Genomic DNA, 57,251 nt, shown 5'->3' with positions numbered 1-57,251 from the left:
TCTCGTTAGTATTAATAATAACAGGTCGATCGTATCTCTGGTACAAAAACTGAACAAATTCATTAATCCGTTTCTTTTGTTGCTTTAAATTCACGTTGTTTTCATCATACGGATAGTAATATTGAACTTGAATGACGATTGGAAGCGTCCCGGTATTATCTTTGACTTGAGTTATAAAATTACTCTCTTGGTCTTCAATACTACTCTTAAATCCATAGGTATGATAAACCCCAATCTTTAAACCAGATCCCTGACTGCGATTGTAATTATTGTCAAAATTATCGTCAGCAAAGCTTGCTCCTTGAGTAGAACGAATGTACACGAACTTTTGGCCTTTCTGTTTAAGTGCCGTAAAATCGATGTACCCATCGTCTTGATTTACCGTCACACCCTGAACTGGATACTTTTTCAAAAGTAATTCGCGATCACGATTTTTATGAGCAAAGTACATCCAAATGGAAATAACGATAACTAGTAGCAGTACACTAACCAGTCCAATTAATGCCCACCTAGTTAATTTTTCTTTTCTTACTTTTTTTCGAAGGTTGGACCGGTTAATCTCAGTCATTTGGACCTCCTCAATCATTTCTTATAATTAGTATAATTATAAATCAATATTATCACTATTTATTGATATTCGCTTGAATTCAAACGTTGATTTCAATATAATGAAAGCGTTATAAGTAGTATAATTTTTTTACTCGATCACTTAATAAAGTTGGCATGAAATCTGTCATAGAGTGCATCAACTAGCATGGAAGGGAAAGATTATAATGGAAAACGTAATTGGGGTCGACATCGGAACTACAAGTGTCAAAACCGTTTTATACGATGACAAAGGTGAAGTTAAAGGTTATTCAAACGATGGATATACTTTGTATCAAGACACTGCCGACATGGCAGAAGAAGATCCAGAGGAGATTTTCTCAGCGATGATTCAAGGTCTACAAAATGTTCTTAAAAAAGTAGACCCTAAAAAAGACACCATCAAGGGAGTTTCATATTCGTGTGCAATGCACAGTTTGATCCTCTTGGATGAGAACCACAAGCCACTCACCCGCGCAATCACTTGGGCAGATAATCGTGCCGTTGAATACGCAGATAAATTAAAAGAAAACGGCATTGGAATGGAACTTTACAAAAAGACTGGTGTTCCAACTCATCCAATGACACCACTTGTAAAGGCCATGTGGCTCAGAAATGAAAAGCCTGAATTGTTTAAAAAAGCCCGTTATTTTGTTGGTGTTAAAGAATACATCAACTATAAATTATTTGGGGTTCTAAAAGAAGACTATTCGATCGCTAATGCAACTGGCCTATTCAATATTTTTGACATGGACTGGGACGATGAAGCCTTAAAAGTTGCTGGCATCAAGCGTGATCAACTGCCTGAATTAGTAGACACCACTTATCAATTAAAGGGCTTAAACGAAGAATACGCCAATAAAATTGGAATTGATAAAGATACACCATTTATCATTGGTGCTTCTGACGGTCCTCTGGCTAACTTAGGGGTAGACGCCATTAAACCTGGTGTAGTAGCTGTCACAATTGGAACTTCTGGTGCCGTTCGTGTCGTTAACGACAAGCCAACGATTGATCCTAAGGGCCGTGTATTCTGTTACTACCTAGCTAAGAATATGTGGGTTGTCGGTGGACCCGTTAATAACGGTGGAATTGTCTTCCGTTGGGTTCGTGACCAACTCTGCTTGCCAGAAAAAGTCACTGCCGAACAGATGAACATTGATGCTTACGATCTTCTAACTGAGATTGCTTCTAAGATTCCAGCAGGATCCGAAGGGTTAATCTTCTTGCCGTTCTTGGGTGGTGAAAGAGCTCCAATCTGGGATGCCGACGCTCGTGGAACATACTTCGGTTTGACCAGAAAACACACTCGTGCCCACATGATTCGATCTGCTCTTGAAGGAATCGTGTATAACCTCTACACCGTTATGTTAGCCCTTGAAGAAGTTGTTGGCGAACCAAAGAGTATTCAAGCAACTGGTGGTTTTGCTCGTTCAGAACTTTGGCGCCAAATGTTAGCCGACATCTTTGAACAAGACGTCAACATTCCAGAAAGCTTCGAAGGTACGGCTCTTGGAGCTGCTACTCTTGGAATGTACAGTTTAGGCATGATTGACAGCCTTTACGACGTCAGCAAGTTTGTTGGGGTTACCAATACTCATAAACCAAATCCAAAGAATTACCAAGCTTATCGTGAATTGATCCCAATTTACATTCGTCTAAGTCGTCATCTTCAACCAGAATACAAGAACATTGCTAATTACCAACGTGAACATGAAAATGATTGGAAAACCGGTCCAAAAGACGAAGACTAAATCAATATCACTAAAAAGCATCCAATTGGATGCTTTTTTATTTTATGTACTGACTTCGATTTGGCCCCATGCTATAATTAACCATTACGCAAAAAGGAGTGGATCAAATGCCTCAAAGCAACTTAAAGAAAAACATTGGAATCGGTGCTGCTCTGTCAACTGTCATGGGAACCGTGATCGGTGCTGGAGTCTTTTTCAAAACTGCCAGTGTCGTATCTAATACTCATTCTGTCACTCTCACCATCCTAGCATGGATCATTGGTGGCCTTTTAACAATTTGTGGTGGACTAACGGTTTCAGAATTGGCTGCGGCCATTCCTAAAACTGGAGGAACCATTCAATACTTAAAGTATACTTATGGACCGCTAACTGGATTCCTACTGGGATGGGCCGAAATTCTTGTGTATTTTCCGGCCAACTTAGCGGCTCTCTCAATTGTTTTCTCCACTCAACTAATTAATTTGTTTCACTTATCAACATCACTCTCAATTACCATTGCAATTATTTGTGCATTAAGTGTTACGTTAATTAACCTTTTAGGATCAAAAGTAGCCGGAAGAGTCCAATCTTTGACACTAATTGTCAAATTAATTCCTATCTTTATCATTGTAATTGCTGGACTATTACTCCCGGGTCACGTTGACGTATCTTTTTGGCCTCCAATCCAGAACCATGGCTCCACTAACCTATTAACTGCTTTTGGTGGCGGATTACTGGCCACAATGTTTGCCTACGATGGATGGATCAACATCGGAAGCATCGCCGGCGAAATGAAAAATCCCCAAAAGGACCTTCCTAAGGCCATTATTTTGGGTTTAACTTTTATTATGATCATCTACGTTTTGGTAAACTGGGTTTTCTTAAAAAATATGCCACTTGACCAAATTGCAGGAAACCAAAACACCGCCTATGAAGTTGCCATGAAATTATTTGGTGGCATTGGCGGAAAACTAGTGACCATTGGCATCTTAATTTCCGTTTATGGCGCTATGAATGGCTACATCTTAACCGGGATCAGAGTTCCGTATGCAATGGGTAAAGACGATCAATTACCATTTAGTAAATACTTTGCAAAACTTTCTAAACACACTGCTACTCCCTATATTTCGGGATTATTTATGTTTATGATCGCTGTCATTATGATTTTCATGGGTAGTTTTGATATGCTAACTGACATGTTAGTTTTCGTGATGTGGATATTTAACTGCCTTTTGTTCGTTGCTTTATTCATTTTAAGAAAACGTGAACCGGAGTTGGTTCGCCCATATAAAGTACCTTGGTATCCAATTGTCCCAATTCTCGCACTAGTCGGGGGAATCTTTATCTTAATTTCAACGATCCTAACCCAAACCGTTTTGGCTATCATTGGTATCATAGCCACTTTAATAGGAATTCCAGTTTATTACTGGCATAAAATGATGAAAAACAAAACTTCAACTGAAAAATAAAAAGAATCTAGCGAGCTAGATTCTTTTTATTTACTCTTTTCCAACACCGTTACACTTTCAACATGCGGTGTTTGCGGAAATTGATCCACTGGTTGAACAGGTTGTTTAATTTCATAGCCACCATCAATTAAAGCCTGACAATCCCGTACAAGAGTAGCAGGATTACATGAAACATATACTAATCGTTCTGGCTTCATCTCTAAGACACTAGCAATAAAGGTTGGATCAAGGCCCTTTCTTGGCGGATCAACTACCACGACATCTGGTCGAATGTCCTGCTCTGCCCACTTCTTCATCTGGTCCTCAGCCTTTGCAACCACAAAGCTAACATTATCAATATGATTTAATTTAGCGTTCTTTCGAGCATCTTCAATTGCCTCAGCAACCACATCAACTCCGTACACATGCTTAACTTTTGGTGCCATTGCCAGTGAAATTGTCCCAATCCCGCAATACGCATCAACCACCACATCATTTTTCGATAATTGTGCCTTATTGATGGCCAAAGAATAAAGTTTTTCAGTCTGAACCGGATTAACCTGGTAAAACGACATTGGTGAAATCAAAAACTTGGTGTTTAAGAGTTCATCCTTGATGTAAGCTTTACCTGATAACAGGATGTTCGTGTCCCCCATCAGTCGATTCCCGTGAGAATCATTAACATTTTGAATTAAACTATCTAAATCAGGCAACTGATCATTAATGGATTTAATAATTTCATCTTTATGTGGCAAGTTTTTACCATTAGTAACCAAAACTACCATCATCTCGCTGGTTGCTTTTCCATAACGGACCATAATATTCCTGATACAACCCTTGTGAGTTGCCTCATTGTAAGCACTAACATGATAAGCTCGTAAAACATCCCGAACCTTAATAATAGCTTCATCGATGTGAGGATCTTGAATGTAAAAGTCTTCAATTGGAATTAAATCATGACTGTGGCGCCGATAAAAACCCGTTTCCAATTGACCATTCATCTTCCTAACCGGAATCTGAGCCTTATTTCGGTATTTTGATGGATTATCCATTCCAATTGTTTGAGCAACAGCAACGTTTAAATGAGCCTTCTTAAACAATTCCTCAATCTGATGTTGTTTAAACTCTAATTGTTTTGGATATGCAAGGTGTTGTAATGGAGCAATCCCAGACTGCGTATACCGTCGATCAATTGCTTGAACTCGATTGGGACTTGGTTCGATAATCTTTTCTAATTTTCCAAAGGCGAAGTTCTTTTTAACTTTAATCACCCTGATCTGGACTTTCTCACCTGGAAGAGCATCCTCAATGAAAATCGGAAAATCGGAAACCTTACCAACCCCCATTCCCTGGTAAGTCAAATCAATCACGTTTACCGTGAGGTCTTGGTTTTTCTGTACTGGAGCTTCTTTTTTAGCGCTCATTTGTTCTCCTTACTAAAAAGTTTTGCCGTTACACGGCAAAACTTATTTTTTACTATCAGATGGAAGTTCATCGACTTTTCTGACAAACTTCTTTTCAACATTTTTGACCTGAGGAGCGACACTAGCCGACTCACTGATATCATCAGTCTTAAGGTTGGAATAAATACTAATTCGCTGCTTTAGATCGACAAACTTCATCGGAGCATCACCACCGTATTCGCCATCAAGATTAATCTGTAAGCGACTCTCATCCCCAGGAAAAGCCTCAAATGTATTGGTCTTTTTGTATATAATCCTAGGATCATCAATGTGCCGACCGCCATTAAACGCTTTAGCAATTAATTGCAACATTTCAACTAAATTACCAGTTTTAACAATAATCATGGTAAATTTACCATCATCCATGGTTGCGTTTGGAACAATTTGTTCAAAACCACCCACTGAATTAGTCATGGCTAAAAAAAACATTGAAGCCTTCCCACGATATTCTCCACCATCATACTTTAATAACATCGGAACTGGCTTCACATTTGGCAACATTTCTGCTCCCTTTACCAGGTATGCAAGATACCCAAAAATAGTCTTTAAATCAGAAGGAACATTGTAAGTTAATTCTGTCATAAACCCACCAGCCGCAATATTAATGAAATAATTAGTCACTTCATCATTGTATGCTTTACCAACGTCCATCTTTGAAACATTGCCCTTAGTGATCACTTTAGCAGCTTCAACGTAATCATCTCGAGGAATGTGCAATGCACGCGCAAAATCATTGGTAGTTCCAGCGGGAATGATTCCTAATTGTGGTCGATAATCACGTGGAGCAATGCCATTAATTACTTCATTGATGGTCCCATCTCCACCTGCCGCAATGATGAGATCAAATCCCTCTTCAGATGCACGGGCGGCTTCATCACGTGCTGAATGTGGTTTGGGAGTGGTCGCAAAAGCACTGGCTTCATATCCACCATTCTCCAAAACATCCAAAATATTAACCAACTGCGGTTTTAACATTTCACGTCCAGACGTTGGATTGTAAATTACTCGTGCTTTTTTGACCATTCTTACATCACCCTATTTATCTAAAGAACCTTTCAATAATTTGTTTACAACTTGCGGATTAGCTTGTCCATGAGTTTGTTTCATAATTTGTCCAACCAAATATCCAACAGCTCGATCTTTACCATTATGATAATCATCAACTGACTGTTGATTATCTTTTAAGACCCCATCAATAATTGGTTGCAGTTTTTTAGGATCAGATAATTGGACAAGTCCTTTTTCTTCAACGAATTTCTTTGGATCTTGCCCCTTAGTAACTGCCTTAAATACTTTTTTAGCCATTTTACTTGAGATGGTATTGTCCATAATCATTTTAATCATGGTAGCCATCGCTTCAGGCGTGATTTTGGTGTCTTCCAAGTTAGCTTGATTATCGTTCAAGTACGCATTGACGTTATCTTGAAGGTAGTTAGCGGCTAATTTAGGATCAGCACCTAATTTAACCATTTTATCATAAAAATCAGACATTTCTTTGGTCTGAGTGATAACCATTGCATCATAATCCGTGATCCCTAATTCATTAACGTAACGATTACGACGTTTGATAGGCATCTCGGGCATGGATTCTTTTAATTCATTAATCCATTCATCAGAAATACTCAAAGTTGGAAGATCTGGTTCTGGGAAGTAACGATAATCATCTTTTCCCTCTTTGACACGCATTAACTCAGTTTTACCAGTAGATTCATCAAAACGACGACTCTCAGAATTAATCTGACCGCCGGACATCAACACCTGTTGTTGACGTTGTTCTTCGTACTCAAGTGATTTTCTAACATGATTAAATGAATTCAAGTTCTTTAATTCAATCTTTTGACCTAATTCTTTACTACCAATGGGTCGAACTGAGATATTAACATCAACCCGCATTGACCCTTCTTCCATCTTGACATCAGAAATTCCGGTAAATTGAATCCGTTGTCTTAATCCTTCCAGATAATCATATGCTTGTTGCGGAGTTGTCATCTCGGGCTTAGAGACAATTTCAATAAGGGGAGTCCCCTGACGGTTTAAGTCAACGTAAGAATATTTTTGTTCATGGGTATTCTTACCAGCGTCTTCTTCAATATGCATCTCTTCGATTCCAATTTTTTTCTTACCATTTTCGGTCTCGACTTCAATCCATCCGTTTCTAGCAGTGGGTCTCTCGTTTTGAGTAATCTGATACCCCTTCGGATTATCCGGGTAGAAATAATTTTTACGATCAAAATGAGGGTGCTTTTCAATATGAGCATGTAAAGCTAGAGCCGCGGTGATACCATCCGCAACGACCTGCTTGTTAACGACTGGGAGCGTTCCAGGATAACCCCAGTCAATCACGTTAGTATTACTATTGGGCTTGTCCCCAAACTGTGCAGCAGATGGACTGTAAATTTTTGAATTAGTTTTAAGCTCAACGTGGACTTCTAGACCAATGGTCGTTTCAAAATTCATGACTATTTACCTCCCATCTTTGGTGTTTGCTTGTGAAAATCAGTATTCTGTTCAAAAGCGTATCCTGCTTTATAAATGGTACTCTCATCAAACGGTTTCCCCATTAATTGCATTCCGATTGGCAAACCATTACTGGATCCAGCAATTTGTGACATAGCAGGAACTCCAGCCATATTGGCTGGAATCGTCAAAATATCATTCATATACATTTCAATGGGATCTTGATCTTCTACTCCAATTGTAAAGGCAGTAACTCGAGATGTTGGACTCAAAATTAAATCATGGTCAGCAAAAACCTTTTTAAAATCATTGATGATTAAAGTCCGAATTTTAGCAGCCTGTTTGTAATATTTATCAACATTATCGTAAGAAAGCGATAAGGTACCTAGCATAATCCGTCGCTTAACCTCATCCCCAAACCCTTCTGATCGTGATTTAACGTACAATTCATCAAGTGTTTGAGCATCTGATGCTCGATATCCATAACGAATTCCATCGAATCTTTCTAGGTTAGAAGATGCTTCAGCGGTTTGAAGCGCATTATAAGCAATAACACCATATTTAGAATTAGGCATCGAAACCCAGTCAACCTTTGCACCTAATTTTTTAAACGTTTCTGCGGCATTTTTGATTGCTTTTGAAACATCAGGAGATAACTTATTAACGTATTCCTTGGGAATGCCAATTCTCATCCCCTCGACCCCATCTTTAATGTGTTCGGTGAAATCAGGAACTTCCTGTTTTGAACTAGTTGAATCGTGTTCGTCATGACCTGAAATTGCGTTTAAAACCAGAGCATTGTCAAAGACACTTCTAGTAAGAGGTCCAATTTGATCAAAACTTGAAGCCATCGCAATAAGTCCAAAACGTGATACTCGCCCATAGGTTGGCTTCATTCCAACAATTCCCGTGAATGAAGCTGGTTGTCTAATTGAACCTCCGGTATCTGATCCAAGTGCAACTGGAACTTCACCGGAAGCAACTGCGGCAGCCGAACCACCGGACGAACCGCCAGGAACTTTGCTATAATCCCACGGATTGTGAGTGGTTTTAAGGGCTGAATTTTCAGTTGAACTTCCCATTGCAAATTCATCCATGTTGGTTTTACCAACGTTAATGGTACCAGCATTAGAAAGTTTCTTGGCCACCGTTGCATCATAAATTGAGGTGAAATTTTCTAGCATTTTTGAAGATGCGGTAGTTGGTAATTCTTTAGTAACGATGTTATCTTTCAAAGCCAACGGAATCCCATCTAAAATATTATTAGGATCAATCCCACGTTCATCAATGGCTTTAGCATTTTCAAGCGCTTTATCATTTAGATTATTAAAAGCATCAATGTTTTGGTCAGTAGTTTTGATGTTGTCCATGGTCTCTTTTACTAAGTCAACGGCCGAAATTTCCTTATTTACCAACATCTGGTGAAGTGAACGCAAATCCTTATCTAAATAGTTCATTATTATTCATCCTCACTTTCGTCAATAATTACTGGAACTTTAATTAAGTCATCTTGAATATCAGGAGCATTCTTTAACAAGGCATCTTGTTCGTGCCAATCTTCTGCCACGTCTTTTCTAGTAACGTCAATTCGATCCGTTACCGTATAAGTGGGCTCAACACCCGATGTATCAACTTTTTCAAGTGTATCCAACATTTTCAACAAATCATTTAATTGTTGGGTGAATTCAGGTAATTCATCTTTTTTTAATTCAAGCTTAGCTAACCCAGCAATATGTTGGGTTTGTTCTTCCGTAATCTTATCAGCCATTTTATCCCCTCTTTTACTAAATCACTAAATCTTAATAGCTATTAAACACATGCGAACTGAAGGACTTTCCTCCCGCATTTCGGTTCAAATAACTTTGAATTCCATCAGTTGATTTTACGGTAATATCAATTGGTACACTGCCAGGAAGATATTTTTGAGCAGCATTCTGTAGGTATTGAGTAAAACTGATGATTTCAGTTTGACTATAAAATTGAGTTGTAATGTTAATGTGCATTCCTTGAAGTTGCTTACCCTTGTATTGAGCCTGTGCAGTAATCCCACTCAAGTTAGGGAAGAAATTTTGAACCTGTGACTTAAATTGATTAAACGCAGATAAATCATTCGTATTAGGTCCCTTAGAACCATTGGCAATCGGGAACACATATGATTTTTCATTAATTGGTTTCCATGAGTTTACAGACGTCGTGCCCGGATTGTTAACCGATGAGGCAAAGAAATTACCACCAGTCAAACTATCGTTTGGAGCTTGCTTGTACAATGCAATCACGATTGGAATATTCTTTAATTCTTTATTCTGTCTCAATCGTTTAAGGATCGTGTTAGCCATCTCCTTACCTTGTTTCTCAACCACATCATCGGGGATCTTCTGTTGATACTGGCTCCCATACTTCTGTTTAGTGTAGTAGTACACTGAATTGATCCCAAGGCCAATGGTCATACCCTTCATGGTCATTTTATTACCATTTGGAACTAAGAAGTCTTGTTCATCCATTTGTTGCAAGTACATTGGGGTTACTTTTCCCTTTTGTTGCGATGGATTTAGTCCCTCCGGGTTTTGCTTTGACTTACGGTCAAGCCACTTCTCGGCAGTGTCAGTAGAGATGTATTGTCCCTCCTGAAAAACATACTTATCAGTCGAAAAATTCTGCTTGGAAATTCCAAGCAAACCGTTCTGAAACCCTTTCAAGTTAAACTGATTATCATTTTGTTGAATGTCAACTCCACGCGATTTACTGGTTTGATAATGTCCATCCTTAATAACACTCTGATAATTCTTACCACCAGTTTCCCCGGTTAATTGTGTATTCTTATTATTTGTATTAGTGGTACTCTTGTTAGTACTCCCACAAGCTACTAACATTAACGCGCTAGCCGCCACCATTAAAATTACTTTTAAGCGTCTCAACTTAAATTCCTCCGACTTCTTATCATTCTTTTTGCATTTCATTTTTAAAATGATCTTCATCCCAAACCGGAACCGAAAGAGATTGAGCTTTGGTTAGCTTACTACCTGCATCCTCTCCCGCAATTACTAGGTCGGTATTTTTAGAAACACTACTTGTGACATCCGCTCCATGGTTTTCAAGCCATTCACTGGCTTGACCCCTAGTTAAATCAACCAACTTTCCGGTCAATACAACTCGTTTACCATTGAAAAAGTTATCTGGTTGTACCATCTCTTCATTATTTACATAGTCCATATTAACACCAACATCAACGAGTTCGCCAATTAATTCTCTACTATCAGCGTTTTCAAAATAAGTATGAACACTATCAGCAATAACTTGACCAATGGTGTCAATTGAGGCGATTTCTTCGACACTTGATTTCATGAGAGCATCCATGGTTTTAAAGTGGGCAGCAATTAATCGCGCTGCTTTAGCACCGACGTGTCTGATGCCCAATCCAAAAAGCAATCTTTCAAGTGAATTGCTCCGACTACTATCAATGGCAGAAAGTAAATTGTTAGCAGACTTGTCACCAAACTTATCAAGAGTGAGTAGTTCATCATAACTAAGGTGATACAAGCTGGCCACATCCGAGACCATTTTTTTATCAAACAACTGCTTCACAATCTTAGGACCCAAACCATCAATATCCATTGCATTTCTAGAAGCAAAATGATTAATTTGTTCCACCAGCTGTGCTGGACACTTCGGATTAATACAACGTAAGGCAACCTCACCATCTAAGTGGACTAATTTAGCACCACATGAAGGACATCGATCTGGGATAACATATGGCTTAGAATCTTTTGGCCTTAAATCAGGAAGATACCTTTCAACCTCCGGAATAATGTCGCCAGCTTTATACAAAACAACTGTATCATCGACACGGATATCTTTTTTCTCAATATAATCAGGATTATGAAGTGACGCTCTTGAAACGGTAGTACCGGCCAATTGCACTGGATCCATGATTGCGGTAGGAGTTACCACTCCCGTTCTTCCAACGGTCCACTCAATCTTTTTAATTTTAGTATGAACTTCTTCTGGCGGAAACTTGTAAGCGATCGCCCACTTCGGGACTTTAACCGTATGCCCAATTTCCATTTGTAAAGGAAGCGAATTGGTCTTAATCACAATGCCATCGATACCAAAGGTGAGATTATCTCTTGCTGCTGAATACTTTTTAATGTAAGCATCAATCTGATCCATATTGTCAGCCACTTGATAATGCTCATTGATGGTAAAGCCTAATTCTTTTAGTTCCTCTAAAAGTCCACTTTGAGTGGTAGCCTTTAAATCGTCATAATTAGCAACGTTATACATAAAAGTACTTAAGTGGCGATCCTTAGTAACTTTTGGATCCAATTGTCGAAGACTCCCGGCAGCAGCATTTCTCGGATTAGCAAACGTTGGTTTTCCGTCATCTTGTCGTCGTTCATTTAACTTTAAAAAGGCTTCTTTTCCCATATAACATTCGCCACGTACTTCAATATCAATGGGTCGACTTAATCTTTTAGGGATTGATGGGATGGTTTTTAAATTTTCAGTGATATCCTCACCAATTTGTCCATTTCCCCTAGTCGATCCCTGCACGAACACCCCATGCTCATAACGAAGTGAAATAGCTAGTCCATCGATCTTCAACTCACAATTATACTCAGTATCTTGAGGATAATTGTGCTTGAGTCGAATCACAAAATCCTTAAGCTCTTGGGGTGAAAATACGTCACCTAGTGAAAGCATTGGAATTTCGTGATTGACCTTTGTAAATTCATTCGAAGTTGCCCCACCAACGTGCTGAGTCGGTGAATCAGGAGTGATAATTGCTGGAAACTTAGCTTCCAGATCCTGCAAGCGAGCATAGTTTCGATCATATTCCGCATCTTCTACGGTTGGTTGATCCTGTTCATAGTACTGCTTTCCCCACTTAATTAGCTTTGGTCTTAGTTCTGAGGCCTCTTTTTTTGCTTCACTTTCATTAACCTGATCCATTGGAATCTTAAACAATCTTACCACTCCCTTACTTAATCGATTGAATTTTTGTTATGGGTGCAAATGCAACTAATAGACGTTTAATTCCTTTTTCTGGAAAGGCAATGTCAAGTTCCATATCCTCACCAGTTCCATTAATTTTAACAACAGTTCCAGTTCCCCACGTCTTGTGTTTGACTTTATCACCAATATTCCATGACTTCTTGTCAGCACCAGTTCCTTGGGGTTTTTCGACTCGTTTGTTAGGGCGATGATATGGTTCACTAAAGGCTCGATTGGTTCGTTTATTATATTCACTACTGGTGTCAAATGGAGTCTTAGGTCCCGTTGGAATTGAACTCTCATTATCCAATACATCCGAATTAATTTCATCCATAAATCGTGACTCGGGATTATTTTGCATTCTACCATATAACATTCGTGAGTATGCATTTGTCATATAGAGTTTAGTCTGAGCCCGCGTAATTCCTACATAGGCTAACCGTCGTTCTTCTTCTAACTCACTTTCCTTTTCAGTAGCTCGACTAAGAGGAAAAATTCCTTCTTCCATCCCAACCATAAAGACGACTGGAAATTCAAGTCCTTTAGCAGCATGCAAAGTCATTAAAGTCACCTGTTTAGCCGATTCATCAACATCGTCTTGAGCCGATACAAGGGCCAGATCAGCCAAAAAATCTGTCAAACGACTATCACTACTACCAGTCTGTTCATCATACTTTAAATCAGAATCTTTTGTGACAGAAAGAAATTCTTCAATATTCTCAATCCGTGTCTGTGACTCCAGTGAATTGGTTTTCTTTAGATCAGCCATATATCCAGATTGATCCAAAAGTGCTTCGGTAATTTCCGTAACGGTCATATCCTTTTGCTTTTTTTGAACGTTTGATATGACATTAGCAAAATTAGCAATGGCATTTCGAGCACGACTGGAGATATTATTGGCCAAGTCAACATTTTGAGCTGCTTCTAGTAGATTCCATCCATTATCTGCTGCAAACATTCTCAACTTTTCCACACTTGAACTACCAATTCCGCGCTTAGGAACGTTAACAACCCGTTCAAAACTTAATGAATCACTAGGATTAGCAATGAGAGTCAAATACGAAAGAATGTCCCGGATTTCCTTACGGTCGTAGAATTTATGCCCACCAACCATCGTGTACGGAATATTTGATTTCAAGAAGGTCTCTTCGATTACACGAGACTGGGCATTCGTCCGGTACAAGACCGCAAAATCATTATAAGAATAATGATGTTTACTGACCTCATCTTTAATCTTAGACACCACGTAATGGGCCTCACTAGCCTCACTTTGAGCACGATAGTACGTTATTTTTTCGCCAGTATCATTTTCCGTCCACAAATTCTTATCTTTTCTCTCGGCATTGTTTTGAATAACGTCGTTTGCGGCACTTAAAATATTCTTAGTTGAACGATAATTCTGTTCCAGTTTCACAACGTGTGCATTTTTATAGTCATTTTCAAAATCCAAGATATTATTCATGTTAGCACCACGCCAACCATAAATGCTCTGATCAGCGTCACCCACTACACACAAATTTTGATACTTTTTGGCAAGCATTGATACTAATTTATACTGTGCTTCATTGGTATCCTGATATTCATCGACATGGATGTAATGAAACTTATCTTGATAATAATTCAAAACCTCTGGATATTGTTTAAACAATCTAATCGTAAGCATAATCAAATCATCAAAATCGACAGCTTGATTTTCTTGAAGTCGCTTTTGATATTCGAAATATACCTGTGAAACCACTTCTTCAAATGGACTGTTAGCTGAATGTGACTTTTGATAATCTCGTGGAGTCTGTAAATTATTCTTAGCGTTTGAAATGGCACTTAAAATAGCCCTTGGATCATTCTTTTTCGGGTCTAGATCTAAGTCTTTTAAAATTCGTTTTACAAGGGTCTTTTGTTCTCCTGAATCAGTGATAGAAAAAGCACGATTATAACCTAATTTATCAATGTCACGTCTCAAGATTCTCACGCCAAGTGCGTGAAAAGTTGATACCCAAACATCGTCCCCACCGACGCCAAGTAATTTACTAACACGTTCCTTCATTTCGCGAGCAGCTTTGTTGGTAAATGTAATCGCCAAAATATTCCATGGCATCACACCTTTTTTCTCAATTAGATAAGCAATTCGATGAGTGAGCACCCTGGTCTTACCACTTCCAGCACCAGCCATAATCAAAAGTGGACCTTCAGTTTGTTCTACCGCCTCTTGTTGCTTATCGTTCATTGTCTTTAGTAGGTCTGTCTTTGACACGTTAACCAATCCTCTCGCTTTGTAAATCCATCATTAATTATAGCAAAATAGAGCCGACAAATTGCCGACTCTTCAATTTTAATAACATTTAATTTTTGGTCCAAATTCCTGTATTCACAATTCGATTAAACGTCTCTTCGACCGAATTGGTTGGAATTAAAATCACTCCAACCACATCATCATCACGTGCATTACTGTGATAATTAAAATAAAATTGCCAGTTTGGTTGAAGGATTCGTTGTCTAAGAACCTGTTCATATTGCTTTTTCGTAAACAAACGAGCAACCACATCACTAATCTTATTAATCTTAGCTAATGGCAACCCTGAAATGGCCCGAAGATGTTGATCATACTCGCTGATATCAGTAGCTAAATTAAACAAAAAACCGGCATTATTAACGGTTGGATCAATGTTTGTAACGTAAATGTTTTGATCAGCCGTTACACCGAACGATACCTCAAATGAACCAACGTATTTAACATTTTTGCCAATTTGATTAACAATTCTAATCATTTCGTTAATAACGTTAGAATCTGTTTTGGAAGTATCAGTACTTACCGTTTGGAGCATGTTCCCTAAATAACTGGTTTTAACGGCGGGAAATTGTTGTAAATCTTCTTTTACTGATTTAGTAGCAATAATTGCGTATTCGAAACGGTAAGGAACGTAAGATTCCAGTATATATGGACCCCTTTTTAACATATCAGAAGCAAGTGCAATATCATTTGATTCGTTAATAACTAACTGTTGGTTATTAGTCATGTGTCGCTGAATTGGCTTTAAAATTGCAGGATATCCAATTGAATCAATTGCCTGATAGATATCTTCCAAGTTAATAATAGTGACGTATGGTGACGTATTGACGTTAATTTGATCAAAAAAGGCCCTTTCCATCACACGGTCCTGACTAATCTCTAAAAGGGATTCGCCTTGAGGAACATAAGTATACTTTTCGATTTCACTAATAACCTGAGGATCAATGTCATTTGAAACGTATGTAACTAAATCACACTTCTCAGAAAATTCCCTTAAAGTATCAACATCATTAACGTCACCTGTAAATGCGTAATCAGATTGTCTAGCGATCTCGCTATCTGAATTAGAACTATAGGTGGCAATTTTCAATCCCGCGTCGCGGGCCACGTTAACTAGTTGCGTACTACTAAAATAGTCACCAATAATTCCAATTGTGCTTCCTGGGTAGAGTAATACTGAATCCATAGTTTAACCTCCAATAAATCTTTTGCTACATCATTGTTTATCGTATTGATTAAGATGATACTTTTTAATGATTTTAATTATTTTGTCTGCATAAGCCGGGTCTGTTGCATATCCATCGGTACTGAGCGCCTTGGCAGAATCGACGTAATTGTCCGCCGACACAACTTCTTTATATTGCATGGGGTTCCAATCTGTGCCATGAGCTAGTAAAACAGCATGATCTTCAATTGACTCATCCCAATTATCGTAAACGCGAAAACTTCCGTGAACCATTGCAGGTGATCCACTCGTATATTCAGTCGTGTCCAAAGTGACACTCTTTTGTCTAGCACCCGCTTTAACACCAAAAAGATTATTATACTTTGAAGCCAAAGTACTCTGGCCCCAATCTGATTCTAAAATAGCCTGAGCAAGGGTAATGCTAGTCAAAATTTTATACTTCCGTTGCATCTCAACTGACTTCGGTAGAATCTTGTTGATAAATTCCTTATGGTGAACACTAACATTATTTTGTTCATACCGCGGGTTAAAATGAGAATTGCCTAAAATCATCACAGCACCAACGAACATGACTAGCAGGATTAGCACGGTCAGGACATAAGCAACTAACTTATTTTGCTTTTGCTTCTTTTTCCTAGCCACACTAACCCTCCTTACAAATAAATTTACTGTTTAAATTGTACTACAAAAATGTTAAAAATTGACAAATGTTAATTATTCGTTTATATTTCATTAGTTGAATACAATTGGAGGTGGTCAGTTTGGCAAAGAAACACGATGAACAAACGGAGACCGAAAAATCACCCTTTGAAGTTGGCGATGAAGTATCGTTTAAACTTGAAAAGAATGATTTTACCGGTTATATCGATAAAGCTTACAATAATGCCTTTTTGATTACATTTGAATCTGATGATCCAGAAATAATTGATAAGTATCATAACAAGACCGTTATTAATCACAAAGATCTTAAGATGATTAAGCAAGCTCCACGAATTCAAAAAGATCCTGATGAGGGACCAGATGACGATTCAAAACAAGATGGTGACAAAAAATCATCGGACGCATCAAAGTAACAAAAAGCAGATCGTAATGATCTGCTTTTTATTTTTGGATTACTTTATCTAACGAAATAATGATAATTGGACAAACAATTGCTGTAATAATCATTTCTATCAGACCATTGGTTCCAACTACCCCTAATAAGGCATAGATAATTTTGTCAACACTCACATGGTATAGGATTGGGGCTTGCTTTCGATTAAAAATATAAATAAATAACAGCACTAAAATTGTATTGGTCATGGAACCCAAAGCGCATGCAATCACAAGCGAAAGCTTATTATTAAGTAATTTTTTTAACCATTTGTAGGAAAAGCAAGCAACTACCGGGATTAGGGCCCGCGGTAAAATGGCCGTAATCGGATTCTCAAAGACAAGTGGAGCAATTGGACTAGTAGGCCACGTAAAGGCCCTGACAAACACAATTACACCCCAGAGTGTGCCAAGAATAAAGCCATCCTTTAAACCAAGCACTAAAGTCGCTACAATCACGGTAATGGGAATTAACGTAATGCTTAGTGGACCAACCGGAATATATCCTAAAATAGGAACAAAGTTTTGAATCAAAATAATGGCAATAAAAACTGACAAAATTGCAATATGATAATTTCGTGTCTTTTTCATTTTAAATTCACCCATTTAATAAAAAAGCGCTCATGCGGACATGAGCGACAAAATATAATCTTCTGATTAACGTTTTGAGAATTGACCAGCCTTACGAGCTTTCTTAAGGCCAGGTTTCTTACGTTCCTTCATACGAGGGTCACGTGTTAATAAACCAGCCTTCTTGAGGGCTTCTCTAAAGTCTGGATCAACTTCAAGTAAAGCACGTGCAATTCCTAAACGAACAGCACCAGCTTGTCCTGAATATCCACCACCATTAACGTTAGCTAATGTGTCATAGTTACCAAGTGTCTCAGTAACATTGTATGGTTGTAAAATGATTTCTCTTAAATTAGGAAATGGAATGTAATCTTCAACATCTTTGTCATTGATTACAACTTTTCCAGTACCTGGTACTAAGCGTACACGAGCAACTGAATCTTTACGGCGACCTGTGCCGGTATATTGTACTTTAGCCAATTGTGTTTCCTCCTTAAATTAGGTTCTTAATATCAAGAACTTCTGGTTTTTGAGCTTCATGAGTGTGATCTTCACCTGCATAAACGTGAAGTTTCTTAGCGATTTGACGACCTAATGTACCGTGAGGAAGCATACCTTTAACTGAAGTTTCGATAAGTCGATCAGGCTTCTCTGCTCTCATTTGACCAGCAGTAATTGACTTAAGTCCACCAATGTAAGATGTGTGGTGATAATAAATCTTGCCACTAGCTTTCTTACCAGACAATGCAACTTTAGATGCATTGATTACAATAACATTGTCACCTGTATCTACGTTTGGCGTAAATGTAGGTTTATTTTTTCCGCGTAAAATAGAAGCAACGACACTTGAGAGACGACCTAATTCAACGCCATCTGCGTCAATAACGTACCACTTGCGATCTACTTCGCCGGGTTTAGCCATATATGTTGTATGCACTTTTAATTCCTCCATGTTTCCGTGTTTGTTCGACACCTAATAAGTTTCCGGGGCTTATCGTGGGGCAAACAATACCAGTTACAATAGTACTAACATTTCTTCTGAAAGTCAAATTCATTTTAATCATCTGGATGATGTTTTCGTTTTGAATGTTTTGGATCATCTCCTGGATAATAAACCCTTTTTAAGTACAAGCCATTAGCTGGCATTGTTAAACGTGCTTCGTTTCGATCCTTCACTTTGAACAATCGTTGGATATCATGAACTGGCCGCTTTCCCCGTCCAATCTCCATCAGCACCCCAACCATAATCCGAATTTGATTATACATAAAACCATCACCATAAAACTCGAACTGCATCTCATTAGTAACTTTATCTAAGTTAGCATCAACCGAGAAAATTGTACGAACCCGACTTCCTTCCTTTGCACCAGAAGCAACAAAAGACGAAAAGTCATGTTTGCCAACGTAATCATGAATGGCCTCTTCGATCCAATCGAAATTAACGGGAAAACGCCAATGAGCAGTATAATTTCTTTTAAATGGATTGGTAAAGCGCCCTAAATCCAACCGATACAAGTACTTTTTCCCCGTTACATCATAACGAGCATGAAAGTCAGCATTAACCTTTTGCACACTTATTATTTCAATATCCAAGGGACACATACTGTTTAACCCCTTTAACATACTTTCCTCACCTAAATCATAGGGAAAGTCAAAATGGGCAACCTGACCTAGGGCATGAACACCTGCGTCAGTTCTGCCAGATCCATAAAGTAAAACATGCTTGCCACTTTTTTGGGCCATTTTGTTAATAATATTAGTTAAAGTTCCCTCCACCGTTCGCTGCTTGGGCTGCGTTTGAAAGCCAGCAAATTTAGTCCCATCATATGCAAATGTAATTTTATACCGAGTTTTCATCTAATTCCTCACTAAAATAATTACAACCGTTAAAACCATCATGACCCCTAAAGCAACCCAATCAAGGACCGTCCAAGAGACGAGCTGATAATGAGTTCGCTTGACCTCATCAGAATATCCACGAGCTTCCATGGCATCTGCAAGGTGTTCAGCATGACGAAAAGAAGAAACAAACAAGGGAATAATCAGCGACACTAGGCTTTTAGCTCGTTTCATTAATTTGCCTTTACCAAAATCAACACCCCGTGCCCTTTGAGCATTCATAATGTCATTTAACTCATCGATTAGAGTCGGAATAAATTGCAGTGCAATTGAAACCATCATCCCAATCGTTTCAGTGGGAACTTTAACCCACTTAAGCGGTCTCAGAATCGTCTCAACACCAAGTGCAATCATCGATGGACTGGTCGTGATGGTCAAAATAGTAGCAATCGTGATAATAAGGACCAATCGAACAAATATCATGACCGCATTAATAATTCCCGATGAAGTGATGGAGATAAACCATAAATGAAAATAAACCGTTCCGCCATGGCCAAAAAACACTTGAATCAAGACCGTAAAAATAATTAGCCACAGAATGGGTTTGATCCCCTTTAGAAGCATCTTAATTCGAGAATGGGATAAATATATCAGTACCAACGTAAAAAACGTCATACATCCGTAACTGACCCAATTATTGCACATCAAAATAAGCGTAATAATGATAACGGAGCCTAAAATCTTAAACGCTGGATTTAAACGATGAATGAATGAATTTCCAGGAAAGTATTTTCCAAACACAAATTGATCGATTCTACTTCACTCCACTTCGTTTTTGCGTAATTTCGTCAACAACTTCATCCGCTGTTAACGGAATCTTTTTTAATCTGATGCCTCGATTAATTAAATCATAGTATATCTGGACAGAATCAGGAAGCGCTAATGAATTTTGATCGATTAACTTGTAATTGCTGAATAATTCCCTGGGAGTTGAATCAGAACACACTTTTCCACCATTCATAACCACAACACGGGTAGCATTTTGTGCCACCACATCCATATCGTGAGTAACCATGATGATGGTTACTCCATTTTTGTTTAGTTGCTTGATGATCTTTAATATCTCAGTCTTGCCACTAGGATCCAATCCCACCGTTGGCTCATCTAAAATGAGAACGGTTGGATCACATGCAATCGTTCCAGCAATTGCGACCCGACGCATTTGACCGCCAGACAACTCAAAGGGTGAACGAGAATATAGTTCTTTACTAATGCCAACAATTGAAAGCGCCTGAATGGCTCTCTTTTTTGCAACTGCTTCATTTTCGCCAAAATTAAGTGGACCAAAAGATACATCTTTTAGAACATTATCTTCAAACAGTTGTTTTTCCGGAAACTGGAAAATCATCCCGACTTTTTTTCTGAGCTCACTTAGGTTATGGTTGTTAGTTTCACTGTTAATTTTGATTTTGCCAACGGTAACACTCCCCGAAGTCGGTTTCAATAATCCGTTAATCATCTGAACTAACGTTGACTTTCCGCTACCAGTTTTTCCAACAACACCCAAAAATTCACCCTTATTAATCTTTAAACTGACATTACTTAAAGCCTGTCTTTCTGATGGCAGACCGGGTTGATAGACAAAATCAACGTTACTTAAAATAATGTGCTTATCCATTGGCTCATCCCCTCATCATCCATGTACTTGTCAGTAATGTCATATCCTGCATCAAGGAATTTCTGCCTTAACTTCTCACTAAAGGGAAGATCTAGATCCATATCAGCAATTAATTGATGCTTCTGAAAGAAAGCACTTGGTTTTCCGTCAAATACAATTTTATTATTATTAAGTGCTAATATCCGATCGGATTTAGCCGTCACATTGATATCATGCGTAATGGAGAGAATTGTCATATTTTGTTTTTGATTTAATTTGTTGACAACTTGATGAATTTGTCTAGTAGCTAAAGGATCTAGCATACTTGTCGCTTCATCTAGAATTAAAATTTTAGGATCAAGCACAATTGCTCCTGCAATTGCGACCCGTTGCTTCTGTCCACCAGAAAGACTACTAGGAATCTCGTCTCGATATTCCCACATTCCTACCTTTTCTAACGCCGATTTAACTTTTGGCTTCATCGCTTCTCTTGGAACCGCCCGATTTTCAAGTCCAAACGCAACGTCACTTGCTACCGTGGCACCAACAAATTGATCATCTGGATTTTGAAAAACTAAGCCAATTGCTTTTCTTGTTTCGCGGTCATTACCATGAGAGTCCAACCTGATCCCATCTACCACAATTTCTCCCTCACTAGGAGTTAGAAGACCATCAACCAGTTTGGCAATGGTACTTTTACCACTCCCATTGCGACCGATTAATGAAATATATTCACCTCGTTCGCACTGAAAAGAGACATCATCTAATACCTTATGATCATCTTCATTATTATACCTAAAAGAAAGATTGGAAACATTAATGATTGGATTCATGGAATCAGCTCTCCTATTATTAAAATTATGTATAAAAAAATCACTAAAAGATTAAGGCGCATGGAATTAACCACATTCAAGCTAGACTTGGAAAATCCATCATCGTAACACTTTATACCTTTAACCTTAGTGATTCCTATAGTGAAATATTTATTATTCTTAACAAATATCGAAATTATTCGACAAATTGCAAGATTACCATTGGTGCACCGTCACCACGACGAGGCATTGTTTTAAGAATACGTGTGTAACCACCGTTTCGGTCCGCATACTTTGGTGCTACTTCGTCAAATAACTTTTGTAATGCACTAGTTACTTTGATACTATCTCCGTCTTCTTTTACATCAGCAATGGTGTTTTGCAAGTAAGCTGCAGCTTGACGACGAGCATTCAAGTCACCCTTCTTGCCCAAGGTAACCATCTTGTCGGCTAATGATCTAACATCCTTAGCGCGAGCTTCTGTTGTTTTGATTTGACCGTTAACAATTAAGTCAGTAGTCAAATTACGAAGCAAAGCACGACGTTGAGCACTCGTACGTTGTAATTTGCGATAACTCATAACCGGATATCCTCCTTTTTAGTCTTCTTTACGTAAAGATAGTCCTAATGCTGCTAATTTTTCTTTAACTTCATCGAGTGACTTACGGCCAAGATTTCTAACCTTCATCATGTCAGCTTCAGACTTATCAGTTAATTCTTGAACAGTATTAATTCCAGCACGTTTCAAACAATTGTAAGAACGAACTGAAAGATCCAATTCTTCAATTGACATTTCAAGCATTTTTTCTTTATGGCTTTCTTCCTTCTCAACCATAACATTGGCATTCTTTGCTCTGTCAGTTAAATCAATAAATAATTGGAAATGTTGATTTAAGATCTTAGCTGCCAAACTAATTGCATCAGAAGGTGTAATTGAACCATTAGTCCAAACGTCTAACGTCAATTTGTCGTAATCATCACGTTGACCAACACGTGCATCTTCTACTTGATAATTAACACGTTCGATTGGGGTATAAATAGAATCAACTGGTAGAACACCAATTGGCATACCATCGTTTTTGGCTTTGTTTTCTTCAGCAGAAACGTAGCCGCGACCTTTGTTGGCAGTCATGTTCATGTGGAATGTAGTTCCGTCAGCAACCGTTGCAATGTGTAAATCCGGATTTAAAATTTCAACATCACTATCAGTTACGATATCACCTGCGGTTACATCGGCTGGTCCAGTTACATTAATACTCATTGACTTTGTTTCATTGTCATCTGAGTTAATTTTCAAATTAATCTTTTTAACGTTCAAGATAATTTGAGTAACATCTTCAACTACACCCTTTACAGTTGAAAATTCGTGTAGAACGCCATCAATTTGGATGCTAGTAACCGCAGCTCCTGGTAATGAAGCCAACAAGACACGTCTAAGTGAATTGCCTAAAGTGGTACCATATCCTCTTTCGAGTGGTTCTACAACTATTTCACCATAGTTGTCTGTTTCTTCAATTTTGTGAATGTTTGGCTTTTCAAATTCAATCATTGTAGTCTCTACCCCTTTCAAAACGCATTGAGTAATTTAAAACTTTAACGTTCATTAAATATTAAACTCTACGACGTTTTGGAGGACGAGAACCATTGTGTGGAACTGGAGTTACATCACGAATTGCAGCAACTTCCAAACCAGTACTTTGTAAAGCACGAATAGCTGACTCACGACCAGATCCAGGACCTTTAACAGCAACTTCTACTGATTTCATTCCATGTTCCATTGCAGTCTTAGCAGCTGCTTCAGCAGCCATTTGAGCAGCAAATGGGGTAGACTTACGACTTCCACGGAATCCCAATGCACCAGCTGATGACCAAGCAATAGCATTCCCTTGAACATCGGTAATCATAACCAAAGTGTTATTAAAGGTTGAGTGAATGTGTGCTACACCAGACTCAACGTTTTTTCTTGCTTTACGCTTACGAGTATTTTTAGTTTTAGCCATAAAAACTGATAGCCTCCTTCTTTATTATTTTTTACCAGCGATTGTGGTTTTCTTACCTTTTCTTGTACGTGCGTTATTTTTCGTGTGTTGACCTCTAACAGGTAAACCGCGACGATGACGCATCCCACGATATGAACCGATTTCTTGAAGAGTCTTGATACTCATAGTAACTTCTCTACGTAAGTCACCTTCGATTGTGTAACCATCAAGAGCTTCTCTGATCTTATCTTCTTGATCAGGTGTTAAATCACGTACACGAACGTCTTCTGATACCCCAGCTTTTTTCAAAACTTGCTGAGCAGTTGTGTTTCCAACACCATAAATGTATGTTAACGCAATAACAATTCGCTTATCACGTGGTAAATCAACTCCGGCAATACGAGCCATTAAAGTCCACCTCCTATAATTTTAATTTATTTATTTTCCTTGTCTTTGCTTGTGCTTAGGGTTTACAGGGCAAACCACCATCACACGGCCTTTTCTCTTAATAATCTTACAATGTTCACACATTTTTTTTACTGATGGACGTACTTTCATTTTTTATAACCTCCTATATGAAGGGTTTACTTAAATCGATAAGTAATTCGACCCTTTGTTAAATCATACGGTGACATTTCAACGGTTACACGATCTCCTGGTAGGATCCGAATGTAATGCATTCTGATCTTGCCAGAAACGTGTGCCAAAATTTCATGACCATTTTCAAGCTCGACCTTAAACATTGCATTAGGTAAAGTCTCTGAAACCTTACCCTCAACTTCAATTACATTATTTTTAGACACGAATAATCCTCCAAAATTACTAAACTCGTAAGTATCACTTACAAATAGACATACAAACTATAATATACCACATCACTGACATTCCAGCAATCAAACGACAATTTACTAATTTAAATTGCTTAGAATTTTCTCAATGTCGTTACTAACGTCTGCAATATCTCGATCACCCTTAACTGAATGCAAAATGCCGCGATCCTTGTAAAAGTCAATTAAAGGAGCATTACTCTTTTCATTGATTTTCAGACGATTCTTGACAGTTTCAGGTTTATCATCACTTCTTTGATAGAAGACGTGAGCACCGCAAACATCACAAGTACCATCAACTATAGGTTTTTTATATAATTTATGATAAGTTGCGCCACAGTTTTTGCAGATGAAACGACCCGACAAACGTTTGATTAAAACACTTGGATCGACTTCAATATTAATAACTGCATTCAACTCTTTGCTCATTTTCCTAGTCATTTCCTCAAGGCTTTTAGCCTGATCAATGTTTCTAGGAAAACCATCTAACAAATAACCTTTGTCAGTATCAGGTTGTTTAAGACGATCCTCAACAATCCCACAGGTAACATCATTAGGAACTAATTCACCCTTATCGATGTATTGTTGAGCCTTAATTCCCATGGGAGTTTTGTTTTTCATTGCTGCCCTAAATATGTCTCCAGTTGAAATATGTGGAATCCCATATTTTTCAACAATGAATTCAGCTTGAGTACCTTTTCCAGCTCCTGGAAGACCCATTAGTAATAAATTCATTGACATTTAAATTCCTCCACTACTTGTTATCATCCGGAGTACTTTGAATAAATCCAACGTACTCTTTTCTCATCATTAATCCTCTAATTTGTTGAATGGTTTCAATAGCAACTCCAACGATAATCAAGAGGTTAGTACCACCTAGTCCAATTGATTCGTTTAAGTTCCAAACATTTTGTGCAATCAATGGAATTAGAGAAACAACACCCAAGAACAAAGCACCAACGGTACTAAGTCTCATCAACAATCGAGAAATATATAACTGAGTTTCACGACCAGGCCATACTCCCGGAATGTAGCTACCTTGTTTTTGTAAGTTTTCCGACAATTTCTGTGGATTAACTTGAACAAACGCATAGAAGAAAGTAAATACAACAATTAAGAGGGTGTAAAACGCAGCTCCAAGTGGGGTCTGCATGTTAAACAACTTACTTAAAAATTCATACCATCCGGATCCTTGAAAGTTTTTGGTGAAAAACATCAAAATCGTTTGAGGAGTGGAAATAAATGCACTTGCGAAAATAACTGGAATAACTCCAGCGACGTTAACCTTCAAGGGAAGGTAACTGCTGTCTGGTGAACCTGATGTTCTTCTAGTATATTGAATTGGAATTCTACGTTCAGCTTGTTGTACCCAAGTAACAAAGGTAACAATAATCAAAATTACAATAATCAAGGCAATAATGAAAAGAGCTGGCTTCCAAATTTCATTCATTGGTGTACCTTCAACGTATTGACGATAAACACTCATAACTCCACTTGGCATTTCAGCAACAATTCCAGCAAAGATGATCATTGAAACTCCCTGACCAATTCCTTTGTCAGTAATCATGTCGCCCATCCACGTAGTGAGCATTGTACCAGCAGTCAAAATTAAACCAATACTAATGTAAGTTCCCATTCCAGGGTTCTTAACTAAATGAAGACTACTCAAAGCATTAAATCCAGCAGTAATACCAATTGACTGTACAAATGCTAAAACAATCGTTAACCATCTTGTTACCTGATCCAGTTTTTGCCTTCCGACTTCACCTTGTTTCCCCCATTCAACGAATCGAGGAACGATATCCATCTGAAGTAACTGAACAACAATTTGTGCAGTAATGTATGGTGAAACTCCCATTGCAAATAATGAGTAATTAGTTAATCCACCACCACTAAACATATTCAATACATTAACTAAACCTGAGGATGCAACACTTTGCAAAGCTTCCGCATTGATTCCAGGCACAGTAATGTAAGCACCTAAACGGAAAACTGCCAATATAAAAAGGGTAAATAAAATCCTTTTTCTAATATCTTTTTCTTCAAAGGCATTCTTTAAGGTAGTGAACATTAAATCACCTCAGCTTTACCGCCGGCATCTTCAATTGCTTTTTCAGCACTCTTTGAGAATTTGTTAGCTTTAACAGTGAGCTTCTTAGTTAACTTGCCATCTGCAAGAACTTTAACGCCATCATTTGAGCCCTTAATCATTCCTGCTTGAATCAATACATCTGGAGTTACCTCTGAGCCATCATCAAAATTATCTAAATCAGCTAAGTTAACGATCGCTAAAACTTTTCTGTTGAAGTTGGTAAATCCACGTTTTGGAATTTGACGGTATAAAGGCATTTGCCCACCTTCAAAACCAACACGAGTTTTGCCACGAGCCTTTTGACCCTTCTGGCCACGACCTGAAGTCTTACCTTTACTACCAAGACCACGACCTAAACGAGTTCTTGATGAACGTGAACCGTTAGCAGCTTTTAATTCATTTAACTTCATTGAATTGCACCTCCCTATCTTTTAAAGAATATTAATCAACTTGTTCAACCTTAATTAAATGAGCAATCTTGAATAGAGCTCCACGAGTTGCTTCATTATCAGGTTTAATAACACTACTATTTACTCGTCCCAATCCAAGGGCCTTAACAATCTTACGTTGTTTAGGGAGACGGTGAGCAGCACTATGAACTAAAGTAATCTTTAATTGAGCCATCTTCTAACCCCTCCTTATTATTCGGTTAAGTGATCTGATGAGACACCACGTAATGATGAAATTTCTTCAGCATTCTTAAGTTCCTTAAGACCTTCAAAAGTTGCACGAATTACGTTTACTGGTGTATCAGAGCCTAAACGCTTACTAGTAACATCGTTTACACCAGCTAATTCCATAACTGATCGAACGGCACCACCGGCAGCAACTCCGGAACCTTCTTCAGCAGGCTTCAACATAATCTTTCCACCGCCAAAACGACCGATAACTTCGTGAGGGATAGTAGTTCCAACGATTGGAACTTCAATTAAGTTCTTTTGGGCACTATCAACGGCTTTTCTGATCGCTTCAGGAACTTCTTGAGCTTTACCAGTACCAAAGCCAACGTGGCCATTCTTGTCACCAACAACAACTAATGCAGCAAAACGTAGTCGACGACCACCTTTAACAACCTTAGTAATTCGGTTGATAGCAACAACGTTATCTTCTAAGTCCAGTTTGTCTGGATTAATAAACTTTGCCATGTGCGTTATATTCCTCCTTTTTTAAAATTCAAGTCCATTTTCACGTGCTGCATCTGCAAGGGCTTGTACACGTCCGTGATATAAGTATCCACCACGATCAAAAACAACATTCTTAACATTCTTTTCAACTGCACGCTTAGCAACTAAAGCACCAACGCTTGCGGCTTGTTCTGATTTGTTGTCTCCGGAAACTTCCTTGTCAACAGTTGAGGCACTAGCTAGCGTTACACCCTTTACGTCATCAATAACTTGAGCGTAAATGTTTTTATTAGAACGGAAAACGTTCAAACGTGGGCACTCAGCAGTACCAGAAATTTTACTTCTAACACGATTATGACGAACTTTACGTGTTTTATTCTTGTCTGGTTTGGAAATCAAAATAGTCACCTCTTATTTTTTATATTGTTAAATTACTTACCAGTCTTACCTTCCTTGAGGGTAATATGTTCATTTTCATATCTAATTCCTTTACCCTTGTAAGGTTCGGGTGAACGGTATGAACGAACTTCGGCAGCAAAATCACCAACATGTTGCTTGTTGATCCCACTAATGTTAATAGTAGTGTTATCTGGAACAGCTACGGTAAGATCTTCTGGGACTTGAACTTCAACTGGGTTTGAGTAACCAACGTTTAGAGTCAAAGTACTACCCTTTAATTGTGCACGATATCCAACTCCAACTAATTTAAGTGTCTTGTGGAATCCATTTGTAACACCTTCAACCATGTTATTGAAATTAGCACGTGTTGTACCATGTAAGGCACGTTCTTTATTGTCATACTTACCAGTTGGAGTGAAGTTCACTTCGTTACCTTTAACTTGCATTTTAATCTCTGGTGAAATTGTAGCATTTAAAGTACCCTTTGGTCCCTTAACAGTTACGTTAGTACCTCTATGATTTACTTCAACACCGTCTGGAAGATCAACAGTTTTATAACCAATTCTACTCATATTAACACCTCCAATTCTTTTTTAATTTTTACCAAACGTATGCTAATACTTCGCCACCGACTTTTTTGTCTCTAGCTTCTTTATCAGTAATAACACCATCTGAAGTTGAAATGATAGCAATTCCTAAACCGTTTAAAACTTTAGGAACATCATCTGATTTAACATATGAACGTAATCCTGGCTTTGAAATTCGCTTCAAACCAGTGATTACACGTTGATTATCTTTTCCATACTTAAGGTATACACGGATAACACCTTGTTTATCGTCATCGATGTATTCCACATCGCGTACAAAGCCTTCACGCTTCAAAATTTCGGCAATGTTTCTTTTGATTTTTGATGCAGGAACGTCAACTGAATCGTGTCTAGCCATATTGGCATTACGAATTCGAGTTAAAAAGTCTGCAATTGGATCTGTCATGGACATAAACGTGAAACCTCCTTTTCAGTTTTATTATTTTACCAACTAGCTTTTTTCATGCCAGGAATTTGACCCTTATGGGCAAGTTGTCTTAAACAAATTCGGCATAAGTGAAACTTTTGGTAAACCGCACGAGGTCGACCACAACGTTCACAACGAGTGTAATTCTGTGTTGAGAACTTAGCTGGACGTTCACTTTTTTTAATTAATGATTTTTTAGCCAATATTAAACCTCCTATTTAGCGAATGGCATTCCGAATTGAGCTAACAATTCATGTGATTCTTCATCCGTATTAGCGGTTGTTACAAGTACGATATCTAAACCTCTAACACGGTTAACATCATCGTAATTAATTTCTGGGAAAATTAGTTGTTCTTTGATACCCAATGTGTAATTTCCACGACCATCAAATGATTTGTTGCTTACACCGTGGAAATCTCGAACACGTGGCAATGAAACATTAACTAACTTATCCAAGAAGTCATACATTCTTTCTCCTCTTAATGTAACTTTGGCACCAATTGGCATTCCTTCTCTAAGACGGAAACCGGCAATTGATTTTTTGGCCTTAGTTACGATAGGCTTTTGTCCAGAAATTAAACTTAATTCATGAACCGCCTCATCAAGGTTTTTAGAATTTGTTACAGCATCACCAACACCCATGTTTAAAACGATCTTGTCAAGTTTTGGGGCTTCCATAACTGATGAGTAATCAAATTTCTTAACGAGCGTTGGGAGAATATCTTCTTTGTATCTTTCTTCTAAGCGAGCTGCCATGCGATTAATTTCCTCCTTTCAATTCCAATCCTAATCGATTGGTTTTTGTGATTTTTTTGAAATACGAACTTTTTTACCATCTTTAACCACGAAGCTTACTTTTGTAGGCTCATTGGTAGATGGGTCGATTAACATTACATTTGAAGCATCAATTGGAGCATCAACGTCAGCAATTCCACCTTGGGGATTGTCTTGTGAAGCTTTTTGATGTTTCTTGATCTTGTTGATTCCTTCAACAACTACACGGTTCTTAGCAGCAATGGTTTTAACGACTTTGCCGTCTTTACCCTTGTCTTTACCACTAATAACACGAACTTTGTCACCAGTTTTCAAGAACATAATCCTGGCACCTCCTTGTTTTCCAATAGTATTAAAGTACTTCAGGCGCTAATGAAACGATCTTCATAAAATTATTACTACGTAATTCACGAGCTACCGGACCGAAAATACGGGTACCTTTAGGACTCTTATCATCGTTAATCAAAACAGCGGCATTTTCGTCGAAACGAATATATGAACCGTCAGTTCTATGTGCAGCAGACTTAGTTCTAACTACAACGGCTTTAACGACGTCTCCCTTTTTGACAACGCCACCTGGTGTTGCTTGTTTAACAGTAGCAACAATCACATCACCGATACCTGCATATCTAACTCTTGAACCACCTAAAACTTTGATAGTCAAAAGTTCACGTGCACCAGAGTTATCAGCAACCTTTAAACGACTCTCTTGTTGGATCATGGTTAGTGTCCTCCCTTCAACTTAAAATCAGAATACGATAGATAAAAAAGCTAGATAATAACTGCCTTTTCAACAACGTCTACTAGACGGAAGCGCTTAGTCTTAGACAATGGACGAGTTTCCATGATGTCAACAATATCGTTAACTTTTGCTTCGTTATTTTCATCTTGAACTTTATATTTCTTAGAATATTTAATACGTTTCCCGTAAGTTGGATGAGTCTTGTAAGTTTCAACGACAACAGTAATGGTTTTGTCCATCTTATCTGAAACCACACGACCTCTGTAACTTTTACGTTCGTTACGTTCTTCGCTCATAAAGTATTAACCTTCCTTTCTATCGTATTCTATTTCTTCAGTTCTTGTTGTCTAAGTGCTGTCTTGATTCTAGCGATTGTCTTTCTGACAGTCTTCAATCTAGCAGTATTTTCCAATTGACCAGTGGCTAATTGAAAACGAAGATTAAACAATTCTTTCTTGTAATCTTGTTCCTTAGCCCGCATTTCATCAGTGGTTAATTCATTAATTTCTTTAGCCTTCATTTGATTCGCCACCTACTTCCTCACGTTTAATAACTCGGGTTCTAACAGGTAACTTCATTGAAGCTAAACGTAAAGCTTCTTCAGCAGTTTCTTTGGAAACACCACCAACTTCGAAAAGAACCTTTCCGCGCTTGACAGTTGAAACCCAACCAGCTGGGGTACCTTTACCTTTACCCATTCGAACACCGATACCTTTTTCAGTATATGATTTTTGAGGGAAAATTTTGATCCAAACTTTTCCACCACGTTTCATATAACGAGTCATGGCAACACGGCAAGCTTCGATTTGTCGGTTACTGATCCAATGTGAATCAAGTGCTTGCAAACCATAATCACCAAAAGTAACAGTGTTTCCACCCTTTGAGTGACCACGCAACTTACCTCTGTGCTGTCTTCTGAACTTAACACGTTTAGGTACTAGCATGCTTATTTCCCTCCTTTTTCAGTTTTTTCCTCCGGTTTATCGGGCAAAACTTCACCACGGTTGATCCAAGTCTTAACACCGATTTTACCGTAAGTAGTATCTGCTTCATTCCATGAATAGTCAATATCAGCTCTAAGTGTATGAAGTGGAACACTTCCGTCTGAATATCTTTCAATTCGTGTCATATCAGCACCATTTAAACGACCTGAAGATTGAACTTTAACACCCTTAGCTCCAGAACGCATAACTCTTTGCATTGCCTGACGCATTGCACGACGGAATGCTACCCGACCTTCAAGCTGACTTGCAACGTTTTCACCAACAAGATCAGCTTCTAAATCAGGTTTTTTAACTTCAACAATATTGACATGAACCCGACGTCCCGTCAATTTGTTTAATTCTTTACGAAGACTTTCAACTTCTGCTCCACCTTTACCGATAACCATTCCTGGCTTGGCAGTATGGATAGAAACATTAACACGTTTTGCAGCACGCTCAATGTCAACACTTGATACAGAAGCATCAGCGAGTCTCTTTGCTAGATAGTTACGAATTTTTAAATCTTCGTTTAAGTATGAAGCGAATTTATCGTCGTTAGCATACCATTTAGCTTGCCAACCACGGTTAACGCCAATTCGTAAACCATTTGGATTAATTTTTTGACCCACGTTTATCCCTCCTACTTTTCTGACACTACAATTGTAATGTGACTAGTTCTTTTGTTGATTGGTGAAGCAGAACCTTTAGCACGGGGACGGAAACGTTTTAAAGTTGGTCCTTCGTTAACATATGCTTCACTAACAACTAGATCTTGACGATCTAAATCAAAATTATTTTCTGCATTTGCTACAGCTGACATCAAAACCTTTTCTACAACTGGTGAAGCACCTCTAGGGGTGAATTTCAAAATTGCAGTAGCTTCTGATACGCTTTTACCTCTAATAAGATCTACAACAAGGCGAACCTTACGAGCGGCGATACGAACAGTCTTTGCAGTAGCTTTTGCTGATGTAACTTGTTGTTCAGCCATTGGTTATCCTCCTTGCTTAAACTGTTTTTTTATCTGCGTCGCCATTTCCATGTCCATGGAAAGTACGCGTAGGTACGAATTCTCCGAGCTTGTGGCCCACCATGTCTTCTTGAATATAAACTGGGACATGTTTTCTACCATTGTAAACAGCAATGGTGTATCCAATAAAACTTGGGAAAATGGTTGAACGACGTGACCATGTTTTAATTACCGATTTTTTATCTTGATCTTTTTGTGCATCGATCTTTTTTAATAATGATTGATCGGCAAAAGGTCCCTTTTTTAAACTTCGACTCATTATGAAACCTCCTCTGCGATTACTCAATAAATAAATAATTCAGACTACATCTTTGAACCTTTACGGTGTCTAACAATAAACTTGTTTGAACGTGCTTTCTTTGATCTAGTCTTCTTACCAGTTGTCTTCTTATGCCATGGAGACAATGGACTTGGGTAACCAACTGGAGCCTTACCTTCACCACCACCATGTGGGTGATCGTTAGGGTTCATAACAGATCCACGTACGTGAGGTCTTTGACCACGGTAACGAGTTCTACCAGCTTTACCCCATACAACTAATCCATGTTCATCATTACCAACACTACCAATAGTAGCTCGGCAAATTGAAAGTACCATTCTAACTTCACCAGATGGTAATTTAACTAATGCATACTTGCCTTCGTTACCAAGTAACTGTGCTGAAGCTCCAGCAGAACGAACAAGTTGTCCACCTTTGCCAGGTTTCAATTCAATGTTAAAGATGGTTGAACCGACAGGAATATCAGCTAATTGAAGGGTGTTACCAGCCTTAATATCAGCATCCTTACCAGATTCAACAACGTCTCCGACTTTTAATCCTTTAGGTGCAATGATGTATGATTTAATTCCGTCTTCATAAACGATTAAAGCAATATTTGCAGTTCTATTTGGATCATATTCGATGGTTTTAACGGTTGCAGGAACACCATCATGATCACGTTTGAAATCGATAAGACGGTATCGATGCTTGTTTCCGCCACCACGATGTCTAACAGTCATCTTACCTTGACTATTACGACCACCGCTGTGAGCATTTGACTCAACTAAACTTTTTTCTGGCACGTTAGTAGTAATTTCACTATAGTCAATACTAGTCATATTACGACGGCCATTAGTAGTTGGTTTGTACTTTTTTAGAGCCACGTTATTTCCCTCCTATTCAAAGATTATTCTTCTGAGAAAATCTTGATTTCATCAGAATCGTTGGACAAAGTAACAATAGCCTTACGACGTTTCTTAGTACGTCCAACATATTGACCTTGTCGCTTTTTCTTACCTTTTACATTCATAATATTAACTTTAACAACTTTAACGTTAAAAATCTCTTCAACAGCATTTTTAACTTGAGTCTTAGTTGCTCGTACATCAACATCAAAAGTATATTTTTTGTCGTCCATTACATCGGTTGAAGCTTCAGTAACTACCGGACGTAAAATGATATCTCGTGCTTCCATTATGCGAGCACCTCCTCTACTTGAGAAAGAGCAGCCTTTGTAATAACAACCTTGTTGTTGTTTAATACATCAAGTGTGTTAACACCTTTAGCATTAATAACTTGCACATTTTCGATGTTTCTTGCAGAACGTGCAGCATTTTCATTGTTATCTTCCAAAACTACTAATGTTTTAGTTGATGCGTCAATTTTCTTCAAAAGATCTGATAAATCTTTAGTTTTTGGAGCCTTGTAGTCTAATGAATCTACTACTACTAAATCACCATTAGCAACTTTTTCAGAAAGAACTGACTTAACAGCTAATCTAGTAACCTTCTTTGGAAGGTGATATGCATATGAACGAGTAGTTGGTCCGAAAACAACTCCACCGCCAACCCATTGTGGGGCACGGATAGAACCTTGACGAGCACGACCAGTACCCTTTTGACGCCATGGTTTCTTACCACCACCACGTACTTTACCTCTAGATTTAACACCATTAGTACCTTGGCGTTGTGATGCTCTTTGCATTACGACAGTGTCATAAACAACGTTTTCATTTGGTTCAACGGCAAAAACAGCATCGTTTAAATCAACTGTTCCTTGTTTACTACCATCTTGTTTGTATAATGTTACGCTTGCCATCTACGGTTCCTCCTTTCTTATTTTCTTGATTCAATAACAGATGTTTTAACTGTTACTAATGATTTGTTTGCACCAGGAACGTTACCCTTGATTAATAGTACGTTGTTATCAACGTCAGCATTAACGATTTCAAGGTCTTGAATGGTAACGCGATTGTTACCCATTCGTCCTGGTAATTTCATTCCTTTAACAACTCGGTTAATAATGACACCTAATGAACCGGGACGACGGTGATATCTTGATCCGTGGGTTTCAGGTCCACGACGTTGTCCATTTTTGTGGATGTTACCTTGGTAACCATGACCTTTAGTAGTACCCGTTACGTCAACGACGTCACCTGGTTGAAATACGTCAGCTTTAACTTCGTCTCCAACTTTGTAATCTCCCAAGTCAACATCTCTGATTTCACGAATGAAGCGCTTAGGAGTAGTTTTTGCTTTTTTAACATGACCTTGTTCAGGTTTGTTGCTTAATACTGGACGTTTGTCATCGAATCCAAGTTGAATTGCATCGTAACCATCTGATTTGCTGTTCTTAACCTGTAAGACAACATTAGGAGTTACATCAACAACAGTAACTGGAACGAGTTCTCCGTTATCAGTAAAAACTTGAGTCATTCCGACTTTTTTACCTAAGATTCCTTTTTTAGCCATGAGTACACCTCCGATATTCTGTAATTATTATAGTTTGATCTCGATGTCAACACCACTTGGCAAGTCTAACTTCATTAATGAATCAACAGTTTTAGGTGTTGGATTCAAAATATCAATCAAACGCTTGTGAGTTAACATTTCAAATTGTTCTTGAGCTTTACTGTACTTAAATGGTGATGCCAATACGGTATATAGAGTTCTGTCCGTTGGTAATGGAATTGGACCAGAAATAGTAGCACCAGTACGTTGTGCGGTTGCCACAATCTTGTCAGCAGCTTGATCTAAAATACGGTGTTCATAAGCTTTCAAACGAATACGAATCTTCTCTTTTGCCATGTTTTTTCCCTCCTTCGTCTATTTTCAAAATAAGACTAGCTCCGTGGAAATTACCGGCACATCCTCGCATGGCAAAGCGGCCGGGTGTGTCGCAACCTCCCACATCAAAGCTAAATGTTGTACTAATTTTGGACAGTCTATCCCCCCAAAACCGAGTACTTAACTATCATACCCGATATTCTCTTATTTTTCAAGGCTTCTCATCACATTAAGTATAAAAAAAGTTCCAGAAACTTTTTCAATTTCTAGAACTTTTACAAAAAATTACTTTTCTTCTTTACTATTTCCACCATTTTTCTTAATGATGTCTTCTTGGATGCTCTTAGGAACAGCACTGTAATGATCAAAACTCATAACAAATGTTCCACGTCCCTGAGAAGCAGAACGTAAATCGGTAGCATAACCAAACATTTCTGATAGTGGAACCATTGCATGAATGTTTTGTGCCTTGTCTTGAGCTTCCATACCTTCAACGTTTCCACGTCGTGCGGTAACTTGTCCCATGACGTCACCCATGTATTCTTCTGGAACACGAATATCAACTTTCATGATTGGTTCAAGAATAACTGGATCAGCCTTCTTAGCAGCTTCCCTCAAAGCAATGGAAGCAGCGATCTTAAAGGCAGCTTCACTTGAATCGACTTCATGATAACTACCATCATATAATTTAGCTTTCAAATCAATCAATGGATATCCGGCTAATACACCATTTTCCATGGCTTCTTTTAGACCTTGTTCAACTGAAGGAATGAATTCTCTTGGAACAACTCCACCAACGATGGCGTCTTCAAATTCGAATCCTTTTCCTTCGTCATTTGGTGTAAATTCAATCCAAACATCACCATATTGACCTTTACCACCAGACTGACGAATAAACTTACCTTCGGCCTTAACTGGTTTAGTAAATGCTTCACGGTAGGCAACTTGGGGAGCACCAATGTTAGCTTCAACATTAAATTCACGTCTCATCCGTTCAATCAAAATGTTTAACTGAAGTTCACCCATTCCGGCAATCAAAGTTTGGCCAGTTTCTGGATTAGTTTCAGCTCTAAAAGTTGGATCTTCTTCAGATAACTTTTGCAAAGCATCATTCATCTTATCCTGATCAGCCTTAGTCTTAGGTTCAACGGCAACTTGGATAACTGGTTCTGGGAATTCCATTGATTCAAGACGTAATGGATGGTCTGGATCGGTTAAAGAATCACCAGTAGTGGTATTCTTCAAACCAATTGCAGCTGCAATATCACCTGAGAATACTTCTGGGATTTCTTGACGATTATTGGAGTGCATTTGTAGTAAACGACCAACACGTTCACGTTTGCCATTCGTAGCATTCAAAACGTATGAACCAGCCTTTAAGGTACCACGATAGACACGGATATAAGTTAAACGACCAACGTATGGATCGGTAGCAATCTTAAATGCTAATGAAGCAAATGGTTCCTTATCGTTAGCACGGATGTCAACTTGTTTGTCGTCATCATCTGGGTCAGTAGCAGTGTAAGGACGAACATCAAGTGGTGATGGTAAGTAGTCAACCACTCCATCCATCAACATCTGAACACCCTTGTTCTTGAAAGCTGAACCAGCAAAGACTGGGTAGAAATCAAGATTCAAAGTGGCACGACGAATTCCAGCTTTAAGATCTTCTTGTGAAATTTCTTTACCATCAAGGAACTTCTCCATTACGGCGTCATCAACGTCTGCAACGGCTTCAATCAAAGCATCATGACGCTTTTGAGCTTCCTCTTGCATGTCAGCTGGAATCTCATCAACATCCCATTCTGAACCTTCTTTATCTTCATCATAAACATAGGCTTGCATGGTAATTAAATCAATTACACCAGCAAAGTCAGCTTCAGCACCAATTGGCATCTGAACGGCCTGGGCGTTAGCACCTAAACGGTCATGCAAACTTTTAACTGACATATCAAAGTCAGCACCAACTTTATCCATCTTATTAATGAAGACAATTCGTGGAACAGCAAAGTCTGATGACTGACGCCATACGGTTTCAGTCTGTGGTTCAACACCGGCTTGACCATCCAAAACAACAATACCACCATCTAGCACACGTAATGAACGTTCAACTTCGGCAGTAAAATCAACGTGTCCTGGGGTATCAATGATGTTAACACGGTAACCCTTCCATTCAGCAGTGGTAGCAGCTGAAGTAATAGTAATTCCACGTTCTTTTTCTTCTTCCATCCAGTCCATTTGTGAATCCCCTTCATGGGTTTCACCAATTTTGTGGATACGACCGGTATAGTACAAGATACGTTCAGTAGTAGTAGTTTTACCGGCATCAATATGGGCAACAATACCAATATTACGAGTTTTGTCTAACGGAAATTCTCGCTTGTTAGCCATTATTTAACTCCTCTCAATCATTCACAATTTCATTATTTTAAAAAAGTGGCTAAATCGCTTTAGCCACCCACTTACAGTTAAAAACTAAAAGCTGATTACCAACGATAATGCGCAAAGGCACGGTTAGCTTCGGCCATTTTGTGAGTATCCTCACGCTTCTTAACTGCTGCACCGGTGTTATTTGAAGCATCGATGATTTCTTTTGCAAGACGTTCAGTCATGGTGTGTTCACCACGAAGTCTTGCATAGTTAACAATCCAACGTAAGCCTAAAGTAGTTCTTCGATCAGGACGAACTTCAATTGGAACTTGGTAGTTAGATCCACCAACACGACGGGCCTTAACTTCAAGAACTGGCATAACATTCTTCATTGCTTCTTCAAACACATCAACCGGATCGTTACCAGTCTGTTCTTTGATCATGTCAAATGCACCATATAAAATTTCTGATGCAGTCCCTCTTTTACCATCTAACATCAAATGGTTAATTAATTTAGAAACCAACTTTGAGTTGTAGATTGGATCAGGAAGGATTTCTCTCTTTTGCACTTTTCCTTTTCTAGGCATGTAAAAGTCCTCCTCAATAATAACTTAATTAATTGTCTATTCCTTAGGTTTTTTAGTACCGTATTTAGAACGACCTTGACGACGATCACTAACACCCGCAGTATCTAATGCACCACGAACAACATGATATCTAACACCAGGTAAATCCTTAACACGTCCACCACGAATTAAAACAACACTATGCTCTTGCAAATTGTGTCCAATTCCGGGAATGTATGCGGTAACTTCAATCAAGTTAGAAAGTCTAACACGAGCATACTTACGTAAAGCTGAGTTAGGCTTTTTAGGAGTCATAGTACCAACACGAGTTGCAACTCCACGTTTCTGAGGTGCAGGGTTCTGTGTGTTTTTCTTTTTGTAACTGTTATATCCGAAGCCTAAAGCTGGGGATTTTGATTTAGAAGTTCTAGATTTACGACCTTTACGAACCAATTGGTTAATTGTAGGCATCTAAAAAGTCCTCCCTTTCCTAATATAATATAATTTTTAAGTCCACACATCCAGGCGGTTCTTTTTTGAAGTTAAAAAAATCGCTTAGTTGTTTATAAGCACAATAAGTAGAATACCACGTAGAAAAAGACGTGTCAATAAGACTTCAATTAATTTCCGTACTTTTTGGTGGAGGTTTTGTTGATGATAATTTATTGGTTTATTGTAGGGAGCATCGTTGGATCTTTTATAAACGTTATGGTTGATCGAACCATTACGCACGAAAACTTTGTCTTCGGTCATTCTAAGTGTAGTAACTGTGGCAAGTTTCTAAAATGGTACGAACTCATTCCAATCGTGAGTTACATGATTCAATTCGGAAGGTGTCGGACATGTTCAACTCGATTACCACTTTATTTACTGTATTTTGAAGTAACCGGGGCCACCGCTTTTACCATATTTCCACCTGTTTGTTTGGATAACATCGAAAATTTATTGCTACTTTTAGTCATGCAGGTTATGGCAGCTTTTGATTTGTTAACCTACCATTTCCCTGCGGCATATTCACTTATTGCAGTAATGATAGCTCTTATAATTTCTAATCCTCCAACAAAGATGACTGGAATTTATATTATTGGATATTTAATATTGATAATAATAAATCATTACTTCCATTTCATTGGCAACGGGGATTTGGATCTATTCTTGATCCTTTTAATTGCATACGGAATTACGGTTACCAATCTAGTAGTTTTAACCGGGTCAATCATAGCGATCATTTATGCCATCTTATTTAAAAAACGTGCGATTGCTTTTATTCCATTCATTTACATTGCCACTCTAATTATATTAATTTGGTTTGCTTAAAGTTAAAAATTAAATTATGATTAACGTAATAAGTAAAGTTCTAATATATAGTCGTAATGGGTCGACAGTCTCTACTTGGAACCATAATTCCAAACTATTAGGAAAAAGACCCCAAACTTCTATGTTAGGGTCTTTTTGAATAGGAGATTATATTATTATGAAAGAATTAGAAAAAGCAATCAAGGAGAAAGGACAGGTTCTTCCTGGAAATATCTTAAAGGTCAATTCGTTTTTAAATCATCAAATTGATCCCAATCTGATGTACTCCGTTGGTAAAGAATTTGTCAAACGTTTCTCAAACGATAACATTACTAAGGTAATCACGGTTGAATCATCTGGAATTGCCCCAGCCGTTATGACTGGCCTAGTATTAGGTGTTCCCGTGGTTTTTGCTCGAAAGAAAAAGCCATCAACTTTAAACGATGCAGCCTATTCAGCTGATGTATACTCATACACCAAGCAAAAAACTAATCGCATCTTTATTGAGAAAAAGTTTCTCTCACCTGAAGATAATGTCTTAATCATTGATGATTTCTTAGCAAACGGCGAAGCCACTAAAGGGATGATTAAGATCGTTGAAGCAGCTCAAGCCAATCTAGTTGGAGTCGGCATTGTAATTGAAAAATCATTTCAACCTGGCGCTAAGTGGATCAAGGATCATGGAATCCACTTAGAATCGCTTGCTCATATTTCATCCCTTGATAATAATGAAGTAAGTTTTAAAAAAGATTGATTAATATGTATCAAAAAGGGAGTTCATCATTGATGAACTCCCTTTTTAGTTTAATAACTAGTTTTTACTTGAATCTTTTTGTTGCATTTCTTTTTCGACATCACTTAATGAAGTAACACCCTTGGTATCAGTCTTACCCTCTTCTTCTGGTTCAATGTTTTCATATTTCCCAACACCAGTACCAGCAGGTAATAACTTACCAATGATAACATTTTCCTTCAAACCAACTAATGGATCAACTTTACCACGAATTGCGGCATCAGTAAGAACACGAGTGGTTTCCTGGAATGATGCAGCAGACAAGAAACTATTAGTCTCAAGTGCAGCCTTAGTAATTCCAAGTAATACCGGACGGGCCGTTGCGGGTGTTTTACCACTAATCACAGCATCCTTATTACGATCCTTGAAATCATCAATATCCATCAAAGTACCAGGGAGGATGTCAGTGTCACCTGGGTCCATAACACGAACCTTACGCAACATCTGTCTTACCATGATCTCGGCATGCTTATCGTTAACTTCAACACCCTGTCTTCTATAAACTTCTTGAACCGCAGTTAACAAGTAAGTTTCAGTTGACAAAACATCTCGAACTTTAAGCAATTCCTTAGGATCAATTGAACCTTCGTTCAAAGCATCACCACGACGAACCTGATCGCCTTCTGAAACCTTCATTCGGGCCTTAATTGGAACCTTATATTTACGAGTATCGGACTTCCCTTTAATGGTAACTTCCTTGATACCTTCAGCAGGATCTTCTTCAATTAATTCAACCGTACCAGTAACTTCACTGATGATTGCCTTACCTTTAGGATTACGTGCTTCCATAATTTCCTGAACACGAGGAAGTCCTTGGGTAATATCTGAACTACTTGCAACACCACCGGTATGGAAAGTACGAAGAGTTAACTGAGTACCTGGTTCACCAATTGATTGGGCCGCAATGGTACCAACAGCTTCACCAACCTCAACTTCGTCACCAGTAGCAAGGTTTCGACCATAACACTTCTCACAAACACCATGAGCAGTATTGCATGTGAAGGCGGAACGAATTTCAACTGAATCAATTCCAGCGTCCACAATTTCTTGAGCAACGTCTTCATCGATCATTTCATTCTTTTTAACAATCACTTTACCAGTCTTAGGGTTCTTAACGGTCTTCATTGCGTTACGACCAAGGATTCGGTCATACAATGGTTCGATCATTTCGTCCCCTTCGGTAATGGCACGAACAACAAGACCACGGTCAGTTCCACAGTCTTCTTCTCTAACAATGACATCTTGGGCAACATCAACAAGTCGACGAGTCAAGTAACCAGAGTTAGCAGTCTTAAGTGCCGTATCAGTCATACCCTTACGAGCACCGTGGGTTGAAATGAACATTTCCAAGACTGAAAGTCCTTCTTTAAAGTTAGAGGTAATTGGAAGTTCCATGATTTCACCATTAGGTGAAGCCATCAAACCACGCATCCCAGCTAACTGAGTAAAGTTCGAAATGTTACCACGAGCACCAGAATCACTCATCATAAAGATTGGGTTCTGAGGATCGAAGTTTTTCATTAATTTGTTTTGAATTTCGTCTTTGGCGTCATTCCAAACACTAACAACTCGTTCATAACGTTCTTGGTTAGTAATTAAACCACGACGGAATTGTTTAGTGATGGTATCAACTTTCTTATGAGCGTTAGCAACAATTTCTGGCTTTTCCTTTAAATCAGTAATGTCAGAAATACCAACCGTCAAACCAGACTTAGTTGATTTATCATTACCTAAATCTTTGATTCGATCAAGAAGTTCTGAAGTTTCAGTAACTTGGTATTGACTATAAACTTCAGCAATGATGTCACTTAAAAAGCCCTTCTTAAACGGTTTAACCAATTCAGCGTTCTTCAAGTGTTCATGAATGTCTTCACCAGGCTTCAAGAAATACTTATCAGGAACGTATCCGTGCAAGTTAGTTGAAGTTGGTTCGTTCAAATAGGTAAATTTCTTTGGAAGAATCCCATTGAAAATAACCTTTCCAACCGTCGTTACTAAAATCTTATCCTTTTGATCGTCAGTAAACGGTTTGTCTGGGAAGGCGCTCGCTGGAATACCAATTCTGGTATGCCAATGAACCTTTCCATCACGGTAAGCTAATTCAACTTCATCAGGATCGTTGAATACCATTCCTTCACCTTCAGCCCCTGCTTCTTCAAGGGTTAAATAGTAGTTACCAATAACCATATCCTGTGAAGGAGTAACAACTGGTTTACCATCTTTAGGAGCCAAAATGTGTCCAGCAGCAGCCATCAATAATCTTGATTCAGCTTGAGCCTCATCAGATAGTGGAACGTGAATGGCCATTTGGTCACCATCAAAGTCAGCGTTATACGCAGCACAAACTAATGGATGCAAACGCATTGATTTCCCACTAACCAAAACTGGTTCAAAAGCCTGAATTCCAAGTCGATGCAAAGTAGGAGCACGGTTCAAAAGAACTGGATGTTCCTTAATGACATCAGGGAGAACTTCAAAGACAGCGTCGTCTTGACGTTCGATCTGACGTTTAGCGTTTTTAATGTTAGAAGCTAGACCACGTTTTACTAGCGCATGCATAATGAAGGGTTTAAATAATTCCAATGCCATTGATACTGGAAGCCCCATCTGACTTAGTTTTAAATTAGGACCAACGTCAATAACTGAACGACCAGAATAATCAACACGCTTACCTAACAAATTCTGTCTGAATCGACCTTGTTTACCCTTTAATAGGTGAGAAAGTGATTTAAGGGGACGGTTACCAGGTCCTGCAACAGGACGACCACGACGACCATTATCAATCAAAGCGTCGACAGCTTCCTGGAGCATTCTCTTTTCGTTTTGAACAATAATGCCAGGAGCGTTCAGGTCTAACAATCGTTTTAATCGGTTATTTCGGTTAATAACCCGACGATATAAATCATTTAAATCAGAAGTAGCAAAACGACCACCTTCAAGTTGAACCATTGGTCGCAAGTCAGGCGGCATAACTGGAATTGCATCCATTACCATCCATGACAACTGATTGCCAGAAGTAGCAAAGGCCTCAAGAATATCTAGACGACGAACTGCACGAGTTCGCTTTTGTCCCGTTGCTTTCTTAAGCGTATCTTTTAACTCTTTGACTTCTTTATCGATGTCAACGTCGTTTAATAAAGTTCTGATAGCTTCCGCACCAATTTCAGCGTGGAAACGATTGCCGTATTCACGCTTTTTGTCACGGTATTCTTGTTCTGAAAGCAACTGCTTCTTCTCCATTGGTGTGTTACCTGGATCGGTAACAACGTATGAAGCAAAGTAGATGATTTCTTCAAGAGCCCGTGGACTCATGTCAAGAACTAGTCCCATTCGACTAGGGATTCCCTTGAAATACCAAATGTGGGTTACAGGAGCTGCTAATTCGATGTGTCCCATTCGTTCACGTCTAACTTTTGAACGAGTGACTTCAACACCACAGCGATCACAAACGATGCCCTTATATCTGACACCCTTGTATTTTCCACAGGCACATTTCCAGTCCTTAGTTGGACCAAAAATTCTTTCATCAAACAATCCATCCTTTTCAGGCTTTAAAGTTCGATAGTTAATCGTTTCTGGTTTTTTAACTTCTCCATATGACCAACTACGAATGGTCTCAGGTGAAGCTAAACCAATTTGCATACTTTTGAATTTATTAACATCAACCATTGGCGTACCCTCCTTTATTATTTATTGTCGTCATTTGTATCATTTTTTGAGTCGGCATCAGATGAAGTTGGAGTTTGTTTCTCATTTTCATCTTTCTTTTCTTTATCCTTCTCATTTTTATCATCTTGTTTTTGAGCAAACTTACTCAATGCGTTCACGTTAACAACGTCTTCGTCATCGTCCATGTCACGCAAATCAATTTGTTTGTTTTCGGCATCGAGAACCTTCATGTCCAGTCCCAATGCTTGTAATTCTTTAACTAATACTCGGAATGACTCAGGAACACCTGGTTTAGGAATTGGATCACCTTTGACAATTGCTTCGTAGGTCTTAACCCGTCCGACAACATCATCTGACTTGTAAGTCAAGATTTCTTGGAGGGTGTGTGCGGCACCATAAGCTTCAAGAGCCCAAACTTCCATTTCACCAAAACGCTGTCCACCAAACTGAGCTTTACCACCAAGTGGTTGTTGCGTAACTAGTGAGTAAGGTCCAATGGCTCTTGCATGAATCTTGTCTTCAGCCATATGGTTAAGTTTCAAGTAACCCATAACTCCAACAGCAATTCGTTTGTCAAATGGTTCACCGGTTCTACCATCATACAGAACCGTCTTACCATCAGCTGGCATACCAGCTTCCTTTAAAGCGTCGGTAATATCTTCACTACGAGCACCATCAAAGACTGGGGTGGCAACGTGAATTCCAAGCTTCTTAGCAGCCATTCCAAGATGCAATTCAAGCACCTGTCCAATGTTCATCCGTGATGGAACACCCATGGGGCTCAATAAGATGTCGATTGGGGTACCATCTGGCATATATGGCATGTCTTCTTCAGGAATAATGACGGAAACAGTACCTTTATTACCATGTTTTCCAGCCATCTTATCTCCAACTTGAAGTTTACGTTTCTGGGCAATGTAAACTCGAACCATCTTGTTTACACCGGGCTTTAATTCATCGCCGTTTTCCCTAGTAAAGACTTTAACGTCTTGAACAATTCCACCGGCACCATGAGGTACTCGAAGTGACGTGTCACGAACTTCTCGAGCCTTTTCACCAAAGATAGCGTGAAGTAGTCGCTCTTCAGAAGATAATTCAGTAACACCCTTAGGGGTTACCTTACCAACCAAAATATCGTTGTCATGAACTTCGGCACCGACTCTAATAATTCCATCTTCGTCAAGATCCTTTAGTGCATCTTCACCAACGTTAGGAATTTCTCTAGTCATTTCTTCAGGTCCCAGTTTGGTATCTCTAGTTTCTGACTCATACTCTTCAATATGAATTGAAGTGTAAGCATCATCTTTAACTAGTCGTTCGGAAATGGCAATGGCATCTTCAAAGTTATAACCCTGCCATGTCATAAAGGCAACGGTTGGGTTTTGACCTAAGGCCAATTCACCATTTTCCATTGCTGGGCCATCAGCGATAATTTCATCGGCATCAACATGATCTCCAATTTTTACAATTGGAGTTTGGTTATAGTTTTTACCACCGTTAGAACGCATAAATTTCATCAATTTGTACGTATCTAAAGTGCCATTATCACGTCTTACCCGAATTTCTCTTGCATCAACATATTCAACGGTTCCAGGATACTTAGCAATCTTAGCAACTCCAGAATCATGAGCAGCTTGATATTCCATCCCAGTTCCCACAAGTGGTGCGTGTGGTCTGATCAAAGGAACAGCCTGACGCTGCATGTTAGCACCCATTAGGGCCCGGTTTGAGTCATCATTTTCTAGGAACGGAATACATGCCGTTGCCACCGCAACAACTTGCTTTGGTGAAACGTCCATGTAGTCAACGTTCTTTGAATTAGTTTCAACGTATTGGGACTTATCACGTGCCATAACTTGATCGTCTTGAAAGGTTGCGTCTTCATTTAATGGAGAGTTCGCCTGCGCAATCACGTATTTATCTTCATCATTAGCAGTTAGGTAATCAATCTTGTCGGTAACCTTATGAGTAGTCCAATCAACACGACGGTATGGGGTTTCGATAAATCCATACTTGTTAACCCGAGCATAACTTGAAAGTGAGTTAATCAATCCAATGTTAGGACCTTCGGGAGTTTCAATTGGACAAATTCGACCATAGTGAGTGTAGTTAACATCACGAACTTCATATCCAGCACGGTCTCTAGTAATACCACCAGGTCCTAAAGCAGATAATCGACGTTTATGGGTCAATTCACCTAACGGGTTCGTTTGATCCATGAATTGTGAAAGCTGTGATGAACCAAAGAATTCTTTAACAGAGGCCACCACTGGTCTAATATTAATTAGTTGTTGTGGCGTTACCGTTGAAGCATCCTGAATGGACATTCTTTCTCTAACAACTCGTTCCATCCGTGAAAGACCAATTCGGAATTGGTTTTGAAGTAATTCACCAACTGATCGAACACGACGGTTCCCCAAGTGGTCAATATCATCAACAGATCCAATTCCCTCTTGAAGATCCAAGAAGTAATTGATTTCAGCCAAGATGTCCGCTGGGGTAATGTGTTTATAGTCCAGATCAATATTGTCATTACCAATTACAGGAACGACTTTGTCTGGATCTGTATTTGAATATACTTTAATTACTTGAACAGTAACTGGATCAGTTACGACAGCTTGATCGGAAGGATTAAAGGTGTAAGCCTTAAAATCTTTGTTAGCCAAGTACGGCTTCAACTTTTCCATCAATTCTTTGTCAATCACATCACCTTTGTTAGCGATGATTTCACCAGTATCTGGGTCAGCAAGGGTTTCGGCCAAAGCTAATCCCATTAAACGAGTCTTCATGCTCAGTTTTTGGTTTGTCTTGTAACGACCAACTGGTGCCATGTCGTAACGTTTTGGATCAAAGAATCTTTGGGTTAACAAGTTTCTTGCTGACTCAGCTGTCTTTGGTTCACCCGGACGCAAGCGTTCGTAAATATCCTTTAATGATTCCTCAACACGAGAATCATCGGCATCTTTATGAACGTCTTTTTCAAGGGTAAGTGAGAGACTATCATTAGTATTTCCAAAAATCTCAGTAATTTCATCATCTGATCCAAAACCAAGGGCACGAACTAATTCAGTCAAAGGAATCTTTCTAGTACGATCAATTCGAACGTATGAAATATTCTTCGCATCAGTTTCAAATTCCATCCAAGCACCACGGTTGGGGATCACAGTTGAACTGTAAATTTCACGACCATTTTTGTCGAGATCTTTATGGTAATAAACACCTGGTGATCGCACTAATTGAGAAACGATAACACGCTCTGCACCGTTAATGATGAAAGTTCCTTGGTCAGTCATAAGTGGAAAGTCACCAAAGAAAACATCTTGAGTCTTAATCTCACCGGTTTCATGGTTGGTTAACTTGAGAGTAACGTGTAATGGGGCTGAATAATTTGCCTCATGAGCACGTGCTTCATCAACCGTGTACTTAGGTTCCAATAGTTTATAATCAACGAAATCTAGTGAAAGCTTTCCCTGAAAATCCTCAATTGGCATAATATCTTTAAACATTTGACGCAAACCTTCGTCTAAGAACCAGTTATAAGAATTTGTTTGAATCTCAATCAAATTTGGAAGATCCAATACCTTCTTAATTCTGGAATAACTTCTACGGGTCCTGTGTTTTCCATACTTTACAATGTGTCCTGCCAAGTTATTCACCTCTCCCTAAAATTCCACGAAAAAGAAATGTTACGTTTTTGTTACAAAAAGCCATATTGCTGGTTTTTGAGCAAAAAAAATCCAAAAATAAGATCTAAATCTTACTTTTGGTTCTTATAAACGCCATCACGGACAATAGATCGCAACGACTCATTTCAATTCCCAGTTGCATACTCTACATATAATACAAAGAATCAAAGTAAAAGTCAATTAATATGCACAAAAACTCTCAGTAAAAATTTACTGAGAGTTTTAACGTTATTTACTTAGAATTTCTTCTTTGGGATTCTTAACTTCACGTCTATTGATCGTAATCTTGTTTTTATGCGCACCGATCGTAATCTGATCACCGGGTTTGAACTTGCCCGCTAGCAAGTCTTCACTCAATGGATCTTCAACTTTATCCTGCAAAGCTCTTCGAATTGGTCGAGCACCATAGGTTGGATTGTAGCCAACTTCAGCAACTAAATCAATGGCAGCTGGAGTCATTCTAACTTTGTAACCTAATCCATTGGCACGATCAATCAGTTCTTGAGACATTAACTTAACGATCCGGTGTAATTCTGACTTAGTCAAGGAATGGAAGATCACCGTATCATCAATTCGGTTCAAGAATTCTGGTTTAAAGAATTTCTTCAACTGTTCTTGAATCGTGGCCTTCATAGCATCGTAATTATCATCATTACCCGATTTTTCAGCGGCAAATCCAACGGTGTTCTTGTATTGCAGCTCTGTAGCACCAATGTTGGAAGTCATAATGATAACCGTGTTTCGAAAGTCTACCTTTCGGCCCTTGGCATCGGTTAAGTACCCATCATCTAGAACCTGAAGTAGCAAGTTAAAGACGTCAGGATGAGCCTTTTCAACCTCATCAAGTAGAACAACTGAGTAGGGATGCTTTCGAACTTTTTCGGTAAGTTGACCACCTTCATCATAGCCAACGTAACCAGGGGCAGACCCAACCATTCGACTAGTCGAATATTTTTCCATGAATTCACTCATGTCAACTCTGATCATGTCATCTTCTGAGCCAAACATTGCTTTTGCCAAATCCTTGGCAAGTTCAGTTTTACCAACTCCGGTTGGTCCAAGAAACATGAACGATCCAATGGGACGATTGGGATCTTTAAGTCCACTTCGTGCCCGACGAATTGCTCTTGCAACCGCTGAGACAGCTTCATCTTGTCCCACAACTCGTTCGTGTAAAATCTTTTCCAAGTTTACCAAACGCTTCTTGTCAGACTGTTTCAAATGAGTAACGGGAATCCCGGTCCATTCAGAAACAATTTGAGCAATATCTTCAGCATTTTCTTTTAATTGATAATTATGGGTCTTGTTAGCGTCATTTTCTTTAATGCGCTGTTTTTGGGTTAAATCAGCAATCTCTTTTTGTAACTTTTGTTCTTGCTTACGAATTGAAACCGCATCTTCAAAGCGCTGTTCCTCAATGGCTTTGTCCTTATCATTTTTAACGGAACTAAGTTTTGATTCAGCGCTTGCTAACTTGTCATCTTTTCCAGTTGAATCCAGTCTAACTTTAGCTGCACCTTCATCCATCAAGTCAATTGCTTTGTCAGGAAGGTAACGATCACTAATGTAACGACTAGATAAATCAACGGCTGCATTAATGGCATCATCGGTGATTTGAACGTGATGGTGTTCTTCGTATTTGGGACGTAATCCCTTAAGAATCTTACGTGATTCATCCTTACTTGGTTCTTCAACTTCAACCGTTGCAAAACGACGTTCTAATGCTTCATCAGATTCAATGTACTTCTGATATTCATCTAAGGTAGTAGCACCAATAACTTGAACCTGACCACGAGCAAGAGATGGCTTTAAAATATTTGAAGCATCAACTGATCCCTCAGTTCCACCAGCACCAATCAAGGTATGCAACTCATCAATAAAGAGAATGACATTGCCACTATCTTCGACTTCCTTTAAGACCTTCTTTAAACGATCTTCAAATTGGCCACGATACTTAGTGCCAGCAACCAGTGATCCCATGTCTAATTCCATTACCCGCTTATTTTGCATATCCGCAGGAACAGATTTATTCACAATTTTTTCCGCTAAACCTTCAGCAATGGCAGTCTTACCAACACCGGGTTCACCAATTAAAACTGGATTATTTTTAGTTCTTCGGCTTAAAACCTGGATGACACGACGAACTTCAGCGGTGCGTCCAACCACTGGATCGAGCTGATTATCTCGAGCAGCTTTAGTCAAATCACGTGCCAGTGAATCTAAAGTTGGAGTTTCACTTTGTTCTGACTCACCATTCGAATTATTTTCAGAAGCCATATTAGTATCTGCAACCCCCATCTTTCGGATCGTTACTTTTCGAACTTGTTCTGGGCTAACTCCCAAGTTAGTCAAAATTCTTGAAGAGAGCATCGCATCATCACTAGTTAAAGCTAGCAAAATGTGCTCAGTACCCACTTTAGTTGATCCATACTGCTTGGCAATCTTTCCAGCTAAAGCTAAAATTTCTTTCATCTTTGGAGAATACGGCAGATACGTGTTTCCATCGACCTTTAAATTACCGTATCCAGCCAACTGCTCAATTTCTTCTCTAACGTCCGCCTCGCTGACGGCAAGTTGTTGGAGAGTTTGATAAGCAATCCCATTCTTCTCAATGGTAAGTGCCAGTAACATGTGTTCGGTTCCAACAGCTTGGTGCTGGAAACTCTTAGCTTGTTCTTGGGCAATTACCAAAACGTTTTTTGCACTAGGGGTAAATAAATTATGCATATGCAAATCTCCCTTCATTTCTCTTTAAATCATAATCCATAATCAAACTAACACTCATATTTAAGCCGGTAAAGTAAAGCCTCTAAAACACTCGCTCTAACCTGATATTCCATTGCTTGATCAGGGAGCCTAATTGCCTCTTTCTTTAAAATAGCAGCAATCATGTTCTCCTCTTTCTCGGTAATGACTCCATTAGCATATAAGGTGGTTAAAATTGATTCTTCATCCTTTTCGGAAATTTCATCACCAATTGAATCAATCAAACTGTCTAGGACATCCGAATTATCCATTAAGTTGATTTTTTCAATCCTGATGTAACCACCACCACCACGTTTGCTCTCAACTAAATAACCATTACGCAACGTAAAACGTGTTTTAATTACATAGTTAATTTGCGAGGGCACCACGTCAAAATGATTGGCAATGTCTGATCGACGAATTTCGACTCGTTCTTGATCATTATCACCTAGCATATCCTTCAAATAATCTTCAATAATGTCCGATATATTACGGCTTGCCATAAACTCATCTCATCTCTGACTAATGTTGACTATTATTATACAAAGAAGATTTGTAAATTCCAAGTAAATACTCTTGGAAACCAAGGTAATAAAAAAATCGGGAAAACAAGATTCGAACTTGCGACCTCCACGTCCCGAACGTGGCGCTCTACCAAGCTGAGCTATTTCCCGATGCTTAAATATTAAAAAGTATATAAAAATCGGGAAGACAGGATTCGAACCTGCGACCCCCTGGTCCCAAACCAGGTGCTCTACCAAGCTGAGCTACTTCCCGATGAATGCACCTAGTAGGAGTCGAACCTACAACCTTCTGATTCGTAGTCAGACACTCTATCCAATTGCGCTATAGGTGCATATAAGCATTAAACGTTCACATTCATCAGCGAACATATATTATTATACCAGAAGTATCCGATTTTGGAAAAGAAAAATAAAAAAATAACCAGAAACATCTGGTTATTTTCACCACCACAATAGCACGCCCACTACTACGATAATCGTAACGACTAGAATCGAAACATAAAGCCACTCGTTTTTTAATTTGGAATCGTTTTTAACGTTAATCCGAATGTCATGACGTTTAGAAACGTGCTTTTTATTATTTAATTTGGGATCATCGATAATCTTTAAGAAGGTCTGTTGGGCGGACTTCCCTTTGGGATGCTTGAATTTAAAGTACTCACCATCAGGCTTTAAAAAACTCCCATCCACATCATCTTGAGCGTAAATGTCGATGATGTTTAAAAGCTGTTGTTTTAGTTTTGGATCAAGAATTGGCGCCGCTAGCTCGACACGGTTATCCATGTTTCTTGTCATTAAATCAGCAGAAGATATCCACAATTTAGAATCATCCTGAGTGAAGAATCCATAAATTCGACTATGTTCCAAAAACTCACCAACAATGCTTGAAACCACGATTTTTTCTTTTTTCCCGCAAATTCCAAGTTTAAGACAGCAAGCTCCTCTAACAACGAGCCTAAATGGTACACCCACTCTGGCCGCATCATAAATGGCTGAAATCACTTCTACATCAGTCAACGAGTTAATCTTTAAAAAGACTGCTCCTTTGCCGGTTCTTAAATAACTTTCTTTAACTTCCTGGATCCCATCAATCACTTGATCTTGAATTTGATGGGGAGAAGCTGATAAAACCTGATAACTGGGTTGAGCGGCATCTGGAGCTTGCAAGTAATCGAAAAATTTTGATAGGTCTTGAACATAATCATCCTTACTGGTAAAGAAACTGAGATCAACAAATCCCTTCGCAGTTTGCATGTTGTAGTTTCCCGTTCCAACCTGGATATAGCCCTTGGGGTGATTGCCCTCTTTTGTTAACACCAAACAAGTTTTACTATGAACTTTCATGTCTTTTTTTCCAAAAATAACATGAACACCAGCATTCTTCAGTTTTTCAGTTACTTTCAAGTTGTTCTTTTCATCAAAACGAGCTCTTAATTCAACCACAACGGTGGTTTTAATTCCCTTTTGAGCGGCTTTTGCTAGTAAATCAACCACTTCAGAGTGTTTTGAAACCCGATACAGGGTTTGTTTAATCGCAACAGTTTTAGGATTTTCGACCGCTTCTTTTAAGAACTGCAAAAACTGACTAAACGAATCATATGGATATTGGATAAGGAGATCCTTTTGATCCAAGTACGAAAGGATTGAGGCGGAAGTCGGCCAAGTTCGAGGATTAAATTTTGCGTAACAATATTCTGGATAATCAGGTGAATACTTACTGACGATCTCAAATAGATAAGTTAAATCAACCGGACCAGGAATCTTAAAAATAGCATTCTTTTCAATCTTAAACTTGTCAATAAAATCATTTAAGAAATCATCGTCAGTATTACCATCAAATTCCTCAACTTCAAATCGGGTTACCTTTCCTTTTTCCCGGTCAACAAGATACTGACGCATCCGAGAAATTGTTTCAAAATTATTATCCTCTTTTTCAACATCTAAGGTGGCATCAAGGTCTCTCGTCACTCTAAAGACGACCGTTCCAGTAATTTCTTTTCCATTAAAGAGACGCTTGAGGTTATGATTAATCAAATCTTCAAGTAAGATATACGTATCAATCCCGTTCGATTTAACCGAAAGCAAGCGGTTAAACTTAGAAGGAATGGGAATAATCCGAATGGCTTTTTTATCATCACCTTTGACTAAGACGCCAATCGCAATTTGCTTGTTAGAAAGAAACTTTAAATCATAATTTTCATCAAACTCTTTAAAGGAAAGTGATGGTTGAATCTTCTTAATAAAGTATTGATTGACTTGATCCTTTTGTTTGTCATTAAGGTCTGCATAAGACTCAATCGAACAAACATCTCTCTCCTTTAATTCTTGATTTAATTTATCGTAATCATTGTATTGGATCTTAAAATTTTCATCATTACGATCATGAATCTGATCCAGGATCTGGCTATAGTGAAGTCCAGACTTTTTTTCAATCCCATTATCACTAAGCTCCATTTGCCCTTGAACGCTTGGAACCCTGACACTATAAAACTCATCTAAATTATTTGACCCAATTGCTAAAAACTTCAGCTTTTCCAAAAACGGAGTGAACGATTCAGTGGCTAGATTAATCACTCTTCGATTAAATAAAGTCCAACTCAAATCCCGGTTATAGCACGAGTCAACATACTCTTCATTTCTCTTCATGTTATTTCAAATCCTTAATAAACGTATCATAATCAATCTCAACTTGTTTCATGTATTCATTGGCGAACTCAATGAATGACTTTTTGACCTTGTCGCTATTTTTTAGGTACCCGATAATCATCGGAAACGTTGGTGATTGACTGTGTGCCCGTGCAAGTAAGATCACACAAACTAACACGTAATCCTTAAAAGCGTCTAAATCCAACTTATTAAGATTTACTGAGCCCTTCATATCCTTAAACTGACGCACGTAGTAACTCTTATTACTAGTATTAAACCATCCTAAAAATGGGTCCGATGCAGTTTGAAGAATCAGCTGACAATCAACAATATTTTCACCCAATGAATCATTTTTGTTCATACCAATAACATTGTTTTTATAAATTGGAAGGGCTTGCTTAATCTGCAAAACCAAGTAATTATTGTTAGCGTCCTCTAGTAAAACTAAAAAGCAAAGGGTGCCAACACTTCCCACTCCCACACTGTGTCTTACAATATCAACGATCTGGAAGTTAGAGAGAAAGAAACGGATATCACTCTTAGTATGATTGTAGTAACGATCGAGTCCATCACTAATTTTTTGATAATCTTTTTTCCCAATGTGAACCGTAACCGGTTCATTATCAATAAAGCGCCGTTCCCCGTTTTTAAGAACGGTTGTATACTTTTCCACAGCGTAGTCAGAAGTACTTCTAAGGGCCTTGTTAATACTCTTAGCGGTAATTTTTTGAAACGATTTTTTAAAATGCTTCTCACCGTCTTTTAATGTACCAAAAATCTTAGAAATATTTCTGATGGAATTAGGCAATGTCAGTTTATCCATGGCTGGAATCTCCGTCATCCTGACCAAGGCACTACGATAAGCCTCCAAGACATCCCTTAAAAACGGATTAACTTCATTTGTGATGTCAAATCCTTGTTGCTTAGCAACAAGTAAAGCACTTACCAGAAAACGTAATAAGTCATCTTCAAAGTGACCTACGTGAGATTCGTCAAAATCATTTAAATCGAACAAAAGTTGATGCTCTGGAGAACCATAAAAACCAAAGTTGCCAAGGTGAGCGTCACCTGCAATCAACAGATTGATATCACTCATGGGAATAGTACCTAAATCATGGTTCATTAGCTCAACGCTTCCCCGATAAAAAGAAAATGGATTTTTGGCCATTCGTTCTCGTTTTAATCCTAAAAGTCCACTAAGTAGCAGTGAATCACGTTCAGTCAAAATTGGTTTAATGTCCCGCTTTCTAGCTTTGAAATTCCGCATGGCTTCCATGTTGGCATCATTACTCATCTTCTCACCAACATGAATTAATTGATCATCATTCATTGAAACGTCATTAAGTAAAGCACTTACGTTATTAAGCCCATAAGGCGATTTTTTCTCGAGTTTCATATCGCTTCTCCTTTATTTGATCAATCATACCGTTATCGTAATTCTAACTTGCCATGTAAATGGAAATCAACTTATTACCCACATCACAACATCAATTTAACTCTATGATAGCGCTGTCGGACCCGTATTTCTACCTTGAATCAATATTTTAAATAAAAAAGAGAGTCCTAGTAATAGGACTCTCTTACTGTTTTAAATTTTAAATGCCGGGGACCGGGATCGAACCGGTACGGTCATCACTGACCGCAGGATTTTAAGTCCTGTGCGTCTGCCAATTCCGCCACTCCGGCAGTATGATAACAAAAAAAGCGGAAGACGGGATTCGAACCCGCGACCTCCACCATGGCAAGGTGGCGTTCTACCACTGAACTACTTCCGCATATGCCGACTATAGGATTCGAACCTACGACCTCTTCATTACTAGTGAAGCGCTCTAGCCAACTGAGCTAAGTCGGCGAAAAATCAATGCGGGCGAAGGGATTCGAACCCCCACGTCCTAAGACACTAGAACCTAAATCTAGCGCGTCTGCCAGTTCCGCCACGCCCGCATAATAATGTGTTACTGGCAATGAGCCGTGGCGGGTTCGAACCGCCGACCCTCTGATTAAAAGTCAGATGCTCTACCAACTGAGCTAACGGCTCAAATGGAGGATACAGGGATCGAACCTGTGACCTCCTGCTTGTAAGGCAGATGCTCTCCCAGCTGAGCTAATCCTCCATTGATAGATATCATTGCGATAAAGCGCAACGACAACTATTAAATAATATCATTTTGATGTTTAAGCGTCAAGAACAAATTGGTTACGCTTCAACGATCAATTCTTCTCAAACCAGTCATACAACAAGTATTATTATACCGGAATGTCTTATTGATTTCTACTATTTTTGTTAAAATTTTTCATTTTTTACAATCTTCTTCATCCCATGCATATAAGGTTGAAGAACTTCGGGCACATTCACCGTTCCATCTTCATTTTGATAGTTTTCAAGGATAGCTGCAACCGTTCTACCAACGGCTAAGCCAGAACCATTTAACGTATGAACGTACTGCAATTTGCCGTTCTCATCTCTGTACTGAATGTGAGCCCGTCTTGCCTGAAAATCAAGCGTGTTAGAACAACTTGAAATTTCGCGGTACCGATTTTGAGCTGGCATCCATACTTCAAGATCATGAGTTTCAGCGGCAGTGAAGCTCATGTCACTTGACGTTAGCGTGATGACATGATAAGGCAGACCGAGTTTCTGAAGTAATGTCTCTGCTTGATGCGTAATTTCCTTTAAAGCATCCCAAGACTCCTCGGGCTTGGTAAACTGAACCATTTCAACTTTGTTAAACTGATGCAATCGAATTAAGCCCCGGGTATCTTTTCCGGCACTTCCTGCTTCTGATCTAAACGCTGGGGTCAAGGCGGTGAATTTCACTGGTAAC

The 57,251-nt window shown here is 38.7% G+C and carries 62 protein-coding genes, 9 tRNA genes and 1 riboswitch (2 of these 72 running past the window's edge); of the genes, 5 read left to right on the top strand and 66 right to left on the bottom strand.

What is annotated here, in order from left to right:
- Positions 1–568, bottom strand: partial view of a GH25 family lysozyme gene (locus tag AC6UDC_RS02785; protein WP_500707183.1) — the 5' portion only. Its footprint begins 245 nt before the window's first position; the window shows 568 of its 813 coding nt (coding positions 1–568); its start codon is at positions 566–568; the stop codon falls past the left edge of the window.
- A gap of 205 nt (positions 569–773) precedes the next feature.
- Between AC6UDC_RS02785 and gntK the strand changes: the two genes are divergently transcribed.
- Entirely contained in the window at positions 774–2,339 is a 1,566-nt protein-coding gene (gene gntK / locus AC6UDC_RS02780; protein ID WP_500696546.1) for a gluconokinase, read from the top strand.
- Between the two features lie 107 nt (positions 2,340–2,446).
- Positions 2,447–3,787 carry an APC family permease gene (locus AC6UDC_RS02775; RefSeq protein ID WP_500721167.1) on the top strand — a complete coding sequence of 447 codons (1,341 nt, stop codon included), beginning with the start codon at positions 2,447–2,449 and terminating at the stop codon, positions 3,785–3,787.
- Positions 3,788–3,813: 26 nt separating this feature from the next.
- Here the strand turns inward: AC6UDC_RS02775 and rlmD are convergent, their stop codons facing one another.
- The 10 genes from rlmD to AC6UDC_RS02725 form a co-directional block, all read right to left on the bottom strand.
- A complete protein-coding gene (gene rlmD / locus AC6UDC_RS02770) occupies positions 3,814–5,190 on the bottom strand; it encodes a 23S rRNA (uracil(1939)-C(5))-methyltransferase RlmD (protein ID WP_500721165.1) in 1,377 nt (458 codons plus the stop codon).
- A gap of 42 nt (positions 5,191–5,232) precedes the next feature.
- Positions 5,233–6,252 carry a diacylglycerol kinase gene (locus AC6UDC_RS02765; protein ID WP_500721163.1) on the bottom strand — a complete coding sequence of 340 codons (1,020 nt, stop codon included), beginning with the start codon at positions 6,250–6,252 and terminating at the stop codon, positions 5,233–5,235.
- A 12-nt stretch (positions 6,253–6,264) separates the two neighbouring features.
- On the bottom strand, positions 6,265–7,686 hold the full coding sequence (gene gatB / locus AC6UDC_RS02760) for an Asp-tRNA(Asn)/Glu-tRNA(Gln) amidotransferase subunit GatB (RefSeq protein ID WP_500721161.1): 1,422 nt from the start codon (positions 7,684–7,686) through the stop codon (positions 6,265–6,267).
- Between the two features lie 2 nt (positions 7,687–7,688).
- Positions 7,689–9,143 carry an Asp-tRNA(Asn)/Glu-tRNA(Gln) amidotransferase subunit GatA gene (gatA, locus tag AC6UDC_RS02755; protein ID WP_500693574.1) on the bottom strand — a complete coding sequence of 485 codons (1,455 nt, stop codon included), beginning with the start codon at positions 9,141–9,143 and terminating at the stop codon, positions 7,689–7,691.
- A 2-nt stretch (positions 9,144–9,145) separates the two neighbouring features.
- Entirely contained in the window at positions 9,146–9,454 is a 309-nt protein-coding gene (gene gatC, locus AC6UDC_RS02750) for an Asp-tRNA(Asn)/Glu-tRNA(Gln) amidotransferase subunit GatC (protein WP_500693573.1), read from the bottom strand.
- 31 nt (positions 9,455–9,485) lie between these two features.
- Entirely contained in the window at positions 9,486–10,643 is a 1,158-nt protein-coding gene (locus AC6UDC_RS02745; RefSeq protein WP_500699295.1) for a CamS family sex pheromone protein, read from the bottom strand.
- Positions 10,624–12,642, bottom strand: a complete 2,019-nt coding sequence (gene ligA / locus AC6UDC_RS02740) for an NAD-dependent DNA ligase LigA (protein ID WP_500721224.1) — start codon at positions 12,640–12,642, stop codon at positions 10,624–10,626. The genes AC6UDC_RS02745 and ligA overlap by 20 nt, the downstream gene beginning before the upstream one ends.
- Before the next feature lie 22 nt (positions 12,643–12,664).
- The gene (pcrA, locus tag AC6UDC_RS02735; protein WP_500721157.1) at positions 12,665–14,929 is read right to left on the bottom strand and encodes a DNA helicase PcrA; all 2,265 of its coding nucleotides are present in this window, start codon (positions 14,927–14,929) and stop codon (positions 12,665–12,667) included.
- 88 nt (positions 14,930–15,017) lie between these two features.
- Positions 15,018–16,151, bottom strand: coding sequence for an ATP-grasp domain-containing protein (locus AC6UDC_RS02730; protein ID WP_500693570.1), 1,134 nt, complete (start codon positions 16,149–16,151; stop codon positions 15,018–15,020).
- 30 nt (positions 16,152–16,181) lie between these two features.
- Complete coding sequence (locus AC6UDC_RS02725) at positions 16,182–16,793, bottom strand: glycoside hydrolase family 73 protein (protein ID WP_500721155.1); 612 nt, start codon at positions 16,791–16,793, stop codon at positions 16,182–16,184.
- 119 nt (positions 16,794–16,912) lie between these two features.
- Between AC6UDC_RS02725 and AC6UDC_RS02720 the strand changes: the two genes are divergently transcribed.
- On the top strand, positions 16,913–17,224 hold the full coding sequence (locus AC6UDC_RS02720) for a DUF2187 family protein (RefSeq protein WP_500693568.1): 312 nt from the start codon (positions 16,913–16,915) through the stop codon (positions 17,222–17,224).
- A gap of 28 nt (positions 17,225–17,252) precedes the next feature.
- Here AC6UDC_RS02720 and AC6UDC_RS02715 read toward each other — a convergent pair whose 3' ends face one another.
- From AC6UDC_RS02715 to rpsL, 39 genes are all read right to left on the bottom strand, one after another.
- Positions 17,253–17,834, bottom strand: coding sequence for an ECF transporter S component (locus AC6UDC_RS02715; protein WP_500699288.1), 582 nt, complete (start codon positions 17,832–17,834; stop codon positions 17,253–17,255).
- A 66-nt stretch (positions 17,835–17,900) separates the two neighbouring features.
- Positions 17,901–18,293 (bottom strand): 30S ribosomal protein S9, encoded by a 393-nt coding sequence (rpsI, locus tag AC6UDC_RS02710; protein WP_500696539.1) that lies wholly within the window; start codon positions 18,291–18,293, stop codon positions 17,901–17,903.
- Positions 18,294–18,306: 13 nt separating this feature from the next.
- Positions 18,307–18,750 (bottom strand): 50S ribosomal protein L13, encoded by a 444-nt coding sequence (gene rplM, locus AC6UDC_RS02705; RefSeq protein ID WP_500693566.1) that lies wholly within the window; start codon positions 18,748–18,750, stop codon positions 18,307–18,309.
- A gap of 119 nt (positions 18,751–18,869) precedes the next feature.
- Positions 18,870–19,670: a tRNA pseudouridine(38-40) synthase TruA gene (gene truA, locus AC6UDC_RS02700; RefSeq protein WP_500721153.1), complete on the bottom strand. Its 801-nt coding sequence runs from the start codon at positions 19,668–19,670 to the stop codon at positions 18,870–18,872.
- The gene (locus AC6UDC_RS02695) at positions 19,671–20,453 is read right to left on the bottom strand and encodes an energy-coupling factor transporter transmembrane component T family protein (RefSeq protein WP_500699284.1); all 783 of its coding nucleotides are present in this window, start codon (positions 20,451–20,453) and stop codon (positions 19,671–19,673) included. It lies immediately after the preceding gene.
- A gap of 13 nt (positions 20,454–20,466) precedes the next feature.
- The gene (locus AC6UDC_RS02690; RefSeq protein ID WP_500706318.1) at positions 20,467–21,330 is read right to left on the bottom strand and encodes an energy-coupling factor transporter ATPase; all 864 of its coding nucleotides are present in this window, start codon (positions 21,328–21,330) and stop codon (positions 20,467–20,469) included.
- Complete coding sequence (locus AC6UDC_RS02685; RefSeq protein ID WP_500695228.1) at positions 21,309–22,142, bottom strand: energy-coupling factor transporter ATPase; 834 nt, start codon at positions 22,140–22,142, stop codon at positions 21,309–21,311. The genes AC6UDC_RS02690 and AC6UDC_RS02685 overlap by 22 nt, the downstream gene beginning before the upstream one ends.
- A 175-nt stretch (positions 22,143–22,317) precedes the next feature.
- Positions 22,318–22,701: a 50S ribosomal protein L17 gene (rplQ, locus tag AC6UDC_RS02680; RefSeq protein WP_500700794.1), complete on the bottom strand. Its 384-nt coding sequence runs from the start codon at positions 22,699–22,701 to the stop codon at positions 22,318–22,320.
- 18 nt (positions 22,702–22,719) lie between these two features.
- On the bottom strand, positions 22,720–23,670 hold the full coding sequence (locus tag AC6UDC_RS02675) for a DNA-directed RNA polymerase subunit alpha (protein ID WP_500693560.1): 951 nt from the start codon (positions 23,668–23,670) through the stop codon (positions 22,720–22,722).
- Between the two features lie 61 nt (positions 23,671–23,731).
- Positions 23,732–24,121 (bottom strand): 30S ribosomal protein S11, encoded by a 390-nt coding sequence (gene rpsK / locus AC6UDC_RS02670; RefSeq protein ID WP_010022745.1) that lies wholly within the window; start codon positions 24,119–24,121, stop codon positions 23,732–23,734.
- A 24-nt stretch (positions 24,122–24,145) separates the two neighbouring features.
- On the bottom strand, positions 24,146–24,508 hold the full coding sequence (rpsM, locus tag AC6UDC_RS02665) for a 30S ribosomal protein S13 (RefSeq protein WP_500693559.1): 363 nt from the start codon (positions 24,506–24,508) through the stop codon (positions 24,146–24,148).
- Between the two features lie 30 nt (positions 24,509–24,538).
- Positions 24,539–24,658, bottom strand: a complete 120-nt coding sequence (gene rpmJ / locus AC6UDC_RS02660) for a 50S ribosomal protein L36 (RefSeq protein ID WP_010022743.1) — start codon at positions 24,656–24,658, stop codon at positions 24,539–24,541.
- Between the two features lie 26 nt (positions 24,659–24,684).
- A complete protein-coding gene (gene infA, locus AC6UDC_RS02655; protein WP_010022742.1) occupies positions 24,685–24,903 on the bottom strand; it encodes a translation initiation factor IF-1 in 219 nt (72 codons plus the stop codon).
- Between the two features lie 105 nt (positions 24,904–25,008).
- Positions 25,009–25,668 carry an adenylate kinase gene (locus tag AC6UDC_RS02650; protein ID WP_500693558.1) on the bottom strand — a complete coding sequence of 220 codons (660 nt, stop codon included), beginning with the start codon at positions 25,666–25,668 and terminating at the stop codon, positions 25,009–25,011.
- A gap of 13 nt (positions 25,669–25,681) precedes the next feature.
- Entirely contained in the window at positions 25,682–26,998 is a 1,317-nt protein-coding gene (gene secY, locus AC6UDC_RS02645; protein WP_500721150.1) for a preprotein translocase subunit SecY, read from the bottom strand.
- Entirely contained in the window at positions 26,998–27,429 is a 432-nt protein-coding gene (rplO, locus tag AC6UDC_RS02640) for a 50S ribosomal protein L15 (protein ID WP_500693556.1), read from the bottom strand. The genes secY and rplO overlap by 1 nt, the downstream gene beginning before the upstream one ends.
- Positions 27,430–27,460: 31 nt before the next feature.
- Positions 27,461–27,643: a 50S ribosomal protein L30 gene (rpmD, locus tag AC6UDC_RS02635; protein WP_500693555.1), complete on the bottom strand. Its 183-nt coding sequence runs from the start codon at positions 27,641–27,643 to the stop codon at positions 27,461–27,463.
- Between the two features lie 17 nt (positions 27,644–27,660).
- Positions 27,661–28,164, bottom strand: coding sequence for a 30S ribosomal protein S5 (rpsE, locus tag AC6UDC_RS02630; protein ID WP_500693554.1), 504 nt, complete (start codon positions 28,162–28,164; stop codon positions 27,661–27,663).
- 21 nt (positions 28,165–28,185) lie between these two features.
- Complete coding sequence (gene rplR, locus AC6UDC_RS02625) at positions 28,186–28,542, bottom strand: 50S ribosomal protein L18 (RefSeq protein ID WP_500693553.1); 357 nt, start codon at positions 28,540–28,542, stop codon at positions 28,186–28,188.
- A gap of 32 nt (positions 28,543–28,574) precedes the next feature.
- Complete coding sequence (gene rplF / locus AC6UDC_RS02620) at positions 28,575–29,114, bottom strand: 50S ribosomal protein L6 (RefSeq protein ID WP_500693552.1); 540 nt, start codon at positions 29,112–29,114, stop codon at positions 28,575–28,577.
- A gap of 28 nt (positions 29,115–29,142) precedes the next feature.
- Positions 29,143–29,541 (bottom strand): 30S ribosomal protein S8, encoded by a 399-nt coding sequence (gene rpsH, locus AC6UDC_RS02615; protein WP_010022729.1) that lies wholly within the window; start codon positions 29,539–29,541, stop codon positions 29,143–29,145.
- A 32-nt stretch (positions 29,542–29,573) separates the two neighbouring features.
- The gene (locus AC6UDC_RS02610; protein WP_010022727.1) at positions 29,574–29,759 is read right to left on the bottom strand and encodes a type Z 30S ribosomal protein S14; all 186 of its coding nucleotides are present in this window, start codon (positions 29,757–29,759) and stop codon (positions 29,574–29,576) included.
- Between the two features lie 11 nt (positions 29,760–29,770).
- Positions 29,771–30,313, bottom strand: a complete 543-nt coding sequence (gene rplE / locus AC6UDC_RS02605; protein WP_500693551.1) for a 50S ribosomal protein L5 — start codon at positions 30,311–30,313, stop codon at positions 29,771–29,773.
- A gap of 30 nt (positions 30,314–30,343) precedes the next feature.
- Positions 30,344–30,652, bottom strand: coding sequence for a 50S ribosomal protein L24 (gene rplX / locus AC6UDC_RS02600; RefSeq protein WP_500693550.1), 309 nt, complete (start codon positions 30,650–30,652; stop codon positions 30,344–30,346).
- A gap of 31 nt (positions 30,653–30,683) precedes the next feature.
- Positions 30,684–31,052, bottom strand: a complete 369-nt coding sequence (gene rplN, locus AC6UDC_RS02595) for a 50S ribosomal protein L14 (protein ID WP_039144780.1) — start codon at positions 31,050–31,052, stop codon at positions 30,684–30,686.
- Positions 31,053–31,102: 50 nt separating this feature from the next.
- On the bottom strand, positions 31,103–31,369 hold the full coding sequence (rpsQ, locus tag AC6UDC_RS02590; protein ID WP_039144781.1) for a 30S ribosomal protein S17: 267 nt from the start codon (positions 31,367–31,369) through the stop codon (positions 31,103–31,105).
- A gap of 29 nt (positions 31,370–31,398) precedes the next feature.
- Positions 31,399–31,593 (bottom strand): 50S ribosomal protein L29, encoded by a 195-nt coding sequence (gene rpmC / locus AC6UDC_RS02585; RefSeq protein WP_010022719.1) that lies wholly within the window; start codon positions 31,591–31,593, stop codon positions 31,399–31,401.
- Positions 31,583–32,017 (bottom strand): 50S ribosomal protein L16, encoded by a 435-nt coding sequence (rplP, locus tag AC6UDC_RS02580; protein WP_500693549.1) that lies wholly within the window; start codon positions 32,015–32,017, stop codon positions 31,583–31,585. Before rplP ends, rpmC begins: the two co-directional genes overlap by 11 nt.
- A 2-nt stretch (positions 32,018–32,019) precedes the next feature.
- A complete protein-coding gene (gene rpsC / locus AC6UDC_RS02575; RefSeq protein ID WP_500693548.1) occupies positions 32,020–32,685 on the bottom strand; it encodes a 30S ribosomal protein S3 in 666 nt (221 codons plus the stop codon).
- 11 nt (positions 32,686–32,696) lie between these two features.
- Positions 32,697–33,047, bottom strand: coding sequence for a 50S ribosomal protein L22 (gene rplV / locus AC6UDC_RS02570; RefSeq protein WP_010022715.1), 351 nt, complete (start codon positions 33,045–33,047; stop codon positions 32,697–32,699).
- 16 nt (positions 33,048–33,063) lie between these two features.
- Positions 33,064–33,345 (bottom strand): 30S ribosomal protein S19, encoded by a 282-nt coding sequence (rpsS, locus tag AC6UDC_RS02565; RefSeq protein WP_010022714.1) that lies wholly within the window; start codon positions 33,343–33,345, stop codon positions 33,064–33,066.
- 44 nt (positions 33,346–33,389) lie between these two features.
- Positions 33,390–34,229 carry a 50S ribosomal protein L2 gene (rplB, locus tag AC6UDC_RS02560; RefSeq protein WP_500721147.1) on the bottom strand — a complete coding sequence of 280 codons (840 nt, stop codon included), beginning with the start codon at positions 34,227–34,229 and terminating at the stop codon, positions 33,390–33,392.
- Between the two features lie 23 nt (positions 34,230–34,252).
- Positions 34,253–34,540, bottom strand: a complete 288-nt coding sequence (gene rplW / locus AC6UDC_RS02555; RefSeq protein ID WP_500693546.1) for a 50S ribosomal protein L23 — start codon at positions 34,538–34,540, stop codon at positions 34,253–34,255.
- Positions 34,540–35,163, bottom strand: a complete 624-nt coding sequence (rplD, locus tag AC6UDC_RS02550; protein WP_500721145.1) for a 50S ribosomal protein L4 — start codon at positions 35,161–35,163, stop codon at positions 34,540–34,542. The genes rplW and rplD overlap by 1 nt, the downstream gene beginning before the upstream one ends.
- 17 nt (positions 35,164–35,180) lie before the next feature.
- Positions 35,181–35,816, bottom strand: a complete 636-nt coding sequence (gene rplC / locus AC6UDC_RS02545) for a 50S ribosomal protein L3 (RefSeq protein ID WP_500693544.1) — start codon at positions 35,814–35,816, stop codon at positions 35,181–35,183.
- 27 nt (positions 35,817–35,843) lie between these two features.
- On the bottom strand, positions 35,844–36,152 hold the full coding sequence (rpsJ, locus tag AC6UDC_RS02540; RefSeq protein ID WP_500693543.1) for a 30S ribosomal protein S10: 309 nt from the start codon (positions 36,150–36,152) through the stop codon (positions 35,844–35,846).
- Between the two features lie 264 nt (positions 36,153–36,416).
- Positions 36,417–38,522 carry an elongation factor G gene (fusA, locus tag AC6UDC_RS02535; RefSeq protein WP_500693542.1) on the bottom strand — a complete coding sequence of 702 codons (2,106 nt, stop codon included), beginning with the start codon at positions 38,520–38,522 and terminating at the stop codon, positions 36,417–36,419.
- A gap of 95 nt (positions 38,523–38,617) precedes the next feature.
- The gene (rpsG, locus tag AC6UDC_RS02530) at positions 38,618–39,088 is read right to left on the bottom strand and encodes a 30S ribosomal protein S7 (protein ID WP_500693541.1); all 471 of its coding nucleotides are present in this window, start codon (positions 39,086–39,088) and stop codon (positions 38,618–38,620) included.
- Between the two features lie 36 nt (positions 39,089–39,124).
- Positions 39,125–39,538 carry a 30S ribosomal protein S12 gene (rpsL, locus tag AC6UDC_RS02525; protein ID WP_010022704.1) on the bottom strand — a complete coding sequence of 138 codons (414 nt, stop codon included), beginning with the start codon at positions 39,536–39,538 and terminating at the stop codon, positions 39,125–39,127.
- A gap of 183 nt (positions 39,539–39,721) precedes the next feature.
- On the opposite strand from rpsL, the gene AC6UDC_RS02520 reads away from it, so the two are divergent.
- On the top strand, positions 39,722–40,384 hold the full coding sequence (locus AC6UDC_RS02520; protein ID WP_500721143.1) for a prepilin peptidase: 663 nt from the start codon (positions 39,722–39,724) through the stop codon (positions 40,382–40,384).
- A 21-nt stretch (positions 40,385–40,405) separates the two neighbouring features.
- Positions 40,406–40,501: riboswitch (purine riboswitch) on the top strand.
- Positions 40,502–40,541: 40 nt separating this feature from the next.
- The gene (locus tag AC6UDC_RS02515) at positions 40,542–41,117 is read left to right on the top strand and encodes a xanthine phosphoribosyltransferase (RefSeq protein WP_500721141.1); all 576 of its coding nucleotides are present in this window, start codon (positions 40,542–40,544) and stop codon (positions 41,115–41,117) included.
- A gap of 57 nt (positions 41,118–41,174) precedes the next feature.
- On the opposite strand, the gene rpoC is transcribed toward AC6UDC_RS02515, so the two are convergent.
- From rpoC to serS, 16 genes are all read right to left on the bottom strand, one after another.
- The gene (gene rpoC, locus AC6UDC_RS02510) at positions 41,175–44,825 is read right to left on the bottom strand and encodes a DNA-directed RNA polymerase subunit beta' (protein WP_500693538.1); all 3,651 of its coding nucleotides are present in this window, start codon (positions 44,823–44,825) and stop codon (positions 41,175–41,177) included.
- Positions 44,826–44,842: 17 nt separating this feature from the next.
- Positions 44,843–48,481 (bottom strand): DNA-directed RNA polymerase subunit beta, encoded by a 3,639-nt coding sequence (gene rpoB, locus AC6UDC_RS02505; RefSeq protein WP_500695232.1) that lies wholly within the window; start codon positions 48,479–48,481, stop codon positions 44,843–44,845.
- Between the two features lie 258 nt (positions 48,482–48,739).
- Positions 48,740–51,238 carry an ATP-dependent Clp protease ATP-binding subunit gene (locus AC6UDC_RS02500; RefSeq protein WP_500693536.1) on the bottom strand — a complete coding sequence of 833 codons (2,499 nt, stop codon included), beginning with the start codon at positions 51,236–51,238 and terminating at the stop codon, positions 48,740–48,742.
- 47 nt (positions 51,239–51,285) lie between these two features.
- Positions 51,286–51,759 (bottom strand): CtsR family transcriptional regulator, encoded by a 474-nt coding sequence (locus AC6UDC_RS02495; protein ID WP_500693535.1) that lies wholly within the window; start codon positions 51,757–51,759, stop codon positions 51,286–51,288.
- 97 nt (positions 51,760–51,856) lie between these two features.
- Positions 51,857–51,930, bottom strand: a tRNA-Pro gene (locus AC6UDC_RS02490).
- Between the two features lie 29 nt (positions 51,931–51,959).
- A tRNA-Pro gene (locus AC6UDC_RS02485) sits at positions 51,960–52,033 on the bottom strand.
- Positions 52,034–52,038: 5 nt separating this feature from the next.
- Positions 52,039–52,112: transfer RNA gene (locus AC6UDC_RS02480), tRNA-Arg, on the bottom strand.
- 109 nt (positions 52,113–52,221) lie between these two features.
- On the bottom strand, positions 52,222–54,426 hold the full coding sequence (gene ppk1 / locus AC6UDC_RS02475) for a polyphosphate kinase 1 (RefSeq protein WP_500721137.1): 2,205 nt from the start codon (positions 54,424–54,426) through the stop codon (positions 52,222–52,224).
- Position 54,427: 1 nt separating this feature from the next.
- Positions 54,428–55,822, bottom strand: coding sequence for a DUF2252 domain-containing protein (locus tag AC6UDC_RS02470; RefSeq protein WP_500693533.1), 1,395 nt, complete (start codon positions 55,820–55,822; stop codon positions 54,428–54,430).
- Positions 55,823–56,026: 204 nt separating this feature from the next.
- Positions 56,027–56,112, bottom strand: a tRNA-Leu gene (locus tag AC6UDC_RS02465).
- Between the two features lie 17 nt (positions 56,113–56,129).
- Positions 56,130–56,201, bottom strand: a tRNA-Gly gene (locus tag AC6UDC_RS02460).
- Positions 56,202–56,204: 3 nt separating this feature from the next.
- Positions 56,205–56,278 (bottom strand) — tRNA-Thr (locus tag AC6UDC_RS02455).
- 10 nt (positions 56,279–56,288) lie between these two features.
- Positions 56,289–56,370, bottom strand: a tRNA-Leu gene (locus AC6UDC_RS02450).
- Between the two features lie 21 nt (positions 56,371–56,391).
- Positions 56,392–56,464: transfer RNA gene (locus AC6UDC_RS02445), tRNA-Lys, on the bottom strand.
- 3 nt (positions 56,465–56,467) lie between these two features.
- Positions 56,468–56,540 (bottom strand) — tRNA-Val (locus AC6UDC_RS02440).
- Between the two features lie 170 nt (positions 56,541–56,710).
- On the bottom strand, positions 56,711–57,251 hold the 3' end of the coding sequence (gene serS / locus AC6UDC_RS02435) for a serine--tRNA ligase (RefSeq protein ID WP_500693532.1). Its footprint extends 749 nt past the window's final position; 541 of the gene's 1,290 nt are visible here — the last part of the coding sequence; its start codon lies off the right edge, out of view; its stop codon occupies positions 56,711–56,713.

Source organism: Fructilactobacillus sp. X7R7C1, assembly GCF_059901065.1.
Note: the sequence above shows the minus strand (reverse complement) of the source record. Positions and strands in the feature narration are given on the sequence as shown.

What these genes read in the sequence shown, in the direction of transcription:
- rpoC (WP_500693538.1), bottom strand. Translation starts at nt 44,825, where the DNA reads ATGGTTGATGTTAATAAATTCAAAAGTATGCAAATTGGTTTAGCTTCA.
- rplX (WP_500693550.1), bottom strand. Translation starts at nt 30,652, where the DNA reads ATGTTCTTGAAAACTGGTGACAAAGTTCGTGTTATTAGTGGTAAAGAC.
- rplQ (WP_500700794.1), bottom strand. Translation starts at nt 22,701, where the DNA reads ATGAGTTATCGCAAATTACAACGTACGAGTGCTCAACGTCGTGCTTTG.
- rpsH (WP_010022729.1), bottom strand. Translation starts at nt 29,541, where the DNA reads ATGTCCATGACAGATCCAATTGCAGACTTTTTAACTCGAATTCGTAAT.
- ppk1 (WP_500721137.1), bottom strand. Translation starts at nt 54,426, where the DNA reads ATGAAGAGAAATGAAGAGTATGTTGACTCGTGCTATAACCGGGATTTG.
- rplO (WP_500693556.1), bottom strand. Translation starts at nt 27,429, where the DNA reads ATGAAGTTAAATGAATTAAAAGCTGCTAACGGTTCACGTTCATCAAGA.
- rpsM (WP_500693559.1), bottom strand. Translation starts at nt 24,508, where the DNA reads ATGGCTCGTATTGCCGGAGTTGATTTACCACGTGATAAGCGAATTGTT.
- rplF (WP_500693552.1), bottom strand. Translation starts at nt 29,114, where the DNA reads ATGAGTAGAATTGGTTATAAAACTGTTGATCTTCCAGACGGTGTTGAA.
- rpmC (WP_010022719.1), bottom strand. Translation starts at nt 31,593, where the DNA reads ATGAAGGCTAAAGAAATTAATGAATTAACCACTGATGAAATGCGGGCT.
- AC6UDC_RS02745 (WP_500699295.1), bottom strand. Translation starts at nt 10,643, where the DNA reads ATGAAATGCAAAAAGAATGATAAGAAGTCGGAGGAATTTAAGTTGAGA.
- gntK (WP_500696546.1), top strand. Translation starts at nt 774, where the DNA reads ATGGAAAACGTAATTGGGGTCGACATCGGAACTACAAGTGTCAAAACC.
- rplP (WP_500693549.1), bottom strand. Translation starts at nt 32,017, where the DNA reads ATGCTAGTACCTAAACGTGTTAAGTTCAGAAGACAGCACAGAGGTAAG.
- rpsS (WP_010022714.1), bottom strand. Translation starts at nt 33,345, where the DNA reads ATGAGTCGAAGTTTAAAAAAGGGACCTTTTGCCGATCAATCATTATTA.
- AC6UDC_RS02675 (WP_500693560.1), bottom strand. Translation starts at nt 23,670, where the DNA reads ATGATTGAATTTGAAAAGCCAAACATTCACAAAATTGAAGAAACAGAC.
- fusA (WP_500693542.1), bottom strand. Translation starts at nt 38,522, where the DNA reads ATGGCTAACAAGCGAGAATTTCCGTTAGACAAAACTCGTAATATTGGT.
- rpsK (WP_010022745.1), bottom strand. Translation starts at nt 24,121, where the DNA reads ATGGCTAAAACTAAAAATACTCGTAAGCGTAAAGCAAGAAAAAACGTT.
- AC6UDC_RS02515 (WP_500721141.1), top strand. Translation starts at nt 40,542, where the DNA reads ATGAAAGAATTAGAAAAAGCAATCAAGGAGAAAGGACAGGTTCTTCCT.
- rpsG (WP_500693541.1), bottom strand. Translation starts at nt 39,088, where the DNA reads ATGCCTAGAAAAGGAAAAGTGCAAAAGAGAGAAATCCTTCCTGATCCA.
- AC6UDC_RS02495 (WP_500693535.1), bottom strand. Translation starts at nt 51,759, where the DNA reads ATGGCAAGCCGTAATATATCGGACATTATTGAAGATTATTTGAAGGAT.
- AC6UDC_RS02520 (WP_500721143.1), top strand. Translation starts at nt 39,722, where the DNA reads ATGATAATTTATTGGTTTATTGTAGGGAGCATCGTTGGATCTTTTATA.
- rplC (WP_500693544.1), bottom strand. Translation starts at nt 35,816, where the DNA reads ATGGCTAAAAAAGGAATCTTAGGTAAAAAAGTCGGAATGACTCAAGTT.
- gatC (WP_500693573.1), bottom strand. Translation starts at nt 9,454, where the DNA reads ATGGCTGATAAGATTACGGAAGAACAAACCCAACATATTGCTGGGTTA.
- rlmD (WP_500721165.1), bottom strand. Translation starts at nt 5,190, where the DNA reads ATGAGCGCTAAAAAAGAAGCTCCAGTACAGAAAAACCAAGACCTCACG.
- rpsL (WP_010022704.1), bottom strand. Translation starts at nt 39,538, where the DNA reads ATGCCTACAATTAACCAATTGGTTCGTAAAGGTCGTAAATCTAGAACT.
- rpmJ (WP_010022743.1), bottom strand. Translation starts at nt 24,658, where the DNA reads ATGAAAGTACGTCCATCAGTAAAAAAAATGTGTGAACATTGTAAGATT.
- AC6UDC_RS02470 (WP_500693533.1), bottom strand. Translation starts at nt 55,822, where the DNA reads ATGAAACTCGAGAAAAAATCGCCTTATGGGCTTAATAACGTAAGTGCT.
- gatB (WP_500721161.1), bottom strand. Translation starts at nt 7,686, where the DNA reads ATGAATTTTGAAACGACCATTGGTCTAGAAGTCCACGTTGAGCTTAAA.
- AC6UDC_RS02500 (WP_500693536.1), bottom strand. Translation starts at nt 51,238, where the DNA reads ATGCATAATTTATTTACCCCTAGTGCAAAAAACGTTTTGGTAATTGCC.
- AC6UDC_RS02650 (WP_500693558.1), bottom strand. Translation starts at nt 25,668, where the DNA reads ATGTCAATGAATTTATTACTAATGGGTCTTCCAGGAGCTGGAAAAGGT.
- AC6UDC_RS02730 (WP_500693570.1), bottom strand. Translation starts at nt 16,151, where the DNA reads ATGGATTCAGTATTACTCTACCCAGGAAGCACAATTGGAATTATTGGT.
- rpsJ (WP_500693543.1), bottom strand. Translation starts at nt 36,152, where the DNA reads ATGGCAAAAGAGAAGATTCGTATTCGTTTGAAAGCTTATGAACACCGT.
- rplV (WP_010022715.1), bottom strand. Translation starts at nt 33,047, where the DNA reads ATGGCTGAACAACAAGTTACATCAGCAAAAGCTACTGCAAAGACTGTT.
- AC6UDC_RS02765 (WP_500721163.1), bottom strand. Translation starts at nt 6,252, where the DNA reads ATGGTCAAAAAAGCACGAGTAATTTACAATCCAACGTCTGGACGTGAA.
- rplD (WP_500721145.1), bottom strand. Translation starts at nt 35,163, where the DNA reads ATGGCAAGCGTAACATTATACAAACAAGATGGTAGTAAACAAGGAACA.
- rpsQ (WP_039144781.1), bottom strand. Translation starts at nt 31,369, where the DNA reads ATGAGCGAAGAACGTAACGAACGTAAAAGTTACAGAGGTCGTGTGGTT.
- AC6UDC_RS02685 (WP_500695228.1), bottom strand. Translation starts at nt 22,142, where the DNA reads ATGAATCCAATCATTAATGTTTCCAATCTTTCTTTTAGGTATAATAAT.
- AC6UDC_RS02715 (WP_500699288.1), bottom strand. Translation starts at nt 17,834, where the DNA reads ATGAAAAAGACACGAAATTATCATATTGCAATTTTGTCAGTTTTTATT.
- truA (WP_500721153.1), bottom strand. Translation starts at nt 19,670, where the DNA reads ATGAAAACTCGGTATAAAATTACATTTGCATATGATGGGACTAAATTT.
- AC6UDC_RS02690 (WP_500706318.1), bottom strand. Translation starts at nt 21,330, where the DNA reads ATGGATAAGCACATTATTTTAAGTAACGTTGATTTTGTCTATCAACCC.
- rplN (WP_039144780.1), bottom strand. Translation starts at nt 31,052, where the DNA reads ATGATCCAACAAGAGAGTCGTTTAAAGGTTGCTGATAACTCTGGTGCA.
- AC6UDC_RS02775 (WP_500721167.1), top strand. Translation starts at nt 2,447, where the DNA reads ATGCCTCAAAGCAACTTAAAGAAAAACATTGGAATCGGTGCTGCTCTG.
- rpsE (WP_500693554.1), bottom strand. Translation starts at nt 28,164, where the DNA reads ATGGCAAAGTTTATTAATCCAGACAAACTGGACTTAGAAGATAACGTT.
- gatA (WP_500693574.1), bottom strand. Translation starts at nt 9,143, where the DNA reads ATGAACTATTTAGATAAGGATTTGCGTTCACTTCACCAGATGTTGGTA.
- rpmD (WP_500693555.1), bottom strand. Translation starts at nt 27,643, where the DNA reads ATGGCTCAATTAAAGATTACTTTAGTTCATAGTGCTGCTCACCGTCTC.
- secY (WP_500721150.1), bottom strand. Translation starts at nt 26,998, where the DNA reads ATGTTCACTACCTTAAAGAATGCCTTTGAAGAAAAAGATATTAGAAAA.
- rplW (WP_500693546.1), bottom strand. Translation starts at nt 34,540, where the DNA reads ATGGAAGCACGAGATATCATTTTACGTCCGGTAGTTACTGAAGCTTCA.
- rplE (WP_500693551.1), bottom strand. Translation starts at nt 30,313, where the DNA reads ATGGCAGCTCGCTTAGAAGAAAGATACAAAGAAGATATTCTCCCAACG.